This window comes from Enterobacter cloacae complex sp. 2024EL-00214 (genome assembly GCF_043945575.1).
Classification (GTDB): Bacteria; Pseudomonadota; Gammaproteobacteria; order Enterobacterales; family Enterobacteriaceae; genus Enterobacter; species Enterobacter cloacae_P.
In genome coordinates, this window is the sequence record NZ_JBIMRC010000005.1 from 230,687 (window position 1) to 282,126 (window position 51,440).

60 protein-coding genes (1 of these 60 cut by a window edge) are annotated in these 51,440 nt (G+C 50.7%); 20 read left to right on the plus strand and 40 right to left on the minus strand.

What is annotated here, in order from left to right; genetic code table 11:
• From yceG to yceD, 10 genes are all read right to left on the minus strand, one after another.
• Nucleotides 1-365: the 5' portion of a cell division protein YceG gene (gene yceG, locus ACHHZ6_RS08250; protein ID WP_182271029.1), read on the minus strand. The gene continues 658 nt to the left of window position 1, outside the view; only the first 365 of its 1,023 coding nucleotides appear in the window; it begins with the start codon at nucleotides 363-365; its stop codon lies off the left edge, out of view.
• A gap of 2 nt (nucleotides 366-367) precedes the next feature.
• Nucleotides 368-1,177, minus strand: a complete 810-nt coding sequence (pabC, locus tag ACHHZ6_RS08255) for an aminodeoxychorismate lyase (protein WP_395122077.1) — start codon at nucleotides 1,175-1,177, stop codon at nucleotides 368-370.
• Nucleotides 1,178-1,298: 121 nt separating this feature from the next.
• Entirely contained in the window at nucleotides 1,299-2,540 is a 1,242-nt protein-coding gene (gene fabF, locus ACHHZ6_RS08260; protein WP_182919793.1) for a beta-ketoacyl-ACP synthase II, read from the minus strand.
• Between the two features lie 92 nt (nucleotides 2,541-2,632).
• The gene (gene acpP / locus ACHHZ6_RS08265; RefSeq protein ID WP_003857954.1) at nucleotides 2,633-2,869 is read right to left on the minus strand and encodes an acyl carrier protein; all 237 of its coding nucleotides are present in this window, start codon (nucleotides 2,867-2,869) and stop codon (nucleotides 2,633-2,635) included.
• A 154-nt stretch (nucleotides 2,870-3,023) separates the two neighbouring features.
• Nucleotides 3,024-3,758 (minus strand): 3-oxoacyl-ACP reductase FabG, encoded by a 735-nt coding sequence (gene fabG / locus ACHHZ6_RS08270; protein ID WP_182271026.1) that lies wholly within the window; start codon nucleotides 3,756-3,758, stop codon nucleotides 3,024-3,026.
• A gap of 12 nt (nucleotides 3,759-3,770) precedes the next feature.
• Nucleotides 3,771-4,700, minus strand: coding sequence for an ACP S-malonyltransferase (gene fabD / locus ACHHZ6_RS08275; protein WP_182919792.1), 930 nt, complete (start codon nucleotides 4,698-4,700; stop codon nucleotides 3,771-3,773).
• A 15-nt stretch (nucleotides 4,701-4,715) separates the two neighbouring features.
• Nucleotides 4,716-5,669: a beta-ketoacyl-ACP synthase III gene (locus ACHHZ6_RS08280; protein WP_182919791.1), complete on the minus strand. Its 954-nt coding sequence runs from the start codon at nucleotides 5,667-5,669 to the stop codon at nucleotides 4,716-4,718.
• Between the two features lie 6 nt (nucleotides 5,670-5,675).
• A complete protein-coding gene (gene plsX, locus ACHHZ6_RS08285) occupies nucleotides 5,676-6,710 on the minus strand; it encodes a phosphate acyltransferase PlsX (RefSeq protein ID WP_182274491.1) in 1,035 nt (344 codons plus the stop codon).
• Nucleotides 6,711-6,789: 79 nt separating this feature from the next.
• Complete coding sequence (gene rpmF / locus ACHHZ6_RS08290; protein ID WP_003857964.1) at nucleotides 6,790-6,963, minus strand: 50S ribosomal protein L32; 174 nt, start codon at nucleotides 6,961-6,963, stop codon at nucleotides 6,790-6,792.
• Nucleotides 6,964-6,979: 16 nt separating this feature from the next.
• Nucleotides 6,980-7,501: a 23S rRNA accumulation protein YceD gene (gene yceD, locus ACHHZ6_RS08295; protein ID WP_182271023.1), complete on the minus strand. Its 522-nt coding sequence runs from the start codon at nucleotides 7,499-7,501 to the stop codon at nucleotides 6,980-6,982.
• 141 nt (nucleotides 7,502-7,642) lie between these two features.
• Here yceD and ACHHZ6_RS08300 point away from each other — a divergent pair, with 141 nt between their 5' ends.
• Nucleotides 7,643-8,227, plus strand: a complete 585-nt coding sequence (locus ACHHZ6_RS08300; protein WP_182271022.1) for a nucleoside triphosphate pyrophosphatase — start codon at nucleotides 7,643-7,645, stop codon at nucleotides 8,225-8,227.
• A 100-nt stretch (nucleotides 8,228-8,327) separates the two neighbouring features.
• Here ACHHZ6_RS08300 and rluC read toward each other — a convergent pair whose 3' ends face one another.
• Nucleotides 8,328-9,275 carry a 23S rRNA pseudouridine(955/2504/2580) synthase RluC gene (gene rluC / locus ACHHZ6_RS08305; RefSeq protein WP_182271021.1) on the minus strand — a complete coding sequence of 316 codons (948 nt, stop codon included), beginning with the start codon at nucleotides 9,273-9,275 and terminating at the stop codon, nucleotides 8,328-8,330.
• Nucleotides 9,276-9,846: 571 nt separating this feature from the next.
• Here rluC and rne point away from each other — a divergent pair.
• Nucleotides 9,847-12,963, plus strand: a complete 3,117-nt coding sequence (gene rne / locus ACHHZ6_RS08310; RefSeq protein ID WP_182271020.1) for a ribonuclease E — start codon at nucleotides 9,847-9,849, stop codon at nucleotides 12,961-12,963.
• A 40-nt stretch (nucleotides 12,964-13,003) separates the two neighbouring features.
• On the opposite strand, the gene ACHHZ6_RS08315 is transcribed toward rne, so the two are convergent.
• The gene (locus ACHHZ6_RS08315; RefSeq protein ID WP_395122088.1) at nucleotides 13,004-14,035 is read right to left on the minus strand and encodes a LysR family transcriptional regulator; all 1,032 of its coding nucleotides are present in this window, start codon (nucleotides 14,033-14,035) and stop codon (nucleotides 13,004-13,006) included.
• A 16-nt stretch (nucleotides 14,036-14,051) separates the two neighbouring features.
• On the opposite strand from ACHHZ6_RS08315, the gene ACHHZ6_RS08320 reads away from it, so the two are divergent.
• A complete protein-coding gene (locus ACHHZ6_RS08320) occupies nucleotides 14,052-15,266 on the plus strand; it encodes an MFS transporter (RefSeq protein ID WP_395122078.1) in 1,215 nt (404 codons plus the stop codon).
• 78 nt (nucleotides 15,267-15,344) lie between these two features.
• On the opposite strand, the gene flgL is transcribed toward ACHHZ6_RS08320, so the two are convergent.
• The 11 genes from flgL to flgB all read right to left on the minus strand — a co-directional run bounded on the left by flgL (nucleotide 15,345) and on the right by flgB (nucleotide 25,244).
• Nucleotides 15,345-16,298 (minus strand): flagellar hook-associated protein FlgL, encoded by a 954-nt coding sequence (flgL, locus tag ACHHZ6_RS08325; RefSeq protein WP_395122079.1) that lies wholly within the window; start codon nucleotides 16,296-16,298, stop codon nucleotides 15,345-15,347.
• Nucleotides 16,299-16,312: 14 nt separating this feature from the next.
• A complete protein-coding gene (gene flgK / locus ACHHZ6_RS08330; RefSeq protein WP_182271016.1) occupies nucleotides 16,313-17,953 on the minus strand; it encodes a flagellar hook-associated protein FlgK in 1,641 nt (546 codons plus the stop codon).
• A 75-nt stretch (nucleotides 17,954-18,028) separates the two neighbouring features.
• Complete coding sequence (flgJ, locus tag ACHHZ6_RS08335; RefSeq protein ID WP_182919786.1) at nucleotides 18,029-18,982, minus strand: flagellar assembly peptidoglycan hydrolase FlgJ; 954 nt, start codon at nucleotides 18,980-18,982, stop codon at nucleotides 18,029-18,031.
• Nucleotides 18,982-20,079, minus strand: a complete 1,098-nt coding sequence (locus tag ACHHZ6_RS08340) for a flagellar basal body P-ring protein FlgI (RefSeq protein WP_395122080.1) — start codon at nucleotides 20,077-20,079, stop codon at nucleotides 18,982-18,984. Before ACHHZ6_RS08340 ends, flgJ begins: the two co-directional genes overlap by 1 nt.
• Nucleotides 20,080-20,091: 12 nt before the next feature.
• Entirely contained in the window at nucleotides 20,092-20,790 is a 699-nt protein-coding gene (gene flgH / locus ACHHZ6_RS08345; RefSeq protein ID WP_024909015.1) for a flagellar basal body L-ring protein FlgH, read from the minus strand.
• A gap of 57 nt (nucleotides 20,791-20,847) precedes the next feature.
• Nucleotides 20,848-21,630, minus strand: coding sequence for a flagellar basal-body rod protein FlgG (gene flgG, locus ACHHZ6_RS08350; protein ID WP_182271013.1), 783 nt, complete (start codon nucleotides 21,628-21,630; stop codon nucleotides 20,848-20,850).
• Between the two features lie 11 nt (nucleotides 21,631-21,641).
• Complete coding sequence (locus ACHHZ6_RS08355) at nucleotides 21,642-22,397, minus strand: flagellar basal body rod protein FlgF (protein ID WP_182271012.1); 756 nt, start codon at nucleotides 22,395-22,397, stop codon at nucleotides 21,642-21,644.
• A gap of 20 nt (nucleotides 22,398-22,417) precedes the next feature.
• Nucleotides 22,418-23,668, minus strand: a complete 1,251-nt coding sequence (gene flgE, locus ACHHZ6_RS08360; protein WP_182271011.1) for a flagellar hook protein FlgE — start codon at nucleotides 23,666-23,668, stop codon at nucleotides 22,418-22,420.
• A gap of 26 nt (nucleotides 23,669-23,694) precedes the next feature.
• Nucleotides 23,695-24,408 carry a flagellar hook assembly protein FlgD gene (gene flgD, locus ACHHZ6_RS08365; RefSeq protein WP_182271010.1) on the minus strand — a complete coding sequence of 238 codons (714 nt, stop codon included), beginning with the start codon at nucleotides 24,406-24,408 and terminating at the stop codon, nucleotides 23,695-23,697.
• 11 nt (nucleotides 24,409-24,419) lie between these two features.
• Nucleotides 24,420-24,824: a flagellar basal body rod protein FlgC gene (gene flgC, locus ACHHZ6_RS08370; RefSeq protein ID WP_003857997.1), complete on the minus strand. Its 405-nt coding sequence runs from the start codon at nucleotides 24,822-24,824 to the stop codon at nucleotides 24,420-24,422.
• Nucleotides 24,825-24,827: 3 nt separating this feature from the next.
• Nucleotides 24,828-25,244 (minus strand): flagellar basal body rod protein FlgB, encoded by a 417-nt coding sequence (gene flgB / locus ACHHZ6_RS08375; protein ID WP_182271009.1) that lies wholly within the window; start codon nucleotides 25,242-25,244, stop codon nucleotides 24,828-24,830.
• A gap of 157 nt (nucleotides 25,245-25,401) precedes the next feature.
• Here flgB and flgA point away from each other — a divergent pair, with 157 nt between their 5' ends.
• The 3 genes from flgA to flgN all read left to right on the plus strand — a co-directional run bounded on the left by flgA (nucleotide 25,402) and on the right by flgN (nucleotide 26,878).
• A complete protein-coding gene (flgA, locus tag ACHHZ6_RS08380; RefSeq protein WP_182271008.1) occupies nucleotides 25,402-26,061 on the plus strand; it encodes a flagellar basal body P-ring formation chaperone FlgA in 660 nt (219 codons plus the stop codon).
• Nucleotides 26,062-26,154: 93 nt separating this feature from the next.
• Nucleotides 26,155-26,448 carry a flagellar biosynthesis anti-sigma factor FlgM gene (gene flgM / locus ACHHZ6_RS08385; RefSeq protein WP_182919785.1) on the plus strand — a complete coding sequence of 98 codons (294 nt, stop codon included), beginning with the start codon at nucleotides 26,155-26,157 and terminating at the stop codon, nucleotides 26,446-26,448.
• 4 nt (nucleotides 26,449-26,452) lie between these two features.
• The gene (flgN, locus tag ACHHZ6_RS08390) at nucleotides 26,453-26,878 is read left to right on the plus strand and encodes a flagella biosynthesis chaperone FlgN (protein WP_182271006.1); all 426 of its coding nucleotides are present in this window, start codon (nucleotides 26,453-26,455) and stop codon (nucleotides 26,876-26,878) included.
• A gap of 59 nt (nucleotides 26,879-26,937) precedes the next feature.
• Here flgN and murJ read toward each other — a convergent pair whose 3' ends face one another.
• From murJ to rimJ, 4 genes are all read right to left on the minus strand, one after another.
• Complete coding sequence (gene murJ / locus ACHHZ6_RS08395; RefSeq protein WP_196391150.1) at nucleotides 26,938-28,473, minus strand: murein biosynthesis integral membrane protein MurJ; 1,536 nt, start codon at nucleotides 28,471-28,473, stop codon at nucleotides 26,938-26,940.
• Nucleotides 28,474-28,665: 192 nt separating this feature from the next.
• Nucleotides 28,666-29,589 (minus strand): Gfo/Idh/MocA family protein, encoded by a 924-nt coding sequence (locus ACHHZ6_RS08400; protein ID WP_196391368.1) that lies wholly within the window; start codon nucleotides 29,587-29,589, stop codon nucleotides 28,666-28,668.
• Nucleotides 29,590-29,591: 2 nt separating this feature from the next.
• Complete coding sequence (locus tag ACHHZ6_RS08405) at nucleotides 29,592-30,242, minus strand: YceH family protein (RefSeq protein ID WP_182271004.1); 651 nt, start codon at nucleotides 30,240-30,242, stop codon at nucleotides 29,592-29,594.
• A 9-nt stretch (nucleotides 30,243-30,251) separates the two neighbouring features.
• Complete coding sequence (rimJ, locus tag ACHHZ6_RS08410; protein WP_182271003.1) at nucleotides 30,252-30,836, minus strand: ribosomal protein S5-alanine N-acetyltransferase; 585 nt, start codon at nucleotides 30,834-30,836, stop codon at nucleotides 30,252-30,254.
• Nucleotides 30,837-31,062: 226 nt separating this feature from the next.
• Here rimJ and mdtH point away from each other — a divergent pair, with 226 nt between their 5' ends.
• The 9 genes from mdtH (at nucleotide 31,063) to ACHHZ6_RS08455 (ending at nucleotide 37,757) form a co-directional block, all read left to right on the plus strand.
• Entirely contained in the window at nucleotides 31,063-32,271 is a 1,209-nt protein-coding gene (gene mdtH, locus ACHHZ6_RS08415; RefSeq protein ID WP_182919783.1) for a multidrug efflux MFS transporter MdtH, read from the plus strand.
• A 124-nt stretch (nucleotides 32,272-32,395) separates the two neighbouring features.
• Nucleotides 32,396-32,956, plus strand: coding sequence for a lipoprotein (locus ACHHZ6_RS08420; RefSeq protein ID WP_182271001.1), 561 nt, complete (start codon nucleotides 32,396-32,398; stop codon nucleotides 32,954-32,956).
• A gap of 126 nt (nucleotides 32,957-33,082) precedes the next feature.
• Nucleotides 33,083-34,129, plus strand: coding sequence for a dihydroorotase (gene pyrC / locus ACHHZ6_RS08425; protein ID WP_182271000.1), 1,047 nt, complete (start codon nucleotides 33,083-33,085; stop codon nucleotides 34,127-34,129).
• Between the two features lie 74 nt (nucleotides 34,130-34,203).
• Complete coding sequence (gene dinI, locus ACHHZ6_RS08430; protein WP_395122081.1) at nucleotides 34,204-34,449, plus strand: DNA damage-inducible protein I; 246 nt, start codon at nucleotides 34,204-34,206, stop codon at nucleotides 34,447-34,449.
• A 272-nt stretch (nucleotides 34,450-34,721) separates the two neighbouring features.
• Nucleotides 34,722-34,976 (plus strand): biofilm formation regulator BssS, encoded by a 255-nt coding sequence (bssS, locus tag ACHHZ6_RS08435; RefSeq protein WP_008500827.1) that lies wholly within the window; start codon nucleotides 34,722-34,724, stop codon nucleotides 34,974-34,976.
• Nucleotides 34,977-35,090: 114 nt separating this feature from the next.
• Nucleotides 35,091-36,209, plus strand: coding sequence for an N-methyl-L-tryptophan oxidase (gene solA / locus ACHHZ6_RS08440; RefSeq protein ID WP_196391149.1), 1,119 nt, complete (start codon nucleotides 35,091-35,093; stop codon nucleotides 36,207-36,209).
• A 59-nt stretch (nucleotides 36,210-36,268) separates the two neighbouring features.
• Entirely contained in the window at nucleotides 36,269-36,382 is a 114-nt protein-coding gene (locus tag ACHHZ6_RS08445; RefSeq protein ID WP_182274489.1) for a DUF2770 family protein, read from the plus strand.
• A gap of 227 nt (nucleotides 36,383-36,609) precedes the next feature.
• On the plus strand, nucleotides 36,610-37,176 hold the full coding sequence (locus tag ACHHZ6_RS08450; protein ID WP_196391148.1) for a cytochrome b: 567 nt from the start codon (nucleotides 36,610-36,612) through the stop codon (nucleotides 37,174-37,176).
• A gap of 2 nt (nucleotides 37,177-37,178) precedes the next feature.
• Complete coding sequence (locus ACHHZ6_RS08455; RefSeq protein WP_196391147.1) at nucleotides 37,179-37,757, plus strand: YceI family protein; 579 nt, start codon at nucleotides 37,179-37,181, stop codon at nucleotides 37,755-37,757.
• 41 nt (nucleotides 37,758-37,798) lie between these two features.
• Here ACHHZ6_RS08455 and ACHHZ6_RS08460 read toward each other — a convergent pair whose 3' ends face one another.
• Nucleotides 37,799-38,848, minus strand: a complete 1,050-nt coding sequence (locus tag ACHHZ6_RS08460; RefSeq protein WP_395122082.1) for a rhodanese-related sulfurtransferase — start codon at nucleotides 38,846-38,848, stop codon at nucleotides 37,799-37,801.
• A gap of 223 nt (nucleotides 38,849-39,071) precedes the next feature.
• Between ACHHZ6_RS08460 and ACHHZ6_RS08465 the strand changes: the two genes are divergently transcribed.
• Entirely contained in the window at nucleotides 39,072-39,998 is a 927-nt protein-coding gene (locus ACHHZ6_RS08465) for a Kdo(2)-lipid IV(A) acyltransferase (protein WP_182919779.1), read from the plus strand.
• Nucleotides 39,999-40,139: 141 nt separating this feature from the next.
• Complete coding sequence (mdtG, locus tag ACHHZ6_RS08470; protein ID WP_395122083.1) at nucleotides 40,140-41,390, plus strand: multidrug efflux MFS transporter MdtG; 1,251 nt, start codon at nucleotides 40,140-40,142, stop codon at nucleotides 41,388-41,390.
• Between the two features lie 185 nt (nucleotides 41,391-41,575).
• Here mdtG and ACHHZ6_RS08475 read toward each other — a convergent pair whose 3' ends face one another.
• Complete coding sequence (locus ACHHZ6_RS08475; RefSeq protein WP_164879461.1) at nucleotides 41,576-41,743, minus strand: hypothetical protein; 168 nt, start codon at nucleotides 41,741-41,743, stop codon at nucleotides 41,576-41,578.
• Nucleotides 41,744-41,779: 36 nt separating this feature from the next.
• Nucleotides 41,780-42,508, minus strand: coding sequence for a methyltransferase (locus ACHHZ6_RS08480; protein ID WP_333054848.1), 729 nt, complete (start codon nucleotides 42,506-42,508; stop codon nucleotides 41,780-41,782).
• A 45-nt stretch (nucleotides 42,509-42,553) separates the two neighbouring features.
• Between ACHHZ6_RS08480 and ACHHZ6_RS08485 the strand changes: the two genes are divergently transcribed.
• Both ACHHZ6_RS08485 and ACHHZ6_RS08490 read left to right on the plus strand, forming a co-directional pair.
• Nucleotides 42,554-42,802, plus strand: coding sequence for a hypothetical protein (locus tag ACHHZ6_RS08485; RefSeq protein WP_097338297.1), 249 nt, complete (start codon nucleotides 42,554-42,556; stop codon nucleotides 42,800-42,802).
• 39 nt (nucleotides 42,803-42,841) lie between these two features.
• On the plus strand, nucleotides 42,842-43,051 hold the full coding sequence (locus ACHHZ6_RS08490) for a hypothetical protein (RefSeq protein ID WP_177317330.1): 210 nt from the start codon (nucleotides 42,842-42,844) through the stop codon (nucleotides 43,049-43,051).
• A gap of 40 nt (nucleotides 43,052-43,091) precedes the next feature.
• Here ACHHZ6_RS08490 and ACHHZ6_RS08495 read toward each other — a convergent pair whose 3' ends face one another.
• From ACHHZ6_RS08495 to ACHHZ6_RS08515, 5 genes are all read right to left on the minus strand, one after another.
• Nucleotides 43,092-43,871 (minus strand): hypothetical protein, encoded by a 780-nt coding sequence (locus ACHHZ6_RS08495; protein WP_177317329.1) that lies wholly within the window; start codon nucleotides 43,869-43,871, stop codon nucleotides 43,092-43,094.
• Between the two features lie 104 nt (nucleotides 43,872-43,975).
• Nucleotides 43,976-44,269 (minus strand): 3TM-type holin, encoded by a 294-nt coding sequence (locus tag ACHHZ6_RS08500; RefSeq protein ID WP_063215042.1) that lies wholly within the window; start codon nucleotides 44,267-44,269, stop codon nucleotides 43,976-43,978.
• 9 nt (nucleotides 44,270-44,278) lie between these two features.
• On the minus strand, nucleotides 44,279-44,599 hold the full coding sequence (locus ACHHZ6_RS08505; protein WP_141238775.1) for a hypothetical protein: 321 nt from the start codon (nucleotides 44,597-44,599) through the stop codon (nucleotides 44,279-44,281).
• 1 nt (nucleotide 44,600) lies between these two features.
• Complete coding sequence (locus tag ACHHZ6_RS08510; protein WP_395122084.1) at nucleotides 44,601-45,209, minus strand: hypothetical protein; 609 nt, start codon at nucleotides 45,207-45,209, stop codon at nucleotides 44,601-44,603.
• 1 nt (nucleotide 45,210) lies between these two features.
• On the minus strand, nucleotides 45,211-45,666 hold the full coding sequence (locus ACHHZ6_RS08515; protein WP_095450835.1) for a hypothetical protein: 456 nt from the start codon (nucleotides 45,664-45,666) through the stop codon (nucleotides 45,211-45,213).
• Between the two features lie 42 nt (nucleotides 45,667-45,708).
• Here ACHHZ6_RS08515 and ACHHZ6_RS08520 point away from each other — a divergent pair, with 42 nt between their 5' ends.
• Nucleotides 45,709-46,155 carry a glycoside hydrolase family protein gene (locus ACHHZ6_RS08520; RefSeq protein ID WP_176473217.1) on the plus strand — a complete coding sequence of 149 codons (447 nt, stop codon included), beginning with the start codon at nucleotides 45,709-45,711 and terminating at the stop codon, nucleotides 46,153-46,155.
• A 40-nt stretch (nucleotides 46,156-46,195) separates the two neighbouring features.
• Here the strand turns inward: ACHHZ6_RS08520 and ACHHZ6_RS08525 are convergent, their stop codons facing one another.
• The 5 genes from ACHHZ6_RS08525 to ACHHZ6_RS08545 all read right to left on the minus strand — a co-directional run.
• Nucleotides 46,196-46,465, minus strand: coding sequence for a hypothetical protein (locus ACHHZ6_RS08525; protein WP_075191933.1), 270 nt, complete (start codon nucleotides 46,463-46,465; stop codon nucleotides 46,196-46,198).
• A 41-nt stretch (nucleotides 46,466-46,506) separates the two neighbouring features.
• Nucleotides 46,507-50,043, minus strand: a complete 3,537-nt coding sequence (locus tag ACHHZ6_RS08530) for a fibronectin type III domain-containing protein (protein ID WP_395122085.1) — start codon at nucleotides 50,041-50,043, stop codon at nucleotides 46,507-46,509.
• Between the two features lie 2 nt (nucleotides 50,044-50,045).
• Complete coding sequence (locus tag ACHHZ6_RS08535) at nucleotides 50,046-50,441, minus strand: DUF6950 family protein (RefSeq protein ID WP_063161161.1); 396 nt, start codon at nucleotides 50,439-50,441, stop codon at nucleotides 50,046-50,048.
• The gene (locus ACHHZ6_RS08540) at nucleotides 50,441-51,085 is read right to left on the minus strand and encodes a hypothetical protein (protein ID WP_050597010.1); all 645 of its coding nucleotides are present in this window, start codon (nucleotides 51,083-51,085) and stop codon (nucleotides 50,441-50,443) included. Before ACHHZ6_RS08540 ends, ACHHZ6_RS08535 begins: the two co-directional genes overlap by 1 nt.
• Nucleotides 51,086-51,197: 112 nt before the next feature.
• Nucleotides 51,198-51,440: hypothetical protein (locus tag ACHHZ6_RS08545; RefSeq protein ID WP_395122086.1), on the minus strand; the 243-nt coding region annotated here is incomplete at its 5' end.

Below are 51,440 nucleotides of genomic sequence, written 5' to 3' on the forward strand. Positions count from 1 at the left end.
TCGCTCAGGCGCATACCTTCAACAAAACGCAGCGGGAACTGTGCCTCTTTGCCACTTTCCAGCAACAGCAGCATCTCCCTGACGGTCATTCCCGGGGTGAAGCGATAAGTCCCGGCTTTGAAGTGGGACAGCGCAGGTTCAACACGCAGTAACCACTGGAATACGCGCGGGCGGTTAATGATCTTATCGCCATAAAGCTGCTCACCCAGCGCCTGCCGCCCGGTACCCGCTTTAAGGGTAAAAATCATCTCGTCTTTAATCAGGATTTTACTGTCCGCCAGCTGGCGAACCTTCCACACTCCTGCTCCGCCAGCAATACCCAGCGTAACGACAAGGAGGAGAACAAAGCGCAACATTTTCTTCATGACTATCTGGTTTGCTCACATATCGGGGCTAAAAACTGAAACAGCTCGCGCGATGGCAGGTGGAGTTGGCCATAAGCGCGTACGGGCACAACAGGCATCAGCGCATTGCAGATAATCATTTCATCAGCTTTCTGCAGCGCCTCTTCCCTCGCACTCACTTCGACAACACGAAAGCCCGAGTGTGCCAGGTGCTGTAAGCAAAACTGACGCATGATGCCGTTCACACCGGCCTGCTCCAGTGAAGGCGTGAAAACATCACGACCCTGCCGCCAGAGTAAATTAGCCGCACAGCATTCCGTAATGAACCCTTCGCTGTCAAGAACCAGCGCCTCATCAGCGTCCGTCTGCTCAAGATGAGTACGGATAAGCACCTGTTCCAGGCGGTTGAGGTGTTTAATACCGGCAAGCATTGGGTTTCGCCCCAGACGTACCGGGCTAAGCGTCAGGGTAACGCCCTCTTTACGCCAGCGTTCGTAATGGGCAGGGTACGCGGAAACCGACAGGATCCGTGTCGGATGTTCGCAACGGGCTCCACTGTAGCCCCGCCCCCCGCTGCCGCGACTGATAAGCACTTTGAGTACCCCGCGGCTCTTCCCTGACGCCAGCTGGCACATTTCGTGCCGCAGCGTATCCCACTGTGTAAATGGGATCAGCAAGGTTTCACAGGCATTTTGCAGGCGGCGGATATGCGCATCAAGCAGGCATACATCCCCGTCAAGAATGCGCGCCGTCGTAAAGCAGCCATCACCAAACTGAGTTGCTCTGTCGCTGGCAGGCAGAGAATCTAGCTCAAGGCCATTGATTAAAAACATGGTGGCTCCTTATGCGTGGGGGTTCAGTCTGGCAGGATGTCGTACACCCGACAAGAAGAAAAGACCTAATAAAAAAGGTCCGACAAGCGGACCTTTTTTGATAGCCATCGGGCAGTCAGACTCAAATCTTTTTGAAGATCAGAGAGCCGTTGGTGCCACCAAAGCCGAAGGAGTTACACAGCGTGTACTCCATGCCACTAACCTGACGCGCTTCGTGCGGTACGAAATCCAGGTCACAACCTTCATCCGGGTTATCCAGGTTGATGGTTGGCGGTACAGCCTGATCGCGCAGCGCCAGGATAGAGTAGATAGACTCTACTGCACCCGCCGCACCCAACAGGTGACCGGTCATGGATTTCGTCGAGCTCACCAGTACGCGGCGGGCAGATTCGCCGAAGATAGACTTAACGGCCTGAGTTTCTGCTTTATCGCCCGCAGGAGTAGACGTACCGTGCGCGTTAACGTAGCCGATCTGCGCAGGGGTAATACCCGCATCGCGAATCGCATTTGCCATTGCCAGCGCGGCACCGGCACCATTTTCTGGTGGTGACGTCATGTGGTAGGCATCACTGCTCATACCAAAGCCAACGATTTCAGCATAAATTTTCGCACCGCGTTTTTTCGCGTGCTCGTACTCTTCCAGCACGATCATGCCCGCACCGTCACCCAGCACGAAACCATCACGGTCTTTATCCCACGGACGGCTCGCCGCCTGAGGGTTATCGTTACGGGTAGACAGCGCACGCGCCGCACCAAAGCCACCTACACCCAGCGGGGTACTGGCTTTTTCCGCACCGCCTGCAACCATAGCATCTGCATCGCCGTACGCAATGATACGCGCGGCCTGGCCGATGTTATGTACGCCAGACGTACATGCGGTAGCGATAGAAATGCTTGGCCCACGCAGGCCGAACATGATAGTCAGGTGACCTGCCACCATGTTAACAATCGTGGACGGAACGAAGAACGGGCTGATCTTACGCGGGCCACCATTCATCAGAGATGTATGGTTTTCCTCGATCAGGCCAAGACCGCCAATCCCGGAGCCGATAGCGGCACCGATACGGGTTGCGTTCTCTTCCGTAATTTCAAGACCAGAATCCTGCATGGCCTGAACGCCAGCGACAATTCCATATTGAATGAAGGCATCCATCTTGCGCTGTTCTTTGCGCGAGATTATCTCTTCACAGTTAAAATCCTTTACTAAGCCAGCAAATTTCGTTGCATAGGCGCTAGTATCGAAATGGTCGATTAGGCTGATGCCGCTCTGACCGGCAAGGAGAGCTTTCCAGGTGGACTCTACGGTATTGCCGACAGGAGACAACATGCCAAGTCCGGTCACAACTACACGACGCTTAGACACGTTTGTCCTCCAGGGAGGGATAAAAAAAAGAGATTCGTGGGACTAAAAAAGATAAAACTCAGGCGGTCGAATGACCGCCTGGAGATGTTCACTTACGCCTGGTGACCGTTGATGTAATCAATGGCAGCCTGAACGGTGGTGATTTTCTCAGCTTCTTCGTCCGGAATCTCAGTATCAAACTCTTCTTCCAGAGCCATTACCAGCTCAACGGTGTCAAGAGAATCTGCGCCCAGGTCTTCAACGAAGGAAGCGGAGTTCACAACTTCTTCCTGCTTAACGCCCAGCTGTTCGCCAATAATTTTCTTAACGCGTTCTTCGATAGTGCTCATACTCTTAAATTTCCTATCAAAACTCGCTTTCGCGATGGTTTTCGTAGTGTATAAAATGTTGAAAAATTTGCAACTAAATCCCGGCAGGTCTTACCACGATTTTACGTTATTTTGAGGCCATTCGCCCTAATAACGCAAATATTTTCGATCGTGATTAAACCATGTACATTCCGCCGTTGACGTGGAGGGTTTCACCAGTGATGTAACCCGCTTCGTCAGAGGCTAAAAATGCAACCGCGCTGGCGATTTCTTTAGGGTCGCCAAGACGACCCGCCGGAACTGCCGCCAACGTACCCGCACGCTGATCATCGGTCAGCGCACGCGTCATGTCCGTTTCAATAAAGCCCGGAGCAACAACGTTTACAGTAATACCGCGTGACGCGACTTCACGCGCCAGCGACTTACTGAAACCGATCAGACCCGCTTTCGCCGCAGCGTAGTTAGCCTGACCAGCATTTCCCATGGTACCAACCACAGAACCAACAGTGATAATACGACCATGACGCTTTTTCATCATAGCGCGCATTACCGCTTTTGACAGACGGAATACAGATGACAGATTGGTTTCGATAATATCGTTCCACTCGTCGTCTTTCATTCGCATCAACAGGTTGTCGCGCGTGATCCCGGCATTATTTACCAGAATGTCCACTTCGCCAAACTCTGCGCGAATATTTTCCAGAACAGATTCGATAGATGCAGGTTCAGTCACATTCAGTACCAGACCTTTACCGTTCGCACCCAGATATTCGCTGATGGCTTTAGCGCCATTCTCGCTGGTCGCTGTACCAATCACTTTCGCGCCGCGCGCAACCAGTGTTTCAGCAATTGCACGCCCGATACCACGGCTTGCGCCGGTGACCAGTGCGATTTTTCCTTCAAAACTCATGGTATTCCTCTTTTATTGCGAGAGTGCCGCTGACATCGCTTCCGGCTCGTTAATCGCCGAGGCAGTCAGGGTGTCAACAATACGTTTTGTCAGACCGGTGAGGACTTTACCTGGACCAACTTCATACAGATGCTCAACGCCCTGTGACGCCATAAACTCAACGGTTTTGGTCCACTGTACCGGGCTATAAAGCTGGCGAACCAGCGCGTTACGGATAGCTTCCGGCGCGGTTTCGCATTTCACATCGACGTTGTTCACAACGGAAATCGTCGGTGCGTTAAAGACAATTTTTTCCAGCTCAATGGCCAGTTTGTCGGCTGCTGGTTTCATCAGCGCGCAATGAGATGGAACGCTCACTGGCAGCGGCAGAGCACGCTTCGCACCTGCAGCTTTACAGGCGGCACCTGCACGTTCAACCGCTTCTTTATGGCCCGCGATAACCACCTGGCCCGGCGAGTTGAAGTTAACCGGAGAAACCACCTGGCCTTCGGCTGATTCTTCACATGCTTTCGCAATAGAGGCATCATCCAGACCGATGATGGCAGACATGCCACCCGTTCCTTCTGGCACCGCTTCCTGCATGAATTTACCACGCAGTTCGACCAGACGTACTGCATCAGCAAAGGCGATCACACCTGCACATACCAGCGCAGAGTATTCACCCAGGCTGTGACCCGCGAGCAGCGCTGGCGTTTTACCGCCCTGCTGCTGCCATGCACGCCACAGCGCAACGGATGCGGTCAGCAGTGCTGGCTGAGTCTGCCAGGTTTTGTTCAGCTCTTCGGCTGGGCCCTGCTGGGTCAACGCCCACAGATCATAACCCAGCGCATCGGAAGCTTCACGGAAAGTCTCTTCGATTACCGGATAGTTTGCTGCCATTTCAGACAACATCCCAACGGTTTGAGAGCCCTGGCCCGGGAACACAAAAGCAAATTGCGTCATTTTTTAATCCTTATTCTAGAAACGAACCAGCGCGGAACCCCAGGTGAATCCACCACCGAAGGCTTCAAGCAAGACCAACTGGCCCCGTTTGATTCGTCCATCGCGTACCGCTTCGTCAAATGCACACGGTACCGACGCCGCAGAGGTGTTGCCGTGGCGATCCAGCGTCACGACAACGTTATCCATCGGCATGCCCAGCTTTTTAGCGGTCGCAGTGATGATACGCAGGTTCGCCTGATGCGGTACCAGCCAGTCGAGCGCAGAGCGTTCAAGGTGATTCGCTTCCAGCGTTTCATCGACAATATGTGCAAGCTCGGTCACCGCCACCTTGAATACCTCATTACCTGCCATTGTCAGGTGGATTGAGTTCTCCGGATTAACGCGATCGGCGTTAGGCAGTGTCAACAGCTCGCCGTAGCTACCGTCGGCATGCAAATGCGTGGAGATGATGCCCGGCTCTTCGGACTGGCCCAGCAACACTGCGCCTGCACCATCACCAAAAATAATGATCGTACCACGATCGGTTGGATCGCAGGTACGTGCCAGCACGTCAGCACCGATCACCAGCGCATACTTTACTGCGCCAGATTTGACATACTGATCGGCAACGCTCAGTGCATAGGTGAAACCTGCACATGCAGCAGCAACATCAAACGCCGGGCAACCTTTAATGCCGAGCATGTTCTGCACCTGGCATGCCGCGCTTGGGAATGCATGTGTAGCGGACGTCGTGGCAACCACGATCAAACCAATTTGTTCTTTATCGATGCCGGCCATCTCGAGCGCACGCTGTGCCGCTTCGTAGCCCATAGTCGCAACGGTTTCATCTGGCGCGGCGATACGACGTTCACGGATACCTGTGCGCGTGACAATCCACTCGTCAGACGTATCTACCATTTTTTCCAGATCGGCGTTGGTTCGCACTTGTTTTGGCAGATAGCTGCCGGTACCAATAATCTTCGTATACATGTACGCTCAGTCACTTTTAGCTAATACAGATCCCAGGCGAGCGGCAATCCGCTGAGGGACTTGTCGCTGCACCGCCTGCACTGCCTGTTCAATCGCGACGGAAAATGCTCGCTGATTGGCGGCTCCATGACTCTTAATCACGATGCCGCGCAATCCTAACAGACAGGCGCCATTATACTGGTCGGGGTTGAGGTGACTGAATCGCCGCGTCAGGCTTTTTTGTAACCAACGCTTTAATAAAATCAGCCACCAGGACCTTTTTTTACCTTCTCCCTGGGTTTTCAGCAGAGAAAGAAACATCCGAACGACCCCTTCCATGGTCTTCAGCGTTACGTTTCCGGTGAAGCCATCACACACTAATACATCCGTTTTACCCGTCAGCAACTCATTGGCTTCGAGATAACCAATATAGTTGATGGAAGGAACCTGTTTAAGTAATTCGGCAGCATCACGAATACTATCCAGGCCTTTGGTCTCTTCTTCACCAATATTCAGCAACGCAACGCGGGGGTTTTTAATCCCGACCACATCTTCTGCCAGCACCGACCCCATCACGGCGAACTGAACCAGCATTGTACTATCACAATCGACGTTAGCACCCAGATCGAGCACCACCGTTTTGCCCTTTTGCTGGTGCGGTAACACCGTCACCAGCGCCGGGCGCTCAATGCCCTCAATAGGCTTGAGCAATAATTTCGATAGCCCCATCAGCGCGCCGGTATTTCCCGCACTGACGCAAGCCTGCGCTCGCCCTTCTTTCACCAGCTCCAGTGCTATTCGCATGGAGCTGCCACGGCTATTGCGAATCGCTTGCGATGGCCGGGCATCACTGGCAATAACTGACTGCGCAGGAATAATCTGCAGACGCGAACGTTGTTCGAAGTCAGCTTTTGCAAGTAATGGCGTGATTGTGTCGGGGTTACCGACTAAAAGAAGTGTGAGTTGCGAATTAGAATTCAGTGCCTGCAATGCTGCAGGCACTGTCACAGAAGGGCCAAAATCTCCCCCCATGACATCTAACGCCAGGGTTAGACGTGTCAAGGTATCGTCACTGCCTGGTTTGGTGTTTCCCCAGTGACCTGGGGAAATCCTCACTAAGCTTCATCACGCTTGCGCGTGATTACTTAGTGATAACCTTGCGGCCGCGGTAGAAACCGTCAGCAGTGATGTGGTGACGCAGGTGTTTTTCACCAGAAGTCTTGTCTACAGACAGGCTGGTAACTGCAGTCAGCGCGTCATGGGAACGACGCATGCCACGTTTGGAACGGGTTGGTTTATTCTGTTGTACGGCCATGGACCTTACTCCTCAATTACTTACGCTTTAAGCTGGCTAATACGGCAAATGGATTTGGTTTTTGCGCTTCATCAGGCAGTTCCCCAAAGACCATGTCCGCCTCGGACACTTCACAGTGTTCAGAATCATGCACCGGAACTACAGGCAAGGAGAGGATAATTTCATCTTCTACCAGAGCCAGCAGATCGATTTCACCGAATTCGTTAACCTCAATCGGCTCATACGCTTCCGGGAGTGCCTCAGCCTGTTCGACAGAGCGAACCGGACTGAAACAATACGTTGTGTGAACATGTTGTACGAACGGTTTCCCGCAACGCTGACATTCGAGCGTTACCGTCACCTTTGCATCACCGGTTAATACGGCAAGGCGCTGGTTATCGATAGCGAACGACATGGAGCATTCCACATCACTGTCCACACTGACTACGGATTCGGCGATACGCTCAGCCTGATCGGAAGAATAGATCCCTTCATAATCGAGGCGTTTTTGAGCCGTACGAACCGGATCAAGAGTCAGGGGTAATTTTACCTTTTGCATAGGGCGCGCATATTAACTTTGTAACGTCATATAGTCAAAGAAAAAGGCAACCAGGGCTGCCTTTTGCCAATTATTCGCACACATTGCGGCCTGTAGTTTAAAATGGCTGGCATCGATACGCTATATCCTGGTGATAAAAATATGCCAAATCTGGTTCTCGCCTCCACTTCACCCTACCGCCGAATGTTGCTTGAAAAGCTCGGGATCCCGTTTGAATGTGCTGCACCCGACGTTGACGAGACGCCACAACCTGGCGAATCTCCACGCCATCTGGTGACCCGTCTGGCCCAGGAAAAAGCACAATCGCTTGCCGTACGTTACCCTGCACATCTGATTATAGGCTCCGATCAGGTTTGTGTGCTGGACGGAGAAATCACCGGCAAACCCCATACTGAAGAAAACGCCCGCCAACAGCTCATGCGAGCGCGCGGTAACATTGTCACCTTCTATACTGGCCTCGCGCTCTATAACTCTGCCTCCGGTCACCTGCAGACCGAGTGCGAGCCTTTTGACGTACACTTCCGCCATCTCAGCGAACAAGAGATTATCGACTACGTGCGCCGGGAACGGCCACTCAACTGTGCGGGCAGTTTTAAAAGCGAAGGGTTAGGGATTGCGCTGTTTGAAAAACTGGAGGGTCGCGATCCGAATACGCTGATTGGGTTACCGCTGATTGCGCTGTGTCAGATGTTAAGGCGAGAAGAGTATAATCCGCTGACGATGTGATTGGATCACTGCGGCCTGATGCCCTCGCCCCGGCACTCTCCCACAGGACGAGGGAGCAAACATTAAAAACGGCAACATTCGTTGCCGTTTTACCTTTACCTTAACCGCGCAGAACTTTAAGACAGCGCTTCAACTGCTCATCCAGCGGCGCTTCAATACGGATAACTTCGCCCGTATTCGGATGGGTAAACTTCAGCGCTGCCGCGTGCAGGAAAAGACGAGACAACCCCGTGCCTGCTAACTGCTTATCAAATTCACGATCGCCATAACGATCGTCAAACGCAATCGGATGCCCGGCATACTGGGTATGCACACGGATCTGGTGAGTACGACCAGTCACCGGACTACAACGCATCAGCGTGGCAAATTCATAGCGTTCTTCAACTTTGAATCGCGTTTCAGAAGGCTTGCCTTCCTGACTCACACGGACAATACGCTCGCCGCTTTGCAGAATATTTTTCAGCAACGGTGCCTGCACCACCTTAACGTGGGACTGCCACTGGCCGCGAACCAGCGCCAGATAATCCTTCTGCATCCCTTTTTCGCGCAGTTGTTCATGGAGAGAACGCAGTGCAGAACGCTTTTTCGCCACCAACAGCACGCCGGAGGTGTCACGATCAAGGCGGTGAACCAGTTCGAGGAAACGTGCTTCCGGGCGCAGTGCGCGCAGCCCTTCAATCACACCGAAGCTCAGACCGCTACCGCCATGCACAGCCGTGCCTGACGGCTTGTTCAGCACCAGGATATAGTCATCTTCATAGAGGATAACATCACTCAGGGCCGCCACTTTCTGTAGCTTCGGTGAAACCGCTTCTTCTTCACGCTCGGCAACACGTACCGGCGGGATACGCACTTCATCACCGGCTTCGAGTTTATACTCAGGCTTCACGCGTTTTTTGTTAACCCGCACCTCACCCTTACGCAAGATGCGATAAATCATGCTCTTTGGCACCCCTTTCAGTTGGGTGCGCAAAAAGTTATCGATACGTTGCCCCGCATAGTCATCCGCGATAGCAACCATTTTTACGGCTGGAGTCTCTGTTTTCATGGTTGGCGATTCTAAATATCGTCAGGCATTAGCGCCACTCATTTTTCTATGCTTATATTTACTTTTATCCGGCCTGCCCTCCGTTTCGCGCAATCGATTTGGTGGTTATTAAACCAATCACCGCGTTGAAGTGAAGAAACTGTGAGTAACCGGGTGATAATTGGTAAAAGTCATCTTGCTATAACCCGGCGAGCAGTGGAATAATGATGCCGTTTTCCGTGTTAAATCCTGGTTAAGTAAGGATACTGACGGAATGACCAATTTTGTCTGACCGATCATCCACGCAGCAATGGCGTAAGACGTGTTGATCTTTCAGGCAGTTAGCGGGCTGCGGGTTGCAGTACTTCCCGGTATAAGGATTGTTTTCTGGAGAGTTTTCCCAGGCAATTCCCCTGATAATTGCGCTGTATTTCCGTATGAAATACAGGCAACCGACACTCTGCGCCTCTTAAGCGGGCGACAACCGTGAGGTTGGCGACGTGAATAGACACGAGGCCATCGGTTCATACCCCGGAAAGCGTCACCTTGCCCGCAGCTTTGTCGTCAATGTAAGAATAATGAGTAAGTTACGATGAAAAGAATGTTAATCAACGCAACTCAGCAAGAAGAGTTGCGTGTCGCCCTTGTGGATGGGCAGCGCCTGTACGATCTGGATATCGAAAGTCCTGGACACGAACAGAAAAAAGCGAACATTTACAAAGGCAAAATCACCCGCATTGAACCAAGCCTTGAAGCTGCATTTGTCGACTACGGTGCTGAGCGTCATGGTTTCCTCCCTCTGAAAGAAATCGCCCGCGAATATTTCCCTGCAAACTACAACTCTCATGGCCGTCCGAACATTAAAGATGTTCTGCGTGAAGGTCAGGAAGTTATCGTTCAGATTGATAAAGAAGAGCGTGGCAACAAAGGGGCCGCACTGACCACCTTTATCAGCCTGGCGGGAAGTTATCTGGTTCTGATGCCAAACAACCCGCGTGCGGGTGGTATCTCTCGCCGTATCGAAGGTGATGACCGTACCGAACTGAAAGAAGCGCTGGCAAGTCTTGAACTGCCGGATGGCATGGGGCTTATCGTTCGCACCGCAGGTGTAGGCAAATCTGCCGAAGCGCTGCAGTGGGACTTAAGCTTCCGTCTGAAGCACTGGGAAGCTATCCAGAAAGCTGCAGAAAACCGCCCTGCACCGTTCCTGATCCACCAGGAAAGTAACGTTATCGTACGTGCCTTCCGTGACTACCTGCGTCAGGACATCGGCGAAATTCTGATTGATAACCCGAAAGTGCTTGAGCTGGCCCGCCAGCACATCGCCGCGCTGGGTCGTCCGGATTTCACCAGCAAAATCAAACTGTACACCGGTGAAATCCCGCTGTTCAGCCACTATCAGATCGAATCCCAGATTGAGTCCGCCTTCCAGCGTGAAGTGCGTCTGCCGTCTGGCGGTTCTATCGTTATCGATACTACTGAAGCGCTGACCGCGATCGACATCAACTCCGCACGTGCAACGCGCGGTGGTGATATCGAAGAGACGGCCTTCAACACCAACCTTGAAGCCGCTGATGAAATCGCCCGCCAGCTCCGCCTGCGCGACCTGGGTGGTCTGATCGTTATCGACTTTATCGACATGACACCGGTTCGTCACCAGCGTGCGGTTGAAAACCGTCTGCGCGAAGCGGTACGTCAGGACAGAGCCCGTATCCAGATCAGCCACATTTCACGTTTTGGCCTGCTGGAGATGTCCCGTCAGCGTCTGAGCCCATCACTGGGTGAATCCAGCCATCACGTGTGCCCACGCTGTTCCGGTACGGGTACCGTGCGTGACAACGAATCTCTGTCTCTGTCTATTCTGCGTCTGATTGAAGAAGAAGCGCTGAAAGAGAACACCAAAGAGGTTCATGCCATTGTTCCGGTGCCAATTGCCTCCTACCTGCTGAACGAAAAACGTGCAGCGGTCAGCGCCATTGAAGCACGTCAGGGCGGCGTTCGCTGCATCATCGTACCAAACGATCAGATGCAGACCCCGCACTATCACGTGCTGCGCGTGCGTAAAGGTGAAGAGACGTCTACTCTCAGCTACCTGCTGCCGAAACTGCATGAAGAAGAGATGGCACTGCCATCCGATGAAGAACCTGCCGAGCGTAAACTGCCTGAGCAGCCAGCATTAGCAACCTTCATCATGCCGGAAGCACCGCCTGAAGCGGCACTGGAAAAACTGGCAGCAAAACCTGCGGCGCAAAAACCAGCGGCAGAAGTGGCAAAAGCACAACCTGAACAACCGGGTCTGCTGAGTCGCTTCTTCGGTGCGCTGAAAAAGATGTTTGCAGGCGAAGAAGTTCAGCCGGAGCAGCCAAAAGAGGTAACGAAAGAAGCCAAACCTGAGCGCCAGCAGGATCGTCGTAAACGCCAGAACAACCGCCGCGATCGTAACGACCGCAGTGACCGTAATGACCGTAATGAGCGTCGTGACAACCGTTCTGACAATAACGAAGGCCGTGAGCAACGCGAAGACAACCGTCGTAACCGTCGCGATAAACAACAGCAGAATGTTGAAGATCGTGAAATTCGCCAGCAGGCGGGCGATGAGTCTGAGAAGAGCAAACAGCGTGACGAGCAGCAGCCTCGCCGTGAACGTAACCGTCGCCGCAACGACGAGAAACGTCAGGCGCAGCAGGAAGTTAAAAACCTGAACCGTGAAGAACCTGTTGAACAGCAGGACACGGAACAGGAAGAGCGCACTCAGGTGATGCAGCGTCGTAAACCGCGCCAGCTGGCTCAAAAAGTCCGTATTGGTGGCCAGCCAGCGGAAGAGACTGCAATTGTCAGCGCGGAAGTGACCGAAAGTGCACCGAACATGCAGCTGGCTAAAGTTGATCTGCCTGCAGTGGTAGAAAACAACGTCGAGCAGGATGAAAACGGTGAAGGCCGTGATAACGCCGGTATGCCGCGCCGTTCACGCCGTTCTCCGCGCCACCTGCGCGTCAGCGGCCAGCGTCGTCGTCGTTACCGTGACGAGCGTTACCCGACTCAGTCACCAATGCCGTTAACCGTGGCGTGCGCGTCACCTGAAATGGCATCCGGCAAAGTCTGGATCCGCTACCCGGTTGCACGCCCGGAACAAATTGTTGAAGAGCAAGCGCTCACTGAAGAAGTGATTGCACCTGTCGCTGCCGTTGAAGATGTGGCCGCTGCAGCCGCAACAGTGGTTGAACCGCAGGTTGTCGACGCAGCAGCACCTCACGCTGTTGCAGTAGAAACGACCCATCCTGAAGTGATTGCCGCGCCGGTTGATGCTGCACCGCAGTTTATCGCTGCAGAAGACACGGTGGTGGCTGAAGAAGTAGCAGAAGAAGTTGAACCTGCCGCAGCGGTTGAAGAAACCACTGAAGCCGTGGCTGAAACTGCCGCTGCAGAAGTCGTTCAGGAAGCCGCTGTTGACGTTGAACCTGTTCGCGAAGCCCAGGAAGTGAAAGCGCCTGAGGTGAAACCAGAGCCGGTTGTTGCTGCCCCTGCGTCTGCACACGTTGCGACAGCACCTATGACGCGTGCCCCGGCACCTGAATATGTGCCAGAAGCACCGCGTCACAGCGACTGGGTTCGCCCTGCATTCAGCTTTGAAGGCAAAGGTTCTGCCGGTGGTCACAGTGCAACGCACCAGGCTACTGCGCCAGCTACCCGTCCGCAGTCTGCCGAGTAAATCGACATGATGTAAAAAGCCGACCTCCGGGTCGGCTTTTTTATTGCTCGCTGACGGGCTTTCTCATCCCGGCAATATCCGGCATCACCTGCTTCATCATCTCCAGGAAACGTCGCAAGCGTGCCGGGTAATATCGGGACCACGGATACACCAGATGGACGGGCAGTGCCGCTGGCTGCCATTCTGGCAGCAGATGAATTAAACGTCCTTCCCGGATATCCTCTTTTACCGTCCAGCTTGATACCACGGCGACACCCAGACCCGTCAGCACGGTATTACGCGCCACATGGAGGCTGTCAGTGCTCAAGCGCGGGGTAATGGCGATACGTCGTGGCTGCATCGAAAGATCGTCAAACAAATCCACATGCCGTTGATAAAAGGTGCTGATGGCAATCCAGGGAAGCACCAGAAGATCTTCCGGGGTGTTAACCGGGGGGAACTGCGCCAGCAACGCGGGTGATGCCACCACACAGCGCGGTACTTCAGCCAGCATGACCGACACCGTCGCGGGATCTACCTCGGCCCCGACACGGATTGCACAATCAAGATTATCGCTCAGAAAATCCACCGACTTATCATTCAGCATCCACTCGACGGACAGCTGCGGATAACGCTGTAAAAATTCCGTTAACGGTTTCAGAAGCTGATCCTGCCCAAAAGCATGCGGGGCACGCACCCGTAATACCCCAACAGGCTCATCCTCCGCCTGCCCGACTTCGTCTTCCAGCGCCAGCCAGCTATCAATCACACGTCTGGCATGCTGATAACAGCGCTCACCGTCGTCGGTGAGCTTGGTCGCATGGGTCGTACGCAACAGCAGGCGTGCCCCCAACAGGGTTTCCAGAGACTGCAAACGCCGGCTCACCGTGGCCTGGGTGGTAGAAAGCTGCCTTGCCGCCGCCGATAACGACCCGGTTTCCACGATACGCACAAAGGTGCGCATCAGCTCTACCCTGTCTATACGTTCAACTCGCTTCATATTTTCATCTGTCATACGCCTAACGTATATGCGTTTTACCACCGGGCCGTCTACCGTCGCAAGACGTACTGATAAAAAATAGCCGCACACTATGACTGAGGAACGTCTTATGAACACAACAACTGCTCCCCACGCGGCAAGCCGCTGGGTGATTTTAATGCTGGCTCTGGGGGCTGGCTTCAGCGTGGCATCCATTTACTACGCACAACCGCTGTTGCCGCTGATGGGGTCAGATCTTCATCTGAGCATTGAAGGCATGGGGCTGGTTCCGACATTGACCCAGGCAGGCTATGCGCTCGGCATACTCTTCTTACTACCGCTTGGCGATCGCCACGACCGCAGAACGCTGATCCTGATTAAGAGCGTCGCCCTGGCCCTCTTCCTGCTGGGTTGTAGCCTGACCGGACAATTGCACTCATTGCTGCTGGCAAGCCTGTTGATCGGGATGGCGGCAACAATGGCGCAGGATATCGTCCCTGCCGCCGCCATCCTCGCGCCGGAAGGGAAACAGGGTAAAACCGTGGGAACAGTGATGACAGGGCTGTTGCTGGGTATATTGCTGTCGAGAACCGTCAGCGGCGTGGTGGGTGAAGCTTTTGGCTGGCGCGTCATGTACCAGCTGGCAGCGGCAAGCATTGCGTTTGTCGGCGTGGCGATGTGGGCAGTCCTTCCCCGATTTGCCATCCACTCTACGCTCAGCTATCCCGCGTTGATGCGTTCAATGGAACATCTGTGGCGTCGCTATCCGGCACTGCGTCGTGCGGCGCTGGCTCAGGGGTTCCTGTCGATTGCCTTTAGCGCATTCTGGTCAACGCTTGCCGTTATGCTCTACGAACACTATCACTTCGGCAGCGCCGTGGCGGGTGGGTTTGGTATTGCGGGTGCCGCAGGTGCATTGGCCGCCCCACTGGCAGGGGGACTGGCGGATAAGCTGGGCGCAAGGAAAGTCACACAGCTGGGAGCCATGCTCGTCACCGCCTCGTTTGCCCTGATGTTTCTGATGCCCATTTTGGGTCTTCACGGACAACTCATTCTGATTGCCGTGTCCGCCGTCGGGTTTGATCTTGGTCTGCAGTCGAGTCTGGTGGCACACCAGAATCTGGTGTACAGCCTTGAACCTCAGGCCCGTGGACGCCTTAACGCTCTGCTGTTTACGGTGGTGTTTATCGGTATGGCGATGGGTTCTGCTTTAGGGAGCAATATCTATACCCTGGCGGGCTGGCCTGGCGTAGTGGCTCTGGCGACAGTGTGTGGTGTCATTGCACTGGCGATCCGTCTGACTGAAAGCACCCGCATCACCTCTGCACCGGCAAAGGCCGCATAAAAAAAATGCCCAATCCATTTACGGATTGGGCAGTCAGAATATGCCCAGTTTCAAGACATGTTCTAAGAGGTCAAGACTTTATTTATTCATCTGGAACAGCGACATACCTTGCATATCACTGAACGCTTTATAAGACGCCTTCAGGGCCGCCTGTTGCATGGAGTAAGACGAGATCACCGAGTTCCAGTCAACGTCCACCAGGTTACTCATCTGCTGAGTTTGCCCCAGCGCACGGTCATCACCCAGTGAATCCAGCTTGCCCAGTTCATCCAGTTTAATCCCCAGATCGGCACGCACGGTAAGCACGTTGTTCAGAGAATTGCTCAGACCACGGTTGGCTTTATCCATACTGGCCTTGAACGCATCCGCTTTGGTCTGATCATCGCCTACTGGCGTATTCAGTGCAGCAATGGCGGTATCCAGGATCTTAAACAGGTTAGTTTCCGGCGCGCTGCCATCCGGCTCTGGTTTCGCGTTGCTGGTAAAGCTGTCGAAAACTTCGGTTCCCGTATGGCTGATTTGCATCGTACGGGAGGCGTCAACCTGCTGGCTAATTGGCGTAGTCCCGCCATTATAATTACCCGTGGTCTGGTCGAACGCCGCCGCTTCCGTTTTGTAACCGGCAAAGATGTAACGACCATTACCGTCCGTGCTGTTTGCCAGGTTCATCAGCTGATCGCGAAGACCTTTCAGGTTGGTTCCCAGCGAGGCACGGTCGTCGTCACTCAACGTTCCGTTACCCGCGTTCACAATTTTTTCCTGCGAGCTAATAATCGCCGAGGTCACCTGCTGCAGTACGTTCTCTTCCAGCGACACTTTGGTCGTTGCAAAGGTACGCGCCAGAGCATACTGGCTGTTCTGCGTTTGAGCCTGAGACAGCACAACGGCCTGAGAGGCGGCAATCGGATCGTCTGATGGGCGGTTTACCCGCTTACCGGTAGACATCTGCTCGCCGTAGCCCATCCAGAGACTTTGGGAGTTCGTCACTCCACGCATGCTCTGCTCATACATCATTTGAGTACTAATACGCATTTTTAACCTCAGCCTTAGCGAATATTAATTAACGCATCAAACAGCGTGCTCGCCGTTTGCAGAACCTGCGCATTCGCCAGGTAGTACTGCTGATAACGCTGCAGGTTACCGTACTCTTCATCCAGGTTAACCCCGGAAATAGACTGCTGCTGCTTAGTCAACTGCGTCACCACGTTGACTTTGGTTTCGCTACTGGTTTTCAGTGACGCCGTGGTGCTCCCCACGGTACTCACCAGAGCCGCATAAGCATCGTTGAAGGTCTTGTTGCCCCCCACCCGTTTGGCATTCTGCAGATCCAGCAGTTTTTGACCGTTGGTATTGTCGCTCTCACCGCTGGTACTTGATGAAGCCATCGCCAGTTTGGATTCGTCGCTGATCGCAACGTCCATATTCATGATGACGTCATTCACCGGTTTGACGAGGAAACTGTCTTTCGTGTTGGCAGAACCGCTGATATTGAGGTTCAAACCATCAAATGCCAGGTTACCGCTGGCGTCCGGCGTTGCGGTGAAGCTGGTTTTGTCAGACAGACGCGTCACCGTCCAGTTGGTACCGTTATATTCAACTTTATAGTTGGTCGCCTGAACCGCAGAGCTGTTCGTCATGGACACCGTCACCGACGCGCTACCGGTGTTTTTACCGTTACTCAGCGCTGACGGAGAGCCGAAATCAAACAGTTTACCGCCAGCATCACCGTTCGCATCGAATCCGGCTTGATGCTGGGTATTCATGGCATCGGCAAAGGCCAACGCCATCTGGTTCAGGGCGTTACGCGCGTTATCCAGGTCTCCGGAGCGGAAAGTCAACAGCCCACCCAGTGAACCGGTGGTGATCTGCTTTTCCGGGATCTCTACGCTACCGGCTGCGGCATCAACATAGGCAATGGTGGTACGCGCCGGATCGGCGCTTGATTTCACCGCAGCCAGCTGGCTGGCGGTACTACCCTGCACCAGGGTGTAACCATTAGCGAACGAGACGTTATAGGTGCCACCGTCCTGTACGGCCACTTCCACGCCCACAATCTGGTTAAGCTGGCTCACCAGCTGGTCACGCTGGTCGAGCAATTCGTTAGGTGATGCGCCTGCGCCGACACCGGTCAGACGGGAAATCTGATCGTTAAGGTTAGCAATCTGCTTCGCATAGTTATTGATCTGATCAACGCTGGTCGTAATCGCCGTGTTAACCTGCGAATCCTGGTCACGAAGATATTGATCGTTGGTTTTAAACTGGTTTACCAGGCCATCCGCTTTACCGATAACCGTCTGGCGCGCAGCCGGATCTTCGGCGTTGCTGACCAACGTCTGCATGCTTTTAAAGAAATCCTGCAGGGTGGTCGCCAGCGAATTGGTGGTATCAGAGAGCACATCGTCAATTTTTGACATCTGCTGATAACGCGTCGTCAGACCGCTGCTCTGCGTCTGCGCGGCGCGCAGCTGATTGGTAATAAAGGCATCATACTCACGCTGCACACCGGAGACATAAACCCCGTTACCCACCCAGCCACCGCCGGTCAGTGTGCTGTTAGCCGCACCCAGAATAGTATTCTGACGGGTATAACCTGCCACGTTATAGCTTGAAATATTATTACTTACGGTATTGAGTGCCGCCTGTGCAGCACCGAGGCCACTCATGGCGCTGTTAATCAAACTGGACATGGGGGTTCCTTTTATACTTTCAGACACGAGTCCTGATGAAGGTTATCGGCAACCTCCAGCGGGACTTGAGAACTTTCAGAACAGATTTTCGAGATCTGTGCTATAGGCTTTGCTGACCTTCTCACCCATTGATTTCAGTTGCTGAATCATGCTGGTGAGCTTGCGCGCATAGTTCGGATCGGTGGCATAGCCAGCATTTTGCAGCGCCTGTGCCCCCTGCTCCGGCGTCGCCGCCTGCGTGACGGCGGTATAGCGTGGGTTTCGGCTCAACAAGCCCACATAATCCGACAACGCCTCAAGATAAGAGCTGTAGACGCGGAATTTGGCTTTGACCTTCACCGCCGCACCGTTTTCATATTCGGTGGTGGTGATCTCGGTTGTCGGCCCCTTCCAGCTGGCGTTGGCCTTCACGCCGAAGATGTTAAAGCTTGGTTCGCCATTTTCCTTACGGATCTGCCGCTGGCCCCAGCCCGATTCCAGCGCAGCCTGCGCCAGGATCAGATGATGAGGCACACCACTTTGCTCACTGGCAAGACGTGCAGGCAGAGAAAGCTGCGCCAGGAAGTCTTTGCTGTCACCTGAAAGCGGTGTATCACCGCCGTCCGTGGCCTTCGGCATCGCTTTACGTACCATCTGCGTCAGTGCCTGGTTCTGATAACTGGTCACCGTTTCCAGGTCAAACTTCATTGGCACCTGCTGCGGCTGATCCTGAGGCTGAATGCCCTGCGCGGCTTCGGTCTGTTTCACAATCATGTCAGCCAGACCTAACCCTTTACCGGCGGTCATCTGCTGCGCAATCTGCTGGTCATACATGCTGGTGTAGAGACGCGTCGAATCGCTGCTGAACATCCCGTCTTTCGGCAGGGTTTCACGCATACTTTTCAACATCATCTGTACAAACATCCCTTCCACCTGGCGGGCAACCGGGCGGATATTCGCCGACGGATCTTTGCCTGCTTTGGTTTTCAGTTCGTTGAGCGACTGGGCATCCCAGGCAGCACTGGTCAACAGTTTGCTATCGGTCAGCATCAGATGATTTCCAGTTTGGCGCGCAGACAGCCTGCACTTTGCATGGATTGCAGGATGGACATCAGATCCATCGGCGTCGCACCCAGCGCATTCAGGGCACGTACCACGCTGTTCAGGTTGGCACTGGCACGCACGCTTTGCAGTGACCCCCCGCTCTGGCGCATATCAATCTGCGTTTGTGGCGTCACAACGGTCTGGCCACCGCCAAATGGCGTTGTTGGCTGGCTGACGTTAGCCGAGCGGTTCACCGTCACTGAGAGGTTGCCCTGTGCGACAGCACAGCTGTCCAGCGAGACTTCGCGGTTCATCACCACCGAGCCGGTACGTGAGTTGATGATCACTTTGGCATCCTGAACCGGAACGTTAACTTCCATATTCTGGATATCCGCCAGCATGCGCACCTGGCTGCTGCTACCTGATGAGGTGCGGATCTGCACGGTACGGGCATCCAGCGCGGTAGCGCTGCCATAGCCACGGCTGCGGTTGATGGTGTCGGCAATTTGCTGCGCCATGGTGAAGTCTTCATTATTCAGCTGCAGGTTAATGGTATTACCGGCACCGAACTGAGTCGGCAGTTCACGCTCGATGATTGCCCCGTTAGTGATACGCCCACCGTTCAGCTGGTTCACCTGCACGCTGCTTCCGCCTGCGGACGCGCCCGCACCGCCCACCAGGATGTTCCCCTGCGCCAGCGCATAAACCTGGCTGTCGACACCCTTCAGCGGTGTCATCAGCAGCGTACCGCCGCGCAGGCTTTTGGCGTTCCCCATTGAGGAAACCACCACATCAATGGTTTGACCCTGACGCGCGAACGCCGGGAAGGAGGCCGTGACCATCACTGCCGCCACGTTTTTCAACTGCATGTTGGTTCCCGCCGGTACGGTGATACCGAGCTGGGAAAGCATGTTGTTTAAGCTCTGAGTGGTGAATGGCGTCTGGGTAGTCTGGTCGCCCGTGCCATCCAGCCCCACGACCAGGCCATAGCCAATCAGCGAGTTTTCTCGTACGCCCTGAACGCTGGTGAGATCGCGAATACGGTCAGCCTGGGTACAGGTTGCCACCAGGGTCAGCGCCATTGCGAAGAAGAATTTAAACATGGGTCACCTCGCTTACATCGGCGATAAGTTAAGGAAGAAGCGCTGCAGCCAGCCCATATTTTGCGCCTCATTGATGTAGCCGTTGCCGACGTACTCGATGCGCGCATCCGCCACCTGGGTGGACGGTACGGTATTGGTGCCGCTGATGGTGCGAGGGTTAACCACACCGGAGAAGCGGATGAACTCGGTGCCCTGGTTGATGGCAATCTGTTTTTCACCCACAACGTGTAAGTTGCCGTTAACCAGTACCTGGTCAACTGTCACCGTCAGCGTACCGCTGAAGGTATTGCTGGCATTCGCGCCACCTTTACCATTAAAGGTATTGCCGCCAGACGCGTTCACATCAGCACGCGCATTGCCGAACAGCCCTTCGAGATAGCGTGGCACGGTATCGAAGCCAAAATTCGTTTTGCCATCGCGGCTGGCATTCGCCGACGAGCTTTTGCTCGCGCTGACGTTTTCCTGCAGCACAATGGTCAATGTATCGCCGACATTACGCGGGCGGCGATCTTCAAACAGCGGCTGATAACCGTAATTAATCGGCTGCGCGGTCTGGAAAATGGAGCCGTTTACCACTGGCGCAGGGCCAGGAACGGGTTGGGCAGTCGTCGCACCCTGGACCAATGGTTTAGACGGGATCAAAGCACACCCGCTGAGGGTGACAGCCAGAACAGTCAGTATCGGATAACGAAACGCCGCGTTTTTTTGCATTGCCTTCATCTTCGAAAACAGGGAGCCGGTGCGGCATTTACCGCACCGGTCTGCACCTTAGAGTTGCGTCAGTTTCTGCAGCATCTGGTCGGTCGTCGACACTGCTTTACTGTTAATTTCATATGCGCGCTGAACCTGGATCATATTCACCAGTTCTTCCGCAACGTTTACGTTGGAGGTTTCGACATAACCCTGATACAGCAAACCTGCGCCGTTCAGACCAGGTGTACTTTCATTCGGCGTACCGGAGGACTGGGTTTCGGTGTAGAGGTTCTCACCAATGCTTTCCAGACCGGTATCGTTCATGAAGGTGGTCAGGTTAAGCTGCCCGACCTGTACCGGGTTGGCCTGCCCCTGCTGGGTCACACTCACGACCCCATCACGCCCGATGGTAATGCTCAGGGCATTCGCCGGGATGGTGATCGCAGGCTGAACCTGGAAGCCGCCCGCCGTCACCAGCTGACCGTTCTGATCCACCTGGAATGAGCCGTCGCGGGTATAGGCTGAGGTTCCGTCAGGCAACTGAACCTGGAAGAAACCCTGACCTTTAATGGCCACATCTTTACTGTTGTTGGTCTGGGACAGGTTGCCCTGGCTGTGCAGACGTTCCGTTGCCACCGGACGAACACCGGTACCAATCTGGAGACCTGACGGCAGCGTTGTTTGCTCAGAAGACTGCGCACCCGGCTGACGAATGGTTTGATAAAGCAAATCTTCAAAAACGGCACGCTGACGCTTAAAACCATTGGTGCTGACGTTTGCCAGGTTGTTGGCAATCACATCCATGTTGGTTTGCTGCGCGTCCAGGCCAGTTTTCGCGATCCATAAAGAACTGATCATAAGAAGTCCTGTTAACTCATAGCCAGAAGTTGGTTAGCCTTGCTCGCGTTTTCGTCCACGCTGCTGATAACCTTCATCTGCATTTCAAAACGACGGGCGCTGGCGATCATGTCGGTCATGGCTTCTACCGGTTTGACGTTACTGCCTTCCAGTACTCCCGACATCACACGGATGCCCGGATCGGCCTGTAACGTGGCACCGCGGGTAGCCTGTGCTGCCTGGGTCAGACGGAACATACCGTCATCGCCACGCTGCACTTCTTTGCCGTCCGCTTTAACCAGCTTCAGACGCCCGACAGGCGCAACGGTATTGGCCGGATCGCCCGGATTCAACGCCGAGATGGTGCCGTCTGCCGCAATGGTCAGCTCTGATCCTTCCGGCACCGTAAGCGGGCCTGCTTCGCCCATCACCGGATGCCCCTGGATCGTCAACTGACCGGTGGCGCTGACCTGGATATTCCCGTTACGGGTATACCCTTCGCCGCCATCTGCCGTTTGCACCGCCAGCCAGCCGTCCTGCTGCAGGGCCACGTCCAGCGGACGCGAGGTGTAATCCATCTGGCCTGGCGTCATATCAGCACCCGGAGTGGATGCCGTCACCAGCGTACGTGTCGGCAGGGAAAGCCCTTCTACCGGCACCGCACGCAGCGCATTAAGCTGCGCACGAAAGCCCGGCGTAGAGGCGTTTGCCAGGTTGCTGGCCGTAACGGCCTGCTGATTGAGCGTCTGACTTGCCGCGCCCATCGCGGTATATATTGCGTGATCCATTGCGCTTTCCTGTTAGCCGCTTAACGCAGGTTAACCAGCGTGTTGAGGATCTGATCCTGAGTTTTGATGGTCTGCGCGTTCGACTGATAGTTACGTTGCGCGACAATCATGTTCACCAGCTCTTTACTCAGATCAACGTTAGAGGCTTCCAGCGCACCGTTAGTCAACTTACCGAAGTTACCGGTACCCGCTGTACCCAACAGCGCCACGCCGGAGGACTGGGTCGCAGACCAGACGTTGTCGCCTTCAGATTTCAGACCTTCGTTGTTCGCGAAGTTTGCCAGCACGATCTGGCCCAGAACCTGAGACTGTTCGTTGGAATATTTACCCACAACGGAACCGTCATCGTTGATCTGGTAGCTCACCAGGTCACCCGGTTTGTAGCCGTTCTGATTGGTTGCCACAACGCTGTTCGCACCGGTGTTCTGTTGCATGGAGTTCAGGAAGCTCAGGGAGAAGGTGGCCGCCGTCGCACCACTGACTGAACCTGTGGTGACATTGATTGCTGGCGTTGTGTTTGCTGTTGCGCTCAACACACCCGCAGCGTCGTAGTTGTACACACCAGCCAGGCTACCATTCACATCGAAATTCATCTGTGCCGCTTTCGTTGCAGCAGAGCCGGTAACGCTACCGTCCTGAGTGTAGAGATCCCATTTATTGTTGGCTGTCTTAACGTAGTAGACATACATGTTATGGGCGTTACCCTGGCTGTCGAATACGGTCACGGTGCCTTTTTTGTTATAGGTATCCGGGTTAGTTGCATCGAAAGGGGCCGTTTGAACAGGATCGGTCGAGTTCAGGTTGATCTGCTGCGTCGCGGTGGTAGTCGATTTCGCCGCCATCAGGGTATTCGGGATAGTAATCGCCTGTGGGTTCGCACCGGTCTGAACGGTCGGGGGCGTTCCGGCAACCGGATACCCTGTCAGCTGCATACCCTGCATGTTCACCAGGTTACGGTTTTCGTCCAGCTTGAACTGACCGTTACGGCTGTAGAACACGGAACCGTTGGAATCGACCATACGGAAGAAACCGTTCTGGCTAATGGCAACGTCCAGGCCACGACCCGTGTTGGTGGTCGTACCGTCGGTAAAGTCCTGAGTGATACCCGCAACTTTTACGCCCAGGCCTACTTTGGAACCGGCAAACATGTCTGCAAATGAGGCAGAACCGGATTTAAAACCATAGGTCGCGGAGTTGGCGATGTTGTTGCCAATGACATCCAGGTTGGTGGCCGCAGCATTCAGGCCGCTGACCGCTTGAGAAAAGGCCATGACTTACTCCTGATAAGTGTTAAGGCTTAGATAATCTGCCGAACTTCGTCGAGTGTGGTGGTACCAGAGGTACCCAAATCCAGTTTGTTGTTGCCATCGCTACCTTTAATGACGCCCTGAACCAGCGCGAACTGCAGCGGTTGTGCCACCAGTTGGGTGGAGCCGTTGCTGGCGCTGATCGCCACTTTGTAGGAACCGTTTGGTGCTTTCGTGCCGTCTGTAATGCTGCCATCCCAGGTAAAGGTATGAACACCTGCGTCCAGCTTACCGATATCAATGGTACGAACCACGGCACCGGTCGCATCGGTGATCGTCGCCGTCACCTTGTCAGCTGCCTGCTGCAGCTCTACGCCAAACGGGGTGGTGGAGGTCGTGGTTGTCCCTTCCGTCGTACTGCTACCCGCAAGAACGGTGGTACCCGGGATCATCACCCCGTGACCAATCAGGTTCGCGGCCTGCAGGGATTGACTGCTGTCGATTTGACCCGAGACGGAGCCGAGGGTGGTATTGAGTTTTTCGATGCCACTCACGGTACTGATCTGCGCAAGCTGCGTGGTCAGTTCGTTGTTCTGCATCGGGTTGGTTGGATCCTGGTTCTTAAGCTGAGCCACCAGCAGCGTCAGGAAGCTGCTTTGTAGATCGGAGGCGCTGTTAGTGGTCAGGGAACTGGAACTCGTCGAACTTTTTGTACTACTGACACCTGAGTTCGTTGGGTCATTCACATTTACGGCGATGGACATGCGTGTCTCCTTTACTGGCCGAGCGTGAGCGTTTTGAGCATCATGCTCTTCACGGTATTAAGCACTTCGACGTTTGCCTGGTAGCTACGTGAGGCAGACATGGAGTTCACCATCTCACCGACCACATCCACGTTAGGCATTTTCACGTAACCGCTGGCATCGGCGAGTGGGTTACCCGGTTCATACACCAGTTTGTCGGGTGCCTGGCTCTCGACCACGTCAGCGACTTTCACGCCGCCCGTCGCTGCGCCTGGCGCGGCATCCACCTGAAAAACCACCTGTTTTGCACGATAAGGTTGTCCGTCAGGGCCGGTCACGCTGTCGGCGTTGGCCAGGTTACTGGCCGCTACGTTCAGGCGTTTGGACTGAGCGGTTAACGCAGAACCGGCAATATCAAAAATATTCAGCAAAGCCATTGATTAGTTGCCCCCCTGCAGGACGCTCATCACGCTTTTAATTTGCCCGCCGAGCACATTCAGCCCTGTCTGGTATTGCAGGCTGTTATCGGCAAACTGTGTACGTTCCCTGTCCATATCAACGGTGTTACCGTCAAGAGAAGGCTGATCGGGAATGCGATAAAGTAAGTCGGTCGTGGGTGCGGTCATCGCCTGAGCGGGAATATGGCGAGAGGATGTCATTGCAAGTGCGACACCCGTGCCTTCGGCACGTCCACGCTCCATCACTTTTTTGAGTTCACTGGAGAAATCGATATCGCGCGCCTGATACCCTGGCGTATCGGCGTTAGCGATATTGGCGGCTAAAATCTCCTGCCGCTGGGCGCGTAAATTGAGCGCTTCCTGCTGAAAACGTAACGCGGCGTCGAGTTTATCGAGCATGTCTCCTCCGCTGATGGCAAAATTTCAGTTCACAGCTTAAATCTCAACCCGTCCGCCTTATCGACGGAATAAGCGCAAAATGCGTCGCTATTTATTCCGTTGATGCAAAACCACTGCAGGTAAAATCGTCCCACTTCTGGAAACGGTGGAATTTGCGATGCGGACGTGGAAAAGAGCCCTGGTGGCAACCTTATTGCTGTTAAGCCCCCTGGTGCAGGCGGAAGGTCTGCAGGCTCAACTGACGGCTTTTTTTGCTCAGCAACTGGCGGGTTTTAGCGATGACGTCAGTGTGACCGTTCGCACACCGCCTAATTTGTACCCCTCCTGCGAACAACCCTCCTTCAGCGTGGCTGGCACGACAAAACTGTGGGGTAACGTGAACGTTCTGGCGCGTTGTGCCAATGAAAAACGCTATTTACAGGTTGCAGTTCAGGCCACAGGCAATTATGTTGTCGCCGCCGTTCCCATCGCCCGTGGCAGCGCGCTGCAGACCAGCAGCGTGACGCTGAAGCGTGGCCGCCTGGATCAACTGCCTCCGCGGACGATGCTTGAAATTAACCAGGCGCAGGATGCCATCAGCCTGCGTGATGTTGCTCCCGGACAACCCATCCAGCTCTCAATGCTGCGTCAGGCATGGCGGGTTAAGGCGGGTCAACAGGTGATGGTGGTGGCCAACGGAGACGGCTTTAGTATCAACAGCGAAGGGAAGGCATTAAACAATGCCGCCGTGGCGCAAAATGCCCGAGTCAAAATGTCCTCAGGCCAGGTGGTTAGCGGAACCGTCGATTCTGATGGGAATATTCTGATTAACCTATAATCTTTTTAAAGATTTCGTGGCGGCTGCCGATAAATAATCAACTAATGATGATGTCAGGCGCAAACGCCGCGAACCCTCGATGAGGACCACAATATGAGCATTGATCGTACATCAGCCCTGAAGCCGGTTAGCACTGTACAACCTCGCGAAACGAATGACGCTACGCCACAGAAAACGCGTCTGGAAAAACCGTCAACCGCCAACAGCACCAGCGTGACCCTGAGCGATGCCCAGGCAAAACTGATGCAGCCAGGCAGCAGCGATATCAACATGGAACGTGTTGAAGCGCTGAAAACGGCGATTCGCAATGGTGAACTGAAAATGGACACCAGCAAAATTGCTGACGCGCTGATTCAGGAAGCGCAGAGTTTCTTACAGAGTAACTAATCGTATGAGTCGACTGTCAGAAATACTGGATCAAATGACGGTTGTCCTGAATGACCTGAAAACGGTAATGGATGCAGAACAACACCACCTGTCTTCTGGTCAAATCAACGGCAGCGCGTTGCAACGCATTACTGAAGACAAAAGTTCGCTGCTGGCGACACTGGACTATCTGGAGCAGCAGCGTCGCGCGGAACAAGATCCGCACCGCAGTGCCAATGATGAAATTATTGAGCGCTGGCAGACTATTACAGAAAAAACCCAGCATCTGCGCGATCTCAACCAGCATAACGGCTGGCTGCTTGAAGGCCAGATAGTGCGTAATCAGCAAGCGCTTGAGGTATTAAAGCCTCATAAAGAGACTGGACTGTACGGCGCGGATGGTCAGACATCCACGGCGCGAATTACAGGCGGGAAAAAGATTTCGATTTGAAGCAAAAGCGACAAATCATGCAGTGGGGAGCACCAGCAGGTGAACTCCCCTTTTGGCGTTTACGCCGTACGGCGGGTGAACTCTTTCACTTTAAAGCCCAGCACGGCGAGCGTGGCAAAGTAAGCGACAATACCGACCACCACCACGGCCATCAGACGCATCAGACGGTAAGGCATGGTGCCCAGTGACCACTCAGGCATCACATACATCATGCCGTACAGTGCCGCTGACATCACCAGCACCGCAATCACCAGGCGCACGAGGAAACTCGTCCAGCCAGGCTGCGGGGTGAAGATCTTCTGCTTGCGCAGCTGCCAGTACAACAACCCGGCGTTCAGACAGGCCGCCAGACCAATCGACAATGACAGACCCGCATGCTTCAGCGGACCAATAAATGCCAGGTTCATCAGCTGCGTCATAATCAGCGTCACAATGGCAATCTTCACCGGCGTTTTGATGTTCTGACGTGAGTAGAACCCCGGAGCCAGCACCTTAACGACGATAAGCCCCATCAACCCTACCGAGTACGCCACCAGCGCGCGCTGCGTCATCGCCGCGTCAAAGGCGGTAAATTTGCCGTACTGGAACAGAGACACCGTCAGCGGTTTCGCCAGGATCCCCAGAGCCACCGCGCTTGGCAGCGCCAGCAGGAAGCACAGACGTAATCCCCAGTCCATCAGACGGCAATATTCATCATGGTTACCGCTGGCAAAGCTTTTCGACAGCGACGGCAGCAAAATCGTCCCCAGCGCTACGCCCAACACCCCGGACGGAAACTCCATCAGGCGGTCAGCGTAGTACATCCAGGAAACCGAGCCGGAAACCAGGAAAGAGGCAAAGATGGTGTTGATGATAAGCGAAATCTGGCTCACGGAGACGCCAAGGATTGCGGGCCCCATCTGCTTGATCACGCGCATTGCGCCAGCATCACGGAAGTTAACGCGCGGCAGCACCAGCATGCCGATTTTTTTCAGATGCGGAAGTTGATAAGCCAGCTGCAATACCCCGCCCACGGTCACCGCCCAGGCCAGTGCCAGCACCGGTGGGTGGAAGTGTGGTGCGGCGAACAGCGCAAAACCGATCATGCTGACGTTGAGGAACGTCGGTGCAAACGCCGGAACAGAGAAACGGTTCCAGGTATTCAGGATAGCCCCCACCAGGGAAGCCAGCGAAATCAGCAGAATATAAGGAAAGGTAATACGCAGCAGCTGAGAGGTGAGCGCAAATTTGTCTGCCGTATCGGCAAACCCCGGGGCCGTCACCATAATCACCCAGGGCGCAGCCAGCATCCCGACAACGGTTACGACCGCCAGTGCCAGCGTCAGTAACCCTGAAACGTAGGACACGAACACCCGGGTCGCATCTTCACCCTGCTTGCTTTTATATTCCGCGAGGATAGGGACAAACGCTTGCGAAAACGCCCCTTCTGCAAAAATACGGCGCAGCAGGTTCGGCAGTTTGAACGCGACGAAAAAGGCGTCCGTTGCCATCCCTGCGCCAAAAACCCTTGCCACAATCGCGTCGCGGGCAAAGCCGAGCACGCGGGAAAACATGGTCATCGAGCTGACTGCTGCCAGCGATTTTAATAAGTTCATTAACGTGAATTTCCACAACCCTACGGCAAAACGCCTGCAATGCAGGCGTAATTATTGCCCGGCGGCGCTTCGCTTGTGCGGGCCTACGGGCTTGCAGTCCGGGTTAGCGTAAGCGCCACCCGGCTAAATCAACAATCGGCGCTTAGTCTACCCGGATTTAAGGGAATTACTATCGACAGATGTTACAGAGGATTATTCACTCATGGCATCGCGCCAGAGCCTTTCCACAACGCGTTGCGCCATAATGGCCTGCTCGCCGGATGTTTCCGGAACCGTCTGATTTTGCACGCAAGTGATAAAGTGACGCGCACACCCGACGAAGCCGCGCTGTTCCAGCGTACTCTGCCAGCCCGGAACCGGAAGCGTGACCACACCGCTGCCCTTCTCTTCCCGCCATTCACGCATGTCGGTGAGGTCATACAGCGCGCCGTCCGTGACAGCCTGCACAGACTCTCGCTGGCTACCAGCACGGCGGTGCATACTGGTCGTCACCTGGAGGTGATCGGCGGCGAAATGGTGTTCGGCATAAACCATCTCACCCTGTTCGTTGGTCAGCAACGTACCGCTTTTCAGCTGTGCATGACCGCCGGTAAGCCAGAGCGCCGTGTCCACGACATGCAGATAATCGTCCAGAAGCGTAAAGCGCAGGTCGTTAGGCCCGATGCTGTCAGTACGGTGCTTATCCATTCGCAGCGAGGCAAGATTGCCCGCCTGTGCCTTCAGTTGCTGATAAAGCGGCGCGAAACGGCGGTTGAAACCCACCATCAGCGTCAGCTTTTTGCGCGCCGCCAGCTCAATCAGGCGTTCTGCATCCTGCACGTTTTCCGCCAGTGGCTTATCCACGCAGACGTGAACACCTGCATTTAGCAGCTCACTCACCACCTGATAGTGGGTTGCCGTTGAGGTATGGACAAACACCACATCACACTCACGGGCTAACGCCGGCAACGAGCTGGCGTACGGTATCCGCCAGGTTTCACAGATACGCTCTGCCTTTTCACGGGTGGGAGACCACGCCCCCTGTAACGTCCAGTCTGACGCGGCCCCCAGGACAGGCAGCCAGGCTTTTTGCGCAATACCGCCCAACCCCACCACGCCCACACGTAATTTTTTCACCATCAATCTCCTAAATGTGCCAGCAATGCATCCAGACGCTGTTTCAGCCCGGCGACCTCGTCTTCCAGCGCCTCCACACGCGCCGTCAGGCTATCATTGACGACTGCGGATCCAGCATCTGTTGCCATTGTTGAGGCCTCTACTTCACCGCAGAACAGGTGCATATAGCGGCTTTCACGTTTACCCGGCTCGCGCGCCAGACGTACCACATAAGGGCCATCATCGCGGGTAGCAAGCCCTTCCAGGGTTTGCTCGACTTCCTGCATATCGCTGAATTCATGCATTCGGGAAGCGCGCGTGCGCAGCTCGCCCGGCGTTTGCGCCCCGCGTAGCAGCAGGGTGGTGATCACCGCCACTTCCGCCTGACTTAGCTTCAAATCACCAAATTCGGAATTACAGAAACGCTGCTCATATTTGGTCACACGGTTACCGAAACCACTGACGGTGCGCAGATAGTGACGTTTAACCAGTTCATCCAGAATGTCCTGCACGTCATGCTCACCGAGGTTCATCACCGGCTCACGGTTGGTCTTTTGATTGCAGGCCATCGTCACGGCATTCACAGAGAGCGGATACTGCTCCGGGGTGGTGACCTGTTTTTCAAGCAAGCACCCGATAACGCGCGCTTCTGTACCGCTTAACTGATATTTCATTTTTTCTCCTTAGCGACCTGCACTCCAGTCCTGGGTGGTTAATGCCGTGAGCACGTGGTCTCGCCATTCCCCATCAATAAGCAGATAGTCTTTGGCGTAGCCCTCTTTCTCAAACCCTAAACGCGCCAGCAAATTACCGCTGCGCTGATTATGCGGCATGTAGTTCGCCATAATGCGATGGATATGTTGCGTGCGTTGCATGTAGCGGATCGCCACCGTTAACGCCTCGTACATCATCCCCTGCCCCTGCCATTTCTGACCGATGGAATAGCCGAGATAACAGGCGTGAAACGACCCGCGCACCACGTTTGAAAAATTGGCAATGCCGATGATCTCTTTTTCATCCGGATCCAGCAGCGCAAAGTAGAAGGCGCTGCCCTGTTTATGAAATTCCGTAATCATGCTGAGGCGCGCCTGCCAGCCGGAGGGGTAGCAATGGCTCTCATCCCGAACGGGTTCCCAGGGTTTTAAAAACTGGCGATTCTCGGCGTAATAATCCGCCAGACGCCAGGCATCACGCTCATGCACCAGACGAACGACCAGCCTGTCCGTTGTCAGACGCACTTTTGGCACATTACTACGATAGCCAAACATTGATACCACTCCTTCCCGTCACTTCTGCTCTGCCCATTAGCTTTACTATACCTGCGCCTGCGCCGTCTGTGAAAACAGTGACATACCATTTTCACATTTTTCGATGAGAACTCTCTATCAAAGCACTCTTTTGATAAAAAAATATTGTCGTAGTCGGGGGTGGGAAAAAACATGGCGACATCGCAGAATGTTAGCGTGCTCACCGTCTCTTTTCCCTGGAGGGGAAATGTCCCGCGTATCACAGGCCAGGAGCCTGGGTAAATATTTCCTGCTGGTCGATAACATGCTGGTCGTGCTCGGCTTTTTTGTTGTGTTTCCTCTCATCTCGATCCGCTTTGTCGATCAAATGGGCTGGGCAGCATTAATGGTCGGTATCGCGCTGGGATTACGCCAGTTTGTCCAGCAAGGCCTGGGCGTCTTTGGCGGGGCCATTGCTGACCGCTTTGGCGCAAAACCGATGATCGTCACCGGCATGCTGTTACGCGCAGCAGGCTTTGCCACAATGGCAATCGCCCATGATCCCTGGCTACTGTGGTTCTCCTGCTTCCTCTCCGGTATTGGCGGCACCCTGTTTGATCCGCCGCGTACCGCGCTGGTGGTGAAATTAATTCATCCGCGGCAGCGGGGCCGCTTCTTCTCGATTCTGATGATGCAGGACAGCGCCGGGGCAGTTGTTGGCGCACTGCTGGGAAGCTGGTTGCTGCAGTACGACTTCCGTCTGGTCTGCGCAGCCGGGGCGGTACTCTTTATTCTGTGCGCCCTGTTTAATGGGCTGTTTCTGCCCGCCTGGAAGCTGTCGACAGTTAAAGCACCGGTACGCGAAGGTCTTGGCCGCGTTCTGCGTGACAAACGCTTCGTCACCTACGTGTTGACCCTGACGGGCTACTACATGCTGGCCGTGCAGGTCATGCTGATGTTACCGATCATGGTTAACGACATCGCGGGCACGCCTGCCGCCGTCAAATGGATGTACGCCATTGAAGCCTGTCTTTCATTGACGTTGCTGTATCCGATTGCCCGCTGGAGCGAACGGCGTTTTCGCCTGGAACATCGTCTGATGGCAGGGCTTTTGCTGATGACGCTGAGCATGGTGCCGGTCGGTATGGTGAGTACACTTCAGCAACTGTTTACGCTAATTTGCACCTTTTATATCGGCTCCATTATCGCTGAACCCGCCCGTGAAACGCTGAGCGCCTCGCTGGCAGATGCCCGCGCCCGTGGCAGCTATATGGGGTTCAGTCGGCTGGGTCTGGCCTTTGGCGGTGCATTAGGCTATGCCGGAGGCGGCTGGCTGTTCGACGCCGGCAAAGCGCTGAATCAGCCGGAGCTCCCGTGGATGATGCTTGGCGCGGTAGGCATTATGACGCTGCTGGCCCTGTGGTGGCAGTTCAGCCAGAAACGCAGCACCAGCGGAATGTTCGAACCTGGCGCGTAGCCCTTCTCTCTGGCGGGATCCCTGTTCCGCCTGTATTCTCAGTTTTTTCTGCTGGTTTCTGCCATTTCACACTGACATACTGGCGCTTCAGGACAGAAGCGCCGATTTTTCGTTGAGGAACACCATGAAGAAGATTGTCATTGCTGCTGCATTAGTCATCAGTGGTCTGCTGGTAGGCTGTAACCAGCTTACGCAATACACTGTCAGTGAACAGGAAATTAATCAGGCGCTGGAAAAACACAACAACTTTTCCAAAGACATTGGCGTGCCGGGGCTTGCCGATGCGCATATCGTCCTCAGCAATCTCACCAGTCAGATTGGGCGTGAAGAGCCCAATAAAGTCACCCTTTCCGGGGATGCGAACCTGGATATGACATCGTTATTCGGCAACCAGAAAGCAAACATTAAGCTGAAGCTCAAGGCACTGCCGGTCTTCAATAAGGAAAAAGGGGCCATTTACCTGCAGGAGATGGAAGTGGTCGACGCCGTGGTTACTCCGGACAAGATGAAACCGGTCCTGCAAACCCTGATGCCCTATCTGAACCAGTCGCTGAGCAGCTATTTTAACCAGCAACCGGCGTATGTCTTAAGTGAAGACAAGAGCAAGGGCGAAGCGCTCGCGAAGAAATATGCAAAAGGGATCGAGGTGAAACCGGGCGAAATTATCATTCCTTTCACCGATTAACCTGAAGGGCGCAGAAGCGCCCTTTTTTTTACGGAAAAGTGTGCAAAGGAAAACGTTTCCGCTTATGATTTGTGTCCGGCAAAAACAGCCATCCTAATGACTGATCCCTGACAAGCCGGAGCTTCCATGACTGCACAATCCCAGGTTCTTAAAATCCGCCGCCCTGACGACTGGCATATCCATCTGCGCGATGGTGATATGCTGAAAACCGTTGTGCCGTATACCAGCGAAATTTATGGCCGTGCGATTGTCATGCCTAACCTGGCTCCCCCCGTCACCACCGTTGATGCCGCTATCGCTTATCGCCAGCGTATTCTTGATGCGGTTCCGGCGGGACATGATTTCACCCCGCTGATGACCTGCTACCTGACCGATTCACTCGACCCGAATGAAGTGGAGCGCGGGTTTAACGAAGGCGTGTTCACCGCCGCCAAACTTTACCCGGCCAATGCCACCACCAACTCCAGCCACGGCGTCACCAGCATTGATGCCATCATGCCGGTTCTGGAACGCATGCAAAAACTGGGTATGCCGCTGCTGGTACACGGTGAAGTGACGCACGCTGAGATTGATATCTTCGATCGTGAAGCCCGGTTTATCGATACCGTGATGGAGCCGCTGCGTCAGCGTCTTCCTGCGCTGAAAGTGGTATTTGAACATATCACCACCAAAGATGCGGCGGAATATGTCCGCGAGGGTAACGAACTTATTGCGGCCACCATCACCCCTCAGCATCTGATGTTTAACCGCAACCACATGCTGGTGGGCGGCGTGCGCCCTCACCTGTATTGCCTGCCAATCCTCAAACGCAACGTCCACCAGCAGGCCCTGCGCGAGCTGGTTGCCAGCGGCTTCTCCCGTGCATTCCTGGGTACAGACTCCGCGCCTCACGCGCGCCATCGCAAAGAAGCAAGCTGTGGTTGTGCAGGGTGTTTCAACGCGCCGACCGCTCTTGCAAGCTACGCAACCGTGTTTGAAGAGATGAATGCGCTGCAGCATTTCGAGGCGTTCTGCTCCCTTAATGGCCCGCGTTTCTACGGGCTGCCCGTCAATGACACCTTTATTGAGCTGGAGCGCAAAGCGCATCAGGTGGATGGATCTATTCCGCTGACGGATGACACGCTGATCCCATTCCTGGCGGGTGAAACCGTAAACTGGACGGTAAAACGCTAAAAAATCAACGCCCCTTGTTGTCAAATCAGCAATATACCTGTATAAATACACAGTATATTACACAGGGGGCATTTATGCGTATTGAAGTCACCATAGCCAAAACAACCGTCCTGCCTGCCGGCGCACTTGATGCGCTGGCGGGCGAACTTTCTCGCCGCATTAACAATACTTTCCCGGAAAACGAAGGTACCGTAACGGTGCGTTATGCGACGGCGAACAACCTCTCCGTCATCGGCGGTGCAAAAGAAGATAAAGATCGTATCAGCGAAATCCTGCAAGAAACGTGGGAAAGCGCCGAAGACTGGTTCATTACCGATTAAATTTTGCTCCCTCATTGTGTTTTTTGCCGGGTCGCCCCGGCTTTTTTTTGCTCTGTTCCCAGAAAGTTCAATTTAATTCAGCATCTTCTTAAAAATCGTGAGCAAGATGGTGTTTTATTGTTCGAACAATCCTAAAGCGCAGAAAAATGTGTTGCCAGCTATTTATTTTTCCCTTCAGAACCCTTATTTATTGATATACTGAAAAAGCTTTCAGAAAAACATGCATTGAACCTCAAAGTCGTTGTCTTCTAACACGTATTAAGGGGGTTATAATGGAAAAGAATAGTGAAGTCATCCAGACCCACCCACTTGTTGGCTGGGATATCAGTACCGTAGACAGCTACGATGCACTGATGCTGCGTTTGCACTACCAGACCCCGAATCAACTAAACCGTGAAGAAGCGGAAGTTGGACAGACGCTGTGGCTTACAACAGACGTCGCACGTCAGTTTATTTCTATTTTAGAAGCAGGCATCGCAAAAATAGAATCTGGCGACTACCAGGAAAATGAGTATAAACGGCATTAATCTTATGCCAACTGTCACTCAACAGGCACCCTCGGGGTGCCTTATTTATTTCTCCCTTGTATAACCCCCCGATGTTAATTACTCTGCTAACAAAGCGTTAGTTAAGAGATCCCCATGAAATACGATTTAATCATTATTGGTAGCGGCTCCGTTGGCTCTGCTGCAGGCTATTACGCGACACAGGCAGGGCTGAACGTCCTGATGATTGATGCCCACCTTCCCCCGCATTCGGAAGGCAGCCATCATGGTGATACCCGGCTCATTCGTCATGCTTATGGCGAAGGTGAACGCTATGTCCCGCTGGTGCTCCGCGCTCAGACGCTGTGGGATGAGCTGGCAAAACTGACCGAAGAACGTATTTTCGATCGCACAGGGGTTATCAACCTCGGCCCGGCCAGTTCGGCGTTTCTCGCGACGGTCGAACACAGTGCAAACGCATTTCACCTCGATGTGGAGCGGATGGACGCCCCGGCCATCATGAAACGCTGGCCAGAGATTTCCGTTCCGGACGATTATATCGGGCTGTTTGAAGCCAACTCTGGCGTCCTGCATTGCGAAACCGCCATTAAAACCTGGGTGGATCTTGCCGCGAAAGCAGGTTGCGCGCAGCTCTTCAACTGCCCGGTGGACGCCATCACGCATCATGCTGACGGTGTCACAGTGACCACCCAGGATGGGGAATATTCGGCCTCCCGGCTGTTGATTAGCGCGGGGACCTGGGTCACCAGACTGCTGCCAGACCTGCCCGTTCAACCGGTGCGCAAGGTCTTCTCCTGGTTCCAGTCGGATGGTCGTTACAGCAGCCAGAACAAATTCCCGGCGTTCACCGGCGAATTGCCCAATGGCGATCAGTTCTATGGTTTCCCGTCGGAAAAAGACGCGCTCAAAATCGGGAAACATAACGGCGGGCAGATCATCTCCTCGCCAGAAGAGCGTAAACCGTTTGGCGCATACCCTCAGGATGGTTCAGAAGCCTTTACTTTTCTGCGCAATATTCTGCCGGGCATTGGTGGCTTACTCTATGGTGCAGCATGCACCTACGACAACACGCCTGATGAAGACTTTATCATCGACACCCTGCCCGGGCATGACAATACGTTGCTGATTACCGGGCTAAGCGGCCACGGCTTTAAGTTTGCCTCCGTTCTGGGCGAAATCGCCGCGCAGTTTGCCCAGGGGATAACGCCACAGTTTGATCTGACGCCCTTCTCGCTGTCGCGTTTTAACGGATAATCCTCCACGGGCTCCGGGTGTCCGGGGTCCGTTTTCTTCACACATTTTCGCGGGGAATGATGCACAAGATCGTGAACTTTCTCATCAACAATATTCGCGAGCATTTCATGCTCTATATTTTATTGTGGTCAGTACTGGCCATCATCGATTTTATTTACATTGTATTTTACTGAAAAGAATAACTTACAATTATTGACGTTACTTTATGTTTATTGAATAACATCACTTCATCATATAAGCCATTCACCCTGCCTCGCTCGAAGCCATTGAATTACATTTCCGGATCACTTTCAAAATAGCTGAAATAAGAAAAATAAAAATGATTATTCATTTATTTCAGTTGCAATATTTCCTCTTCCCGTTCATTTTTATTATTCTGTTTTTTTGAATGGTACTCCTTATGCAATTGCGTAACTCCCCCCAGCGCTACGGGATAATATCCATGTGCTTGCACTGGATATTTGCCCTCGCCGTTTATGCTATGTTCGGGCTTGGACTCTGGATGGTGACGCTCAGTTATTATGATGGCTGGTATCACCAGGCACCTGAATTACATAAGAGTATTGGGGTTCTGCTGATGATGGGGCTGGTCATTCGTGTGATCTGGCGACATCTGTCCCCACCGCCCGCCGCGCCAAAAACCCACAGTAAATTGACCCGCGTCAGCGCAACGGCAGCCCATATTGCACTCTACACTCTACTCTTCGCTATTCTGATTAGCGGCTATCTTATTTCAACGGCAGACGGTAAACCCGTTAGCGTATTTGGCTTTTTTGACGTTCCGGCAACGTTTACCGATGCGGGTTCTCAGGCTGACACTGCGGGCGTTATTCATCTCTGGCTGGCGTGGAGCGTGGTGATCCTTTCCGTGCTGCACGGACTTACCGCCCTTAAACACCATTTTATCGATAAAGACAATACGCTCAGGCGCATGCTTGGCCGTTCGTCAGTTGACTCTGGAGCATAAAAATGAAAAAACACCTGTCAGGCATCGCATTAGGTTCTCTGTTATTTATCACCGGCTCAGCCGTCGCCGCTGATTATAAAATTGATAAAGAAGGTCAGCATGCTTTCGTTAATTTCCGTATTCAGCATCTTGGCTATAGCTGGCTGTATGGCACCTTTAAGGATTTCGACGGCACATTCAGCTTTGACGAGAAAAATCCTGCATCTGATAAAGTCAATGTGACCATTAATACCAACAGCGTCGACACCAACCATGCTGAACGCGATAAGCATTTGCGCAGTGCAGAATTCCTGAATGTGACAAAATTCCCGCAGGCCACTTTTGCCTCCACTGGGGTAAAAAAGGATGGCGATAAACTGGACATTACCGGAAATCTGACGCTTAACGGCGTAACAAAACCCGTCACACTTAGTGCTAAATTAATGGGCCAGGGTGATGATCCGTGGGGAGGCAAACGCGCAGGTTTCGAAGCCGCAGGTAAAATTCACCTGAAAGATTTTAATATCACAACAGATTTAGGTCCGGCATCGCAGGATGTGGAGCTGATTATTTCTGTGGAAGGGGTTCAGCAGAAGTCATAATCAATACGCCCGGCAGGCTTTCACTCCGCCGGGCGTTATCGTTATTCAGGATCGGGAATACCGAGTTTGGTATTCAGCCGGCCACGGGATTTATTAAAGATCTTATTCCCGTTTTCACGCCCTGCACGACGGCGACGCTGCTCTTCTTCCGGCAACACGCTCTCTTCACTGCACAGGTCGCTACAGCAGCCGTTAAACTTCACGGCACACGTCGGACACTGAATAAACAGCAGATGGCAACCATCATTTTTACAGTTCGTGTGCGTATCACACGGCGCACCGCACTGATGGCATTGTGCGATCACATCTTCAGAAATGCGCTCACCCATACGCTCGTCAAAGACAAAGTTTTTACCGATAAAACGTACCGGCAAGCCCTGTTCGCGGGCACGGCGGGCGTACTCGATAATGCCGCCTTCGATATGCCAGACCTTATTAAAGCCATTGTGCTTCATCCACGCGCTGGCTTTCTCACAGCGGATACCCCCGGTGCAGTACATAACGATCTTTTTGTCTTTATGTTCCTGCATCATTTCAACGGCTTTTGGCAACTGCTCGCGGAAGGTGTCCGCCGGGATTTCCATCGCATTCTCGAAATGCCCCACCTCATACTCATAGTGGTTACGCATATCAATGAATACTGCATCAGGATCGTCGAGCATCGCATTCACTTCTGCGGCTTTGAGGTATTCACCCACATCGCCCGGGTTGAACGCCGGATCGTCAATACCATCCGCCACGATACGTTCACGCACCTTCATACGCAGAACCCAGAACGATTTCCCGTCATCATCCAGGGCAATGTTCAGGCGTAAACCACTGAGTGCCGGATCGAACGCGTAAAGGAAATCGCGAAAAGCGCCCACTTTACTTTCCGGTACGCTAATTTGCGCATTGATACCCTCACGTGCCAGATAGACGCGTCCGAACACATTCAGCGTGGTGAAAGCCTGGTAGAGTACATCGCGGGTCGCTTGTGGATCGTTGATAGTGAAGTATTTGTAGAATGAGATTGTCGTGCGCGGTTCGGTTTCAGCCAACATGCGCGCCTTTAACATCTCATTCGAAACGCGGTTGTGTAACACTGGCATGGTGTACAAGTCCTGCAATCGTTATTGAGAAAGAAAAATCGGTCGGCATCATATAGCAAACAATGACAATTTACATCCATACAATTTACGTTACATTTCATTCGGCCTGGCCCATCTGTCTTAACATTTGCTGTAGTAGTGCGCGTTTCGGTGACAGATATTTTGGCTATGCCTTAAAAAATGAGAGAATAAGACCTTCAGGACGTTAGAAAACAGGACAGACATGACTCAGTTACCGAAATTTACTGTCGCCCTTTTGCATCCCCGCTATTGGTTGACCTGGCTTGGCATTGGCATTTTGTGGCTTCTTGTACAACTTCCCTACCCCGTGATTTTCCGTCTGGGCAACTGTCTGGGTCGTATTGCGCAAAAATTCATGAAACGTCGCGCCAGGATTGCGTACCGCAATCTTGAGCTGTGCTTCCCGCAAATGCGCGAATCGGAACGTCATGAAATGGTCACAAAGAATTTTGAATCCGTTGGCATGGGGCTGATGGAAACCGGGATGGCATGGTTCTGGCCGGACAAACGTATGGCACGCTGGAGCGAAGTCACCGGAACCGGGATGGAGCCTGTACATACGCTCCAGGCGAATCAAACCGGTGTTCTGCTGATTGGCGTGCACTTTTTGACGCTCGAAATCGGCGCACGCATGTTCGGCATTCAGGCTCCTGGCATTGGCGTTTATCGTCCGAATGACAACCCGGTGATCGATTTAATCCAGACCAATGGCCGCATGCGTTCCAACAAAAGCATGATCGACCGTAAAGATTTAAAGGGCATGATCCGCGCGCTAAAATCAGGCGAAGTTATCTGGTACGCTCCTGACCACGATTACGGCCCGCAATCCAGCGTGTTTGTGCCCTTCTTTGCCGTTGAAGAGGCGGCCACCACCACCGGTACCTGGATGCTGGCGCGGATGTCCAAGGCGGCCATTGTCCCCTTTGTACCTCGCCGCAAACCAGACGGCTCTGGCTACCAGTTAATTATGCTCGAACCAGAGCTTGCCCCACCGCTGGACGATGCGGAGACAACCGCTCGCTGGATGAACGGCATCGTCGAGAAGTGCATTATGCTCGCTCCCGAGCAGTATATGTGGCTGCACCGTCGCTTTAAAACCCGCCCTGAGGGCGTCCCTTCTCGCTACTGATCCTCATGCGGCCACGATGGCCGCATGCTGTTTTAGCTTTAAAAGCCCCTCCGCATTGCAGCAATCATAAACCCGGCGCATAATTAGCAGGCTTATTACCTCACGGTTCCCCGTGCCCTGCACCTCATTATGCGGATAGTTATGTCACCCTCAGATGCCCCCATAAGCTGGAAACGTAACCTCGCGGTTGCCTGGCTTGGCTGTTTTCTTACAGGCGCGGCATTTAGCCTGGTTATGCCCTTCCTGCCTCTTTACGTCGAACAGTTGGGCGTGACGGGTCACAGCTCACTCAATATGTGGTCTGGCCTGGTGTTTAGCATCACGTTTCTTTTTTCCGCTATTGCTTCGCCCTTCTGGGGAGGTCTTGCCGACCGCAAGGGGCGTAAAATTATGCTGCTGCGTTCAGCGCTGGGGATGGCCGTCATCATGGCGCTGATGGGGGTGGCACAAAACGTCTGGCAGTTCCTGATTTTACGAGCGTTACTTGGTCTGTTGGGGGGATTTATCCCGAATGCTAATGCCCTGATCGCCACGCAAATTCCGCGTCATAAAAGCGGCTGGGCGCTCGGGACGCTCTCAACCGGCGGTGTGAGCGGCGCGCTGCTGGGGCCACTGGCGGGTGGGTTACTGGCAGACAGCTACGGCCTGCGGCCCGTCTTTTTCATTACGGCCAGCGTATTGTTCCTCTGCTTTGTCGTCACCCTGCTTTGCATCCGTGAGAACTTCACCCCTGTGACCAAAAAAGAGATGCTTCACGCCCGGGATGTACTGACTTCGCTGAAAAACCCACGACTGGTACTGAGCCTGTTTGTCACCACCATGATAATCCAGGTGGCGACCGGGTCGATTGCCCCAATACTGACGCTTTACGTTCGCGATCTGGCTGGTAACGTCAGCAATATTGCGTTTATCAGCGGGCTGATTGCCTCGGTACCTGGCGTGGCAGCGCTGCTCAGCGCACCACGGCTGGGAAAACTGGGCGACCGTGTTGGCCCGGCAAAAATCCTGATTTGCGCACTGGTGGTTTCCGTCCTGCTGCTTATCCCGATGTCGATGGTGCAGTCCCCGTGGCAGTTGGGTCTGTTACGTTTCTTACTGGGCGCGGCGGATGGCGCGTTATTGCCTGCAGTCCAGACCTTGCTGGTCTACAACTCGACCAACCAGATTTCCGGCCGTATTTTTAGCTACAACCAGTCATTTCGCGATATCGGTAATGTTACCGGGCCGCTTGTCGGGGCGGGTATTTCGGCCAGCTTCGGTTTCCGTGCCGTTTTTATCGTCACGGCAGGTGTCGTGCTGTTCAATGCCATTTATTCGTGGCTCAGCTTATCCCGGACGTTACGCCCTTCCTCCTCTCAGCAGACGGAGCAAAACAGAACCGCGCCTGAATAAGACAAATGCGTGATAGCTTATTTGCGCATTCATACTTGCAGGATCAGATATTCAGCTATTCTTTCCCTGAATACCTTCTCGAAAACAGGGAGACACCAATGACTATGTACGCCACGCTGGAAGCAGCGTAAAGTGAAATACATCTGAAATTTGTGTCGTTTTAGCCCACACAGATTCTCCCACAATCACTTTTGTATCGTTCCTTTCAGCCTTGTAGCAGGATAATTTGAGTTGTTACGTATATTGGCAATTTCTTGTTTTATCCGGTCGATTTCTCCCAGTACTCTCATCGCTTCCCTTAAATTCTTACGTAACGTCTGCTTCTGTTCATCTGTAAGCTCTTGTATTTTCATGATTCGTATCTATCTATGGATGTACTTACCTTACAATTAAAAGTTTGTGCCGTCATAATCCACACAAACGCTCTCACAGATTACCTTCGTACCGTTCCATTCGTCCTTGTAGATACTGGTATCAATCCCTACCCCAGGTTGAAACGTGTACCCTGTATCATTAACAAACTTCTGGTACTTGGCTGTCTGTACTGAAGCGTCATAGTACCTATGGCCTGAGTACTTAAACCCTGCGGAACCTTGCGGTACGATCCATGCCCCATAGGACGCGAAAGTACTCGCATGTTCAATCACCTTGTATTCGAATTCAGAGCCTGTATAACAGCCTGTGTACGCTTCTGACGTGTTGATCTTACCGAAAGGTGGATTGCCATAGGCAACTTCATAGAAACGGTCTGGGGTGTACTGTAGAGCGTCACCTGTGATCCATTCCGCCTCTGGTAGTACCCTCTTCCCGATCATTACGTACTCTGGATTTAGTTCAACACAGGTAATGTGCGTTGGGTTGTTTCTTAAGTACTGGTAGTAGCTGAGGCGACCTATACCCGCACAAAGTTCAATACATTGACCAGTACAACCAGCATCAAGTATGAAATCCCATGCGAGCATTTCAGGTGTGAAGAAAGCACCAGTAGCCCCTATACCATCGCCTTTGTAGTTGTTGAAGATAAACTCTTTATCGTCTTGGGTTAGTTGCTTATCTGAGTGGATGAGATCCATTACTTGAATGTGTAATGCTGATTCCTTTTTTGTAATTCTTGCCATAATATACCCTTGTACAGTTTGTGTACGGGTATTTAGGAAATAATAATGAAATCCCTAATAATGATTCTTATCCCGTTAACATTAGCGGGATGTGCAGCAGTACAATATAATGATGGTAAAACTGTTAGCATTCAGTCTGACGGTTGGTATGGTTTGGATAGTTTACAAAAAACAGCTAATGAAGCATGTCAGCAGTATGGGAAAGAAAAGGCAACTTACATACATAGTGCTAACATGAACCCACATTTACCTAAAGGTAGTGGAGTACAGAATACGATCTGGAAGTGTGAATAATCCATTACAGATATATTTTATATTATTGAGGGTGAAAACATGACTGACGATGATTTCAAACGTAATTATCCACCAGAGCAGTATGATTACGTCCATATAAGCAGTAGAACTAAAGGTTCAATGGGTGAAACTGAAATCGATGTTTATGACATTGTTTCAAAGGAAACTGGTGAAAGAGTACTTAGAGCAACCTATACTGAGCATACTAACTTACGCGGATTAAAAACCACTGAAAACTGGAACTGGTAGAAAAAATGCCCGTAGATTCATTATACGGGCATTAGAAATACTATGAAGGTTCAAACACATCAAAAACTGACAACGTCTCTATATTCATTCGCAAAATCAATTTATTTAAATCTTCTTTGAGCCGAATTATTTCAGCACATAACTTAAGACACATATCGACAAACTCATCATCGGATAAATTCTTTGTTAAATTATCATCAGCCTCACTATCATCACCATCGGTCATGGATAATCCCCAATAATTAACAATAACAATAATGTATGTTATCAACTCAAATTGTTTACTCGCGATGGTAGATAAAAAATCACTATAGGTAGTCAAATCCGGATTTATTTTTTTATTAACTTTCCATGATAAAGTTTTTACGTATTTTAAATCAGCCTTGAACAAACTCAAAGATTCACTACATTGCCCCATCAAGATATTATAGGATCTGAGTGTGTTTCGAAGTTCGCGAGCATGTTTGAAATCAGTTGATTGGTTTTCTTTCATTTTAATGAGAAATGTTTGTGCAATTTTAACATGTAATGTAGGCACGTATAACCTTTTTATATCAGGTATAATAACCGTCATGATATGAACACACTTATCAATGACTTTATCTTTAGTGGCGTCACGTTTCCATTTTCTCGCAAATACTAAACCTATAATAGCCGCCATTGCCATAATAGCATTTGCTAACGCACTTACAGAATCAGACAACTTATCAGTTTTGATAAAACAAAGTACAAATATGATACCAAATAAAAATGATAGAAAAGAAATCAAATTCACTCTTGCAAACTTAACAACAACATCAACTGCTTTATTCCAGTTCATAGCAATAACCATTATCAGTATCAACTAGGAAATATTAACAACAAAAACAATTTATTATCAAGTGATATTTATAGCACAAAACAAAAAACCCTTACGGGGCTTTATTAGCTGCCACCGACCATGATTAGAAGCACTTGTAGTAGCTGTCCTAGTGGTACTTGAATTACTACAATACCAAAAGCATCTAGTACTGGTACTATGATCCAGTTATAGAGAATGATTAAGGTGATCACAAAGCCAAGAGCATTACGCCAATGGAATGATACCTTTTCAATCTCTTCTTTGTTAGTTTCTATCTGCCCTTCGGCATTTGTTTTTTCTACATCTGCTTGAATAGTTTTTCTCTTAATGAAAAAATCCATACCCTTTGATAGTAGTTCTAGTATTACACCAATCATAATTAGTCCTTATTGTATTTGGCAAACACAAGAAACTACGCGATGACCTTTAAAGATGTGGTTGTAAGATAATAGTACCTTTACTTCTACTTGTTCTTTTAATAGTTCAATCATCAATACATCATCTTCATTTACTTTAGGTGTTGTATGATGATGAAAACTATATACGACTAAATCGCCTTTTGTTTTATCTACTTTCTTTTTTATGAGCTTACTACCAGATAGTGCTTTATCATATGGTAAGGTAACACTTACAGGTTGTATTGTCTGAAAAGAAAAATCTGTTAGTACAGAATGATCATAACATGGGAAATTTTCTAAGTTATCCATCTTACTTCCTCCAACGGTAATCAAACGTACCGCGTAATGTTCTTAATTGTTCTATTACTTGCTTCTCGGTTTCATCATAGAAATCAAACAATGGTTTTCTACCAACGGAACCGTAATAACCAATCATCCTTTGTTCGCGTGCCAGTTTAGGATTACGTTTAGAGGATTTCTTGGTAGTGTCGATTAAGTACGTATTGCCGTTCTTACTCTTCACCTTTTTGTATTTATTACTCTTCGTTCTTGAACGTAGCTGTGTAATGTTACCCTGTTTAGTTAACTTGGCATTCTGGTACGGTATGATCTTACCTTCTTTGACATTCTTATATGCTGGATCAAGAATGTACTTTAGATATGATGCTTGATTAGGTAGTAGGATGATCTGGTTAACTGACTTGAACTCATTTATCTTTCTAAAGTTAAAGTACATACTCTTTCCAGTAAACGCGACACCACCGCCCGCTACATCATTATCAATTTTTCTTTGAATGTGCTGTGTAACTATACGCATACGGCTACTTAATTCTTTTTTAAATTCTTGTCCTATCTTTGGGCTATTTTTGTTTATGAATCGCTTCATATCATTAGGACTATTGCCACCCTTCCATGCCATATTACCTATTCCCTAACATCGCTACTAAATCTTGTAGTACATTGAATAAATCACGTCTATTCTTTGGTAAACGTGCTTTACATAGAATCGCTTTGTTTAGATTGTCTGGATGTAAACCAAAGTATGAGATCAACGCCGTTTCAATAATGCTTGCTTCTGCGTCTGATTTAACACAATACAAAATCTTCTTTGTATAATCCATGCCAGCATCAATCATAGCATTCACTGTCTTACTACTACCTGTGTAGTTTTTCCAGTTAGATTCTACAGAAGTAACTTTTAGTTTATCTATGCTTTTAACTTTTTGATAAATCATTTTCTTTCCATAATAGAATTCCCCTGTTTCTGGAAACTCTATGATGTAAACAAAAGATGTATAGTTGCCGTCTGTTACGTCTGAAATATCCCATCGGTCTTTATCGAACATCTCCCAATTCTTATTAATGCGTCCTGCCATTAGTAAATACCTTTTTAAAATTAACTAAAGGTATTTATGAAGATGGATTTAAAAACACGATTAATAGAATATGAAGGTTCACGAGCATATCAAACACGTATGGGATACTTTCGCAATGACAAGTACTACCCGTATAAAGATACAGAAGGATTCTTAACTGTAGGATTCGGGCATAAAGTACTACCAAATGAAAACTTCACTAACGGTATTACTGAGATTGAAGCACTTCGCATACTTGATAAAGATATAGCCATAGCAACAAGCCAGCTAAGTAAACTAAACCTAACCATTCCTAAAGATTGGCAAGACTTCATGATCATCATGATTTTTCAACTTGGCCTATCTGGAACAATGAAGTTTAAAAAGATGATTCAAGCACTACGTGATGCCAACTACACGGAAGCAATCAAACAAGCAAAAGATAGTTTATGGTATCGTCAGACACCAAATAGAGTTAATGCGATGATCGCACAACTAACTAATAAGTAAAAAAAGGGATAGTATCATTTACGGTACTATCCCTTTTTAATTACTGCTTTGATTGTTCAAGAATAGTAATAATCCTTTCAAGTTTGATATCCAATTCGTGAATTTGAATTTCAAGGTTTCGCAAGGTTTCTTTCATCTTGTCTTGTTCGTCGCTTAGACGTGTAATGTTACTATCTTGTACCGCAATGGTAGTTTCAAGATCGGATACACGATTTAATAAATCATTTGTATCTTTTGTATTGTCACGGAAGATAGAATATAAAACTCCTAAACCACTAATAACCAGAGCAAAAAGTGTCCCAATATCCATTAAGAATTTCCCTATGTTATATAATTTGGTAATAGTATTTATTACGCATTATATAAAGGTTGTTCTCCCGCTCGATATATAAGAGCACTTAATAACGGAGGTACATTGAGTGAGGCTAAGCCAGAACGCGATGTAGTACACATAACATAGATATAATTCCATTTGCCACGACCAACAGCAGGTACATAGATACCATTGATTGGGAAAGTATATGGTGTGTTATGTCCATTGTTACCAGCATCAACGAAAGCTAAGTTTGTTAAACCAATGCCATCACCACCCATACGAATATAGAAGTACTGACGCTCAAATGAAGTAAGTGTAATAGTCATATTACTATCAAGGATACGATCAAAATCTTCACCACGTATACGCAACGCTACATAGTGTTGATAAGCTACTGGATCATTAGCGGCCTGACCACCTGATACTGTATGTGAACCGAAAATAAACGGCACTGATGCTATGCCCGTCGATTGTGGACGACACTGATCACCTACGATACGTGCGGCACTCAAAGTACCAAGAATGTTACAGTTTTCATTGATAGTAACGTTGTTGAGTACCCCGCTGTTCGCAAAAATAGTACCGCGAATAGTAGCGTTACCAAAGTTGGCTGTACCGTTCTTGTTAATCATCCAACCGTTCGTACCATCCCAATTACTGGATTGTATCTGCTGGCTGATCTTCGCTGAGTCTATCACCCCATCCATAATGTGAGCGTTACGGATTGCGGCATTGGCAATTTTCGTATTGTCGATTGCGGCATCCTGAATTTTCGCTCGTGAAACGGAAAGGTTATTGATCATAGCCTCATTGATGCTCGCTGATGCTATCACTGCTGAGTTGATATAAGTCTTACCACCCTGAACCACAAAGGGATAAACCCTGTCTGATAGTTTGGCACTGTCAGTACTGATAATGCTAAAGCGATCCGCCATTACGGTAAACACAGATGTTTTTTCATCTGCTGCTAAGGCAATGCCCGTTACGTTACCGTTGTTTGATACCTGTAGCTGCCAGCGTGACCCAAGTTCATCTACGATCTGTTTCTCAACAATGCCAGTAGCCGTATCACTGTTCAGTAGGCTATCAATAACATCTTCGTTCAATTTGCTGTATGGAACCTTCGTGTTCTGGTTAAAACCGATAGTTGGCGACCATACAAGTTCATCCTGTCCGAACACGTCATAGGCTGCTACTCGTGCGAACCATGAACCATCTTCAATACCAAACGATGCTGAATAGCGGTTAGCACTGCTAAAGTACTTCGACCCTGAACTAAACCCCTCATCAAGTGCGATTTGTAGAACGATTCCCGCATAATCCGGTACGTTTGATTCAGTCCAGTCAATGAACACGGAATCATAACCACTCTTCAAATTTACACCTAACAACTGTGGGTGTTGTGGGTTACTAACTTCAATCTGAACTTCTTCACTATAGATACCAGTACCCCAACCATGAGCGATAATCCCAAATACACGGTAACGACTAAGGCCATCACTGGTATTCATTGAATATGAGTACGTCCAGTTGCTTGTAGTGGTGTAGTACGATGTGATGTAGTTCCTGTAGCGGTCATACACACGTATTTCATAGTGTTTGAAGAAATCAGCAAATGTTTTACCATTTACGGCTATGTTAGCCTGATCATCCCAACGTAAAATAAAATCTTGAGCATATGTCTGGTTTAAACCTACATCATCATTCACCATATCAAGATTAGTTATCTTCGGTAATGCGAATATAACTTGTGGTGTTTGATTATAGATAGCTACTAATTCCGATGAATAACCTAATGTGTTATACGCCTCAATAGCAAAATCGTACTGTACACCATATAGAAGATTTAATATCTCAAAACTGGTAGAGTACTGCCCTACGTTACCAATGCTGATCCAAACACTGGAATCACTGCGTTTATAACGAATCTTATAACCACGTACAGTTGTATCCTGACTAAGATCCCATGTTAATAAAACGGTGTTACCTGATGCCGTTGCCCCTAATCGTTGAGCCTGTAGGTTGCTTGGAGGTTCTACGTATGTTGGGTTAGGTAGATTGGTCAATCCATCTTGTGGGAATTGTCCCGGATCTTTTCCTTGATATATACCATCATCATATGAAATCGCGGTGATCTGGATAATGCCTGCTTTATCAACGGTCATTGGTACAGTACGTTGAATACATCTGTACTTTTTATTACTAAATCCAGCTTCTTTAAAATCAATTGTAAACACATCATATACTTTCATATCTGTTACATAGGTATTGAAAGTAATCGTGTTCGTAATGTACTTAGATTTTAGTAATTCAATGTTACTAAGAATAGCAAGCTGATTTTTATCCTGTACCCAAAGATAGTTTAAATCCTTCTTGATAATATAACCATCTTTAGCAATGGATGCGTTACTAATGGCATCACTTGGATAACGGATAATATCTTGTGAATAGTCATTTCCTGGGTTTGTATAGGTACTGTCCATTGTATTAAAATAGTCAGACTTAGAACCCGTTGTGATATTCACACTGCCAATAATATTTGTTTCATCAAAATGTACACTTGGAATATCTGGAGCATCAACGGTTAGATAGTACTTTCCGTTTGATTCATAAAGTACACCACCAAATGTTTGTAGAATATTTTCAATGTTTTCCTTAAATGATTTATCATATTGAATATTACCATTGGAATAGAAATGATTCTGAGCACAATAGTTTGCCATATTACGGAAACTGGTAATATCAATATCATTAGGATCAAGCCCAAAACCAAATTCTGTATTAGTGATAAAGTCATATAGTTGGCTTGGTGGGTTTGAACTTGGTTTACGTACATTATCAGTTAAGTCATAGATCATACGTCCACGCATTTCTACCGATAATGTATAGTTCTGGTTCGTTAGAATCCCATCAATCAATGAATCGTTGGTTTTCTTGATTACGGTACAAATCTGTACAAGACCATCACCACGCATGTTGTCAGTCCATTGACTACCGCCATATTGACGGGCAAGCGTCATAGAACCACCGTAGGACGGCTTACCAAAACGTACCTCAATCTGTAAGTATTTGCGGTACTTCTCAATCATCATTGAGGTAGGCACGATCCCCTCTGTGGTGATGTACGCACCATCCATGAGCACCGGAGCATTATCAAAATAGATCTGCTTGATTACGCCTTGTGATTGTTCCCCTGGTACTTGCCCGATTTCACCGATACTGATCGCGTGAACCGTACATAACTGGTTTGAAGTACCTTTATAGACGTTCTGCCATACGACGATAGAGCCTAACTTGTTATAGGCTACCTCTGTTGCGTTACGATGTGATCCGCCATAGCTGATCGGAATACCAGTACTTGGTGATGTTGATCGGGCATTGTTACTACCCGTACTCGGATACGTTACCCCCATTTGGCCTACATTCATCATCTGTGATGAACTAATGTAAGATAGTGCTGCTGTACCAATACCTATAGCTACTACTGCTGCTAAAGCTAAACCTGCTGCGTATGCTGCTGCCGCTGCTGATGCCCCTGCGATAATAGCTACGGCAACTGCTGCTACTGCCATAGTTATTCCCCTTTAAATCTGTATATTTTGTCTTTTTCATTTGGGATATATTGAGAAACGATATAGTTAGATTTATCTTCTGATAAAATTACTACTTTCCCACGCCAATAAACTGTACTGTGACCTGATGAAATGATGATATCCCCATCAAGTGGTTCAGTTACTAATTCGCCTTTTTCTTTACACAATAGATGTAGAGTAGAATAACTACAGTTAGCTTTTGCGTATTTTCTACCTGCTGTTGGTGTTGTGTATTTCTGGTAGATTTCATCACGGTAATTACTACCTGTGATCATATCAATTACTGTTAGCACCATGATATGACAATCATTAGTACCGTACACTAAAGGTTCACCAACTAAACCACTTAGGTACTCTGTTATAAATCCGTTTTTCATTATTTCTTGCTACTCTTCCAGAATTGCTCTGAACTATTTAGTATTCCTATTAGGTCAAAGAACTTATCACCAGTGTGTAATGATTGGTGTACTGATGTACTTGATAACAGGCGTTGTGTTTGGTCTAACTTCTTCCACAATGAATTTAGATTTACTGTTGTTTCATTTGTGGTATTACCTGCTGTGTTGTTAAAGTCAGAACTAAAGTAATCTATGTAACCACTAAACATACGATAGGCATATAGAATACCCCCTGTAGCTGGGTTAACAATCCCCATCCAGATATTAACTTTGGCATCATTCCACAATCCACGTAACGCCATAGATAGATAATCTTGGCTTACATTACTTACTTTCAAAGAAGTACCGTTATTGTTGATTTGGTTCTTTTCTACATAGTTAGCAAATGATGAATCAAGGAAATCAGGTACAGACTTATAGTTAATCCCATTATAGTTTTGATCGGCAATGGCATCAGTTAGATATATGTTACTTCCTGTAGGTGGAAGTACATCTATTAGCTTTACCATAACACCACATTGATATAGTTCTTTTTCTGTTAGTACGGTTTTGTTATCGCCTCGTGTAAGGTTCCAGTACGCGACAAGATCCGCATTAGTTAGTACATTACTTGGAATAGACATAAATTAACCTCGAATGTTTTCGGTTGCATTTATTGTCACTTCCATAATATTTGTACTTGGCATCTGATATGCTGCGTTCTGTGGTGTAAGAATAAATGAACCTTGAATATTGTCATATTTCATTACTTCCCCAAGTTGGATGTTTTTGATTAATCCAGGGAAGATAGTAATCACGTTGCCAGTGTTGGCTATGATTCGGTATAGTTTCTTGTGTCCGTTGAATTGAACTAAGGAAGGTGCGAATAAGCAGGTCATTTCTTCCCAAGCTGACTCGCTGATTAAAATTTCGCGGATCTGGGCCGATTTTTTTCCCGCAAACACATCGAATCAGCCTATTTAGGCTATTTTTTCCACC

Coding starts and splice junctions, on each gene's coding strand:
- yceD (WP_182271023.1), bottom strand. CDS start 7,501: ATGCAAAAGGTAAAATTACCCCTGACTCTTGATCCGGTTCGTACGGCT.
- ACHHZ6_RS08525 (WP_075191933.1), bottom strand. CDS start 46,465: ATGGATATTGGGACACTTTTTGCTCTGGTTATTAGTGGTTTAGGAGTT.
- ACHHZ6_RS08320 (WP_395122078.1), top strand. CDS start 14,052: ATGAACACAACAACTGCTCCCCACGCGGCAAGCCGCTGGGTGATTTTA.
- flgJ (WP_182919786.1), bottom strand. CDS start 18,982: ATGCTGACCGATAGCAAACTGTTGACCAGTGCTGCCTGGGATGCCCAG.
- acpP (WP_003857954.1), bottom strand. CDS start 2,869: ATGAGCACTATCGAAGAACGCGTTAAGAAAATTATTGGCGAACAGCTG.
- ACHHZ6_RS08480 (WP_333054848.1), bottom strand. CDS start 42,508: ATGGCAAGAATTACAAAAAAGGAATCAGCATTACACATTCAAGTAATG.
- ACHHZ6_RS08445 (WP_182274489.1), top strand. CDS start 36,269: ATGCACAAGATCGTGAACTTTCTCATCAACAATATTCGCGAGCATTTC.
- dinI (WP_395122081.1), top strand. CDS start 34,204: ATGCGTATTGAAGTCACCATAGCCAAAACAACCGTCCTGCCTGCCGGC.
- bssS (WP_008500827.1), top strand. CDS start 34,722: ATGGAAAAGAATAGTGAAGTCATCCAGACCCACCCACTTGTTGGCTGG.
- fabD (WP_182919792.1), bottom strand. CDS start 4,700: ATGACGCAATTTGCTTTTGTGTTCCCGGGCCAGGGCTCTCAAACCGTT.
- ACHHZ6_RS08465 (WP_182919779.1), top strand. CDS start 39,072: ATGACTCAGTTACCGAAATTTACTGTCGCCCTTTTGCATCCCCGCTAT.
- ACHHZ6_RS08300 (WP_182271022.1), top strand. CDS start 7,643: ATGCCAAATCTGGTTCTCGCCTCCACTTCACCCTACCGCCGAATGTTG.
- ACHHZ6_RS08520 (WP_176473217.1), top strand. CDS start 45,709: ATGGATTTAAAAACACGATTAATAGAATATGAAGGTTCACGAGCATAT.
- mdtG (WP_395122083.1), top strand. CDS start 40,140: ATGTCACCCTCAGATGCCCCCATAAGCTGGAAACGTAACCTCGCGGTT.
- ACHHZ6_RS08455 (WP_196391147.1), top strand. CDS start 37,179: ATGAAAAAACACCTGTCAGGCATCGCATTAGGTTCTCTGTTATTTATC.
- flgE (WP_182271011.1), bottom strand. CDS start 23,668: ATGGCCTTTTCTCAAGCGGTCAGCGGCCTGAATGCTGCGGCCACCAAC.
- flgB (WP_182271009.1), bottom strand. CDS start 25,244: ATGCTCGATAAACTCGACGCCGCGTTACGTTTTCAGCAGGAAGCGCTC.
- ACHHZ6_RS08355 (WP_182271012.1), bottom strand. CDS start 22,397: ATGGATCACGCAATATATACCGCGATGGGCGCGGCAAGTCAGACGCTC.
- ACHHZ6_RS08505 (WP_141238775.1), bottom strand. CDS start 44,599: ATGGATAACTTAGAAAATTTCCCATGTTATGATCATTCTGTACTAACA.
- flgM (WP_182919785.1), top strand. CDS start 26,155: ATGAGCATTGATCGTACATCAGCCCTGAAGCCGGTTAGCACTGTACAA.
- flgN (WP_182271006.1), top strand. CDS start 26,453: ATGAGTCGACTGTCAGAAATACTGGATCAAATGACGGTTGTCCTGAAT.
- ACHHZ6_RS08420 (WP_182271001.1), top strand. CDS start 32,396: ATGAAGAAGATTGTCATTGCTGCTGCATTAGTCATCAGTGGTCTGCTG.
- ACHHZ6_RS08485 (WP_097338297.1), top strand. CDS start 42,554: ATGAAATCCCTAATAATGATTCTTATCCCGTTAACATTAGCGGGATGT.
- rimJ (WP_182271003.1), bottom strand. CDS start 30,836: ATGTTTGGCTATCGTAGTAATGTGCCAAAAGTGCGTCTGACAACGGAC.
- flgL (WP_395122079.1), bottom strand. CDS start 16,298: ATGCGTATTAGTACTCAAATGATGTATGAGCAGAGCATGCGTGGAGTG.
- ACHHZ6_RS08475 (WP_164879461.1), bottom strand. CDS start 41,743: ATGAAAATACAAGAGCTTACAGATGAACAGAAGCAGACGTTACGTAAG.
- ACHHZ6_RS08460 (WP_395122082.1), bottom strand. CDS start 38,848: ATGCCAGTGTTACACAACCGCGTTTCGAATGAGATGTTAAAGGCGCGC.
- ACHHZ6_RS08280 (WP_182919791.1), bottom strand. CDS start 5,669: ATGTATACGAAGATTATTGGTACCGGCAGCTATCTGCCAAAACAAGTG.
- pyrC (WP_182271000.1), top strand. CDS start 33,083: ATGACTGCACAATCCCAGGTTCTTAAAATCCGCCGCCCTGACGACTGG.
- murJ (WP_196391150.1), bottom strand. CDS start 28,473: ATGAACTTATTAAAATCGCTGGCAGCAGTCAGCTCGATGACCATGTTT.
- ACHHZ6_RS08515 (WP_095450835.1), bottom strand. CDS start 45,666: ATGGCAGGACGCATTAATAAGAATTGGGAGATGTTCGATAAAGACCGA.
- rluC (WP_182271021.1), bottom strand. CDS start 9,275: ATGAAAACAGAGACTCCAGCCGTAAAAATGGTTGCTATCGCGGATGAC.
- ACHHZ6_RS08495 (WP_177317329.1), bottom strand. CDS start 43,871: ATGAACTGGAATAAAGCAGTTGATGTTGTTGTTAAGTTTGCAAGAGTG.
- pabC (WP_395122077.1), bottom strand. CDS start 1,177: ATGTTTTTAATCAATGGCCTTGAGCTAGATTCTCTGCCTGCCAGCGAC.
- ACHHZ6_RS08540 (WP_050597010.1), bottom strand. CDS start 51,085: ATGTCTATTCCAAGTAATGTACTAACTAATGCGGATCTTGTCGCGTAC.
- solA (WP_196391149.1), top strand. CDS start 35,091: ATGAAATACGATTTAATCATTATTGGTAGCGGCTCCGTTGGCTCTGCT.
- flgC (WP_003857997.1), bottom strand. CDS start 24,824: ATGGCTTTGCTGAATATTTTTGATATTGCCGGTTCTGCGTTAACCGCT.
- rne (WP_182271020.1), top strand. CDS start 9,847: ATGAAAAGAATGTTAATCAACGCAACTCAGCAAGAAGAGTTGCGTGTC.
- ACHHZ6_RS08450 (WP_196391148.1), top strand. CDS start 36,610: ATGCAATTGCGTAACTCCCCCCAGCGCTACGGGATAATATCCATGTGC.
- ACHHZ6_RS08490 (WP_177317330.1), top strand. CDS start 42,842: ATGACTGACGATGATTTCAAACGTAATTATCCACCAGAGCAGTATGAT.
- ACHHZ6_RS08340 (WP_395122080.1), bottom strand. CDS start 20,079: ATGTTTAAATTCTTCTTCGCAATGGCGCTGACCCTGGTGGCAACCTGT.
- flgK (WP_182271016.1), bottom strand. CDS start 17,953: ATGTCCAGTTTGATTAACAGCGCCATGAGTGGCCTCGGTGCTGCACAG.
- ACHHZ6_RS08530 (WP_395122085.1), bottom strand. CDS start 50,043: ATGGCAGTAGCAGCAGTTGCCGTAGCTATTATCGCAGGGGCATCAGCA.
- flgA (WP_182271008.1), top strand. CDS start 25,402: ATGCGGACGTGGAAAAGAGCCCTGGTGGCAACCTTATTGCTGTTAAGC.
- flgD (WP_182271010.1), bottom strand. CDS start 24,408: ATGTCCATCGCCGTAAATGTGAATGACCCAACGAACTCAGGTGTCAGT.
- mdtH (WP_182919783.1), top strand. CDS start 31,063: ATGTCCCGCGTATCACAGGCCAGGAGCCTGGGTAAATATTTCCTGCTG.
- rpmF (WP_003857964.1), bottom strand. CDS start 6,963: ATGGCCGTACAACAGAATAAACCAACCCGTTCCAAACGTGGCATGCGT.
- ACHHZ6_RS08500 (WP_063215042.1), bottom strand. CDS start 44,269: ATGATTGGTGTAATACTAGAACTACTATCAAAGGGTATGGATTTTTTC.
- flgH (WP_024909015.1), bottom strand. CDS start 20,790: ATGCAAAAAAACGCGGCGTTTCGTTATCCGATACTGACTGTTCTGGCT.
- ACHHZ6_RS08535 (WP_063161161.1), bottom strand. CDS start 50,441: ATGAAAAACGGATTTATAACAGAGTACCTAAGTGGTTTAGTTGGTGAA.
- fabG (WP_182271026.1), bottom strand. CDS start 3,758: ATGAGTTTTGAAGGAAAAATCGCACTGGTCACCGGCGCAAGCCGTGGT.
- ACHHZ6_RS08405 (WP_182271004.1), bottom strand. CDS start 30,242: ATGAAATATCAGTTAAGCGGTACAGAAGCGCGCGTTATCGGGTGCTTG.
- flgG (WP_182271013.1), bottom strand. CDS start 21,630: ATGATCAGTTCTTTATGGATCGCGAAAACTGGCCTGGACGCGCAGCAA.
- ACHHZ6_RS08510 (WP_395122084.1), bottom strand. CDS start 45,209: ATGGCATGGAAGGGTGGCAATAGTCCTAATGATATGAAGCGATTCATA.